50 protein-coding genes and 2 pseudogenes (1 of these 52 cut by a window edge) are annotated in these 57,256 nt (G+C 75.0%); 39 read left to right on the top strand and 13 right to left on the bottom strand.

What is annotated here, in order from left to right:
• Positions 1 to 171: 171 nt before the first annotated feature.
• From ACZ58X_RS36365 to ACZ58X_RS36385, 5 genes are read left to right on the top strand one after another with little or no spacing between them, the layout of a single operon-like run.
• Positions 172 to 732, top strand: coding sequence for an RNA polymerase sigma factor (locus tag ACZ58X_RS36365; RefSeq protein ID WP_470337846.1), 561 nt, complete (start codon positions 172 to 174; stop codon positions 730 to 732).
• Positions 729 to 1,556: a zf-HC2 domain-containing protein gene (locus ACZ58X_RS36370; RefSeq protein ID WP_470337847.1), complete on the top strand. Its 828-nt coding sequence runs from the start codon at positions 729 to 731 to the stop codon at positions 1,554 to 1,556. The genes ACZ58X_RS36365 and ACZ58X_RS36370 overlap by 4 nt, the downstream gene beginning before the upstream one ends.
• A gap of 32 nt (positions 1,557 to 1,588) precedes the next feature.
• The gene (locus ACZ58X_RS36375; RefSeq protein WP_470337848.1) at positions 1,589 to 2,398 is read left to right on the top strand and encodes an ATP-binding cassette domain-containing protein; all 810 of its coding nucleotides are present in this window, start codon (positions 1,589 to 1,591) and stop codon (positions 2,396 to 2,398) included.
• Positions 2,395 to 3,786: a hypothetical protein gene (locus ACZ58X_RS36380; RefSeq protein WP_470337849.1), complete on the top strand. Its 1,392-nt coding sequence runs from the start codon at positions 2,395 to 2,397 to the stop codon at positions 3,784 to 3,786. The genes ACZ58X_RS36375 and ACZ58X_RS36380 overlap by 4 nt, the downstream gene beginning before the upstream one ends.
• Complete coding sequence (locus ACZ58X_RS36385) at positions 3,783 to 4,355, top strand: hypothetical protein (protein WP_470337850.1); 573 nt, start codon at positions 3,783 to 3,785, stop codon at positions 4,353 to 4,355. The genes ACZ58X_RS36380 and ACZ58X_RS36385 overlap by 4 nt, the downstream gene beginning before the upstream one ends.
• A 61-nt stretch (positions 4,356 to 4,416) precedes the next feature.
• On the opposite strand, the gene ACZ58X_RS36390 is transcribed toward ACZ58X_RS36385, so the two are convergent.
• Together ACZ58X_RS36390 and ACZ58X_RS36395 are read right to left on the bottom strand one after the other, a co-directional pair.
• Positions 4,417 to 5,751: an eCIS core domain-containing protein gene (locus tag ACZ58X_RS36390; RefSeq protein ID WP_470337851.1), complete on the bottom strand. Its 1,335-nt coding sequence runs from the start codon at positions 5,749 to 5,751 to the stop codon at positions 4,417 to 4,419.
• Positions 5,752 to 6,171: 420 nt separating this feature from the next.
• Complete coding sequence (locus ACZ58X_RS36395) at positions 6,172 to 7,593, bottom strand: COG1470 family protein (protein ID WP_470337852.1); 1,422 nt, start codon at positions 7,591 to 7,593, stop codon at positions 6,172 to 6,174.
• 252 nt (positions 7,594 to 7,845) lie between these two features.
• On the opposite strand from ACZ58X_RS36395, the gene ACZ58X_RS36400 reads away from it, so the two are divergent.
• The 18 genes and pseudogenes from ACZ58X_RS36400 (at position 7,846) to ACZ58X_RS36485 (ending at position 29,153) form a co-directional block, all read left to right on the top strand.
• Positions 7,846 to 8,589, top strand: a complete 744-nt coding sequence (locus ACZ58X_RS36400; protein WP_470337853.1) for a helix-turn-helix transcriptional regulator — start codon at positions 7,846 to 7,848, stop codon at positions 8,587 to 8,589.
• A 196-nt stretch (positions 8,590 to 8,785) separates the two neighbouring features.
• Positions 8,786 to 12,031 (top strand): hypothetical protein, encoded by a 3,246-nt coding sequence (locus ACZ58X_RS36405; RefSeq protein ID WP_470337854.1) that lies wholly within the window; start codon positions 8,786 to 8,788, stop codon positions 12,029 to 12,031.
• Between the two features lie 139 nt (positions 12,032 to 12,170).
• Entirely contained in the window at positions 12,171 to 12,950 is a 780-nt protein-coding gene (locus tag ACZ58X_RS36410) for a Pvc16 family protein (protein ID WP_470337855.1), read from the top strand.
• Between the two features lie 20 nt (positions 12,951 to 12,970).
• A complete protein-coding gene (locus ACZ58X_RS36415; protein ID WP_470337897.1) occupies positions 12,971 to 15,118 on the top strand; it encodes an AAA family ATPase in 2,148 nt (715 codons plus the stop codon).
• Between the two features lie 158 nt (positions 15,119 to 15,276).
• The gene (locus ACZ58X_RS36420) at positions 15,277 to 16,827 is read left to right on the top strand and encodes a phage tail sheath family protein (protein WP_470337856.1); all 1,551 of its coding nucleotides are present in this window, start codon (positions 15,277 to 15,279) and stop codon (positions 16,825 to 16,827) included.
• A 69-nt stretch (positions 16,828 to 16,896) separates the two neighbouring features.
• On the top strand, positions 16,897 to 17,337 hold the full coding sequence (locus ACZ58X_RS36425) for a phage tail protein (RefSeq protein ID WP_350509413.1): 441 nt from the start codon (positions 16,897 to 16,899) through the stop codon (positions 17,335 to 17,337).
• Positions 17,334 to 17,822: a hypothetical protein gene (locus ACZ58X_RS36430; protein WP_470337857.1), complete on the top strand. Its 489-nt coding sequence runs from the start codon at positions 17,334 to 17,336 to the stop codon at positions 17,820 to 17,822. The genes ACZ58X_RS36425 and ACZ58X_RS36430 overlap by 4 nt, the downstream gene beginning before the upstream one ends.
• Entirely contained in the window at positions 17,819 to 17,977 is a 159-nt protein-coding gene (locus ACZ58X_RS36435) for a DUF6760 family protein (RefSeq protein WP_470337858.1), read from the top strand. Before ACZ58X_RS36430 ends, ACZ58X_RS36435 begins: the two co-directional genes overlap by 4 nt.
• A 2,567-nt stretch (positions 17,978 to 20,544) precedes the next feature.
• Positions 20,545 to 21,294, top strand: a complete 750-nt coding sequence (locus ACZ58X_RS36440) for a hypothetical protein (protein WP_470337859.1) — start codon at positions 20,545 to 20,547, stop codon at positions 21,292 to 21,294.
• Positions 21,295 to 21,379: 85 nt separating this feature from the next.
• Positions 21,380 to 21,805, top strand: coding sequence for a phage tail protein (locus ACZ58X_RS36445; protein ID WP_360244222.1), 426 nt, complete (start codon positions 21,380 to 21,382; stop codon positions 21,803 to 21,805).
• Between the two features lie 50 nt (positions 21,806 to 21,855).
• Positions 21,856 to 22,578 (top strand): CIS tube protein, encoded by a 723-nt coding sequence (locus ACZ58X_RS36450; RefSeq protein WP_360244219.1) that lies wholly within the window; start codon positions 21,856 to 21,858, stop codon positions 22,576 to 22,578.
• On the top strand, positions 22,575 to 24,353 hold the full coding sequence (locus ACZ58X_RS36455) for a VgrG-related protein (protein ID WP_470337860.1): 1,779 nt from the start codon (positions 22,575 to 22,577) through the stop codon (positions 24,351 to 24,353). Before ACZ58X_RS36450 ends, ACZ58X_RS36455 begins: the two co-directional genes overlap by 4 nt.
• Positions 24,354 to 24,417: 64 nt before the next feature.
• Entirely contained in the window at positions 24,418 to 24,729 is a 312-nt protein-coding gene (locus tag ACZ58X_RS36460; protein ID WP_470337861.1) for a PAAR domain-containing protein, read from the top strand.
• A 73-nt stretch (positions 24,730 to 24,802) separates the two neighbouring features.
• Positions 24,803 to 25,252, top strand: a complete 450-nt coding sequence (locus ACZ58X_RS36465; RefSeq protein ID WP_470337862.1) for a GPW/gp25 family protein — start codon at positions 24,803 to 24,805, stop codon at positions 25,250 to 25,252.
• On the top strand, positions 25,252 to 27,213 hold the full coding sequence (locus tag ACZ58X_RS36470; protein ID WP_470337863.1) for a putative baseplate assembly protein: 1,962 nt from the start codon (positions 25,252 to 25,254) through the stop codon (positions 27,211 to 27,213). Before ACZ58X_RS36465 ends, ACZ58X_RS36470 begins: the two co-directional genes overlap by 1 nt.
• A complete protein-coding gene (locus ACZ58X_RS36475; RefSeq protein ID WP_470337864.1) occupies positions 27,210 to 27,776 on the top strand; it encodes a phage tail protein I in 567 nt (188 codons plus the stop codon). Before ACZ58X_RS36470 ends, ACZ58X_RS36475 begins: the two co-directional genes overlap by 4 nt.
• Before the next feature lie 3 nt (positions 27,777 to 27,779).
• A pseudogene (locus tag ACZ58X_RS36480) lies at positions 27,780 to 27,848 on the top strand (zinc-ribbon domain-containing protein); the annotation flags it as partial.
• Between the two features lie 537 nt (positions 27,849 to 28,385).
• A complete protein-coding gene (locus ACZ58X_RS36485) occupies positions 28,386 to 29,153 on the top strand; it encodes a zinc ribbon domain-containing protein (protein WP_470337898.1) in 768 nt (255 codons plus the stop codon).
• Between the two features lie 333 nt (positions 29,154 to 29,486).
• On the opposite strand, the gene ACZ58X_RS36490 is transcribed toward ACZ58X_RS36485, so the two are convergent.
• Complete coding sequence (locus tag ACZ58X_RS36490; RefSeq protein ID WP_470337865.1) at positions 29,487 to 30,692, bottom strand: agmatine deiminase family protein; 1,206 nt, start codon at positions 30,690 to 30,692, stop codon at positions 29,487 to 29,489.
• Between the two features lie 159 nt (positions 30,693 to 30,851).
• On the opposite strand from ACZ58X_RS36490, the gene tatA reads away from it, so the two are divergent.
• Entirely contained in the window at positions 30,852 to 31,085 is a 234-nt protein-coding gene (gene tatA, locus ACZ58X_RS36495; protein WP_470337866.1) for a Sec-independent protein translocase subunit TatA, read from the top strand.
• An 85-nt stretch (positions 31,086 to 31,170) separates the two neighbouring features.
• Here the strand turns inward: tatA and ACZ58X_RS36500 are convergent, their stop codons facing one another.
• Positions 31,171 to 32,913 carry a serine/threonine-protein kinase gene (locus ACZ58X_RS36500; RefSeq protein ID WP_470337867.1) on the bottom strand — a complete coding sequence of 581 codons (1,743 nt, stop codon included), beginning with the start codon at positions 32,911 to 32,913 and terminating at the stop codon, positions 31,171 to 31,173.
• A 376-nt stretch (positions 32,914 to 33,289) separates the two neighbouring features.
• Here ACZ58X_RS36500 and ACZ58X_RS36505 point away from each other — a divergent pair, with 376 nt between their 5' ends.
• On the top strand, positions 33,290 to 34,213 hold the full coding sequence (locus tag ACZ58X_RS36505) for a DUF4436 family protein (protein ID WP_470337868.1): 924 nt from the start codon (positions 33,290 to 33,292) through the stop codon (positions 34,211 to 34,213).
• A gap of 54 nt (positions 34,214 to 34,267) precedes the next feature.
• On the opposite strand, the gene ACZ58X_RS36510 is transcribed toward ACZ58X_RS36505, so the two are convergent.
• A complete protein-coding gene (locus ACZ58X_RS36510; protein ID WP_470337869.1) occupies positions 34,268 to 34,909 on the bottom strand; it encodes a TetR/AcrR family transcriptional regulator in 642 nt (213 codons plus the stop codon).
• 236 nt (positions 34,910 to 35,145) lie between these two features.
• On the opposite strand from ACZ58X_RS36510, the gene ACZ58X_RS36515 reads away from it, so the two are divergent.
• Complete coding sequence (locus ACZ58X_RS36515; RefSeq protein WP_470337870.1) at positions 35,146 to 36,369, top strand: agmatine deiminase family protein; 1,224 nt, start codon at positions 35,146 to 35,148, stop codon at positions 36,367 to 36,369.
• A 158-nt stretch (positions 36,370 to 36,527) separates the two neighbouring features.
• Here the strand turns inward: ACZ58X_RS36515 and ACZ58X_RS36520 are convergent, their stop codons facing one another.
• From ACZ58X_RS36520 to ACZ58X_RS36540, 5 genes are all read right to left on the bottom strand, one after another.
• On the bottom strand, positions 36,528 to 37,034 hold the full coding sequence (locus ACZ58X_RS36520; RefSeq protein ID WP_470337871.1) for a hypothetical protein: 507 nt from the start codon (positions 37,032 to 37,034) through the stop codon (positions 36,528 to 36,530).
• Positions 37,035 to 37,129: 95 nt separating this feature from the next.
• Positions 37,130 to 38,302 (bottom strand): agmatine deiminase family protein, encoded by a 1,173-nt coding sequence (locus ACZ58X_RS36525; protein ID WP_470337872.1) that lies wholly within the window; start codon positions 38,300 to 38,302, stop codon positions 37,130 to 37,132.
• Between the two features lie 78 nt (positions 38,303 to 38,380).
• Positions 38,381 to 39,418, bottom strand: coding sequence for an agmatine deiminase family protein (locus ACZ58X_RS36530; protein ID WP_470337873.1), 1,038 nt, complete (start codon positions 39,416 to 39,418; stop codon positions 38,381 to 38,383).
• A 296-nt stretch (positions 39,419 to 39,714) separates the two neighbouring features.
• Positions 39,715 to 40,293: a TetR/AcrR family transcriptional regulator gene (locus ACZ58X_RS36535; RefSeq protein WP_470337874.1), complete on the bottom strand. Its 579-nt coding sequence runs from the start codon at positions 40,291 to 40,293 to the stop codon at positions 39,715 to 39,717.
• A 155-nt stretch (positions 40,294 to 40,448) separates the two neighbouring features.
• Positions 40,449 to 41,021 (bottom strand): TetR/AcrR family transcriptional regulator, encoded by a 573-nt coding sequence (locus ACZ58X_RS36540; RefSeq protein ID WP_470337875.1) that lies wholly within the window; start codon positions 41,019 to 41,021, stop codon positions 40,449 to 40,451.
• A 263-nt stretch (positions 41,022 to 41,284) separates the two neighbouring features.
• On the opposite strand from ACZ58X_RS36540, the gene ACZ58X_RS36545 reads away from it, so the two are divergent.
• The 9 genes from ACZ58X_RS36545 to ACZ58X_RS36585 all read left to right on the top strand — a co-directional run bounded on the left by ACZ58X_RS36545 (position 41,285) and on the right by ACZ58X_RS36585 (position 51,511).
• Positions 41,285 to 42,496: an agmatine deiminase family protein gene (locus ACZ58X_RS36545; protein WP_470337876.1), complete on the top strand. Its 1,212-nt coding sequence runs from the start codon at positions 41,285 to 41,287 to the stop codon at positions 42,494 to 42,496.
• A 128-nt stretch (positions 42,497 to 42,624) separates the two neighbouring features.
• Positions 42,625 to 43,629, top strand: a complete 1,005-nt coding sequence (locus ACZ58X_RS36550) for an agmatine deiminase family protein (RefSeq protein WP_470337877.1) — start codon at positions 42,625 to 42,627, stop codon at positions 43,627 to 43,629.
• Between the two features lie 141 nt (positions 43,630 to 43,770).
• Complete coding sequence (locus tag ACZ58X_RS36555; RefSeq protein WP_470337878.1) at positions 43,771 to 45,420, top strand: ABC transporter substrate-binding protein; 1,650 nt, start codon at positions 43,771 to 43,773, stop codon at positions 45,418 to 45,420.
• Positions 45,417 to 46,376 (top strand): ABC transporter permease, encoded by a 960-nt coding sequence (locus ACZ58X_RS36560; RefSeq protein WP_470337879.1) that lies wholly within the window; start codon positions 45,417 to 45,419, stop codon positions 46,374 to 46,376. The genes ACZ58X_RS36555 and ACZ58X_RS36560 overlap by 4 nt, the downstream gene beginning before the upstream one ends.
• Positions 46,373 to 47,245 (top strand): ABC transporter permease, encoded by an 873-nt coding sequence (locus tag ACZ58X_RS36565; protein ID WP_470337880.1) that lies wholly within the window; start codon positions 46,373 to 46,375, stop codon positions 47,243 to 47,245. The genes ACZ58X_RS36560 and ACZ58X_RS36565 overlap by 4 nt, the downstream gene beginning before the upstream one ends.
• 28 nt (positions 47,246 to 47,273) lie before the next feature.
• On the top strand, positions 47,274 to 48,335 hold the full coding sequence (locus tag ACZ58X_RS36570) for an ABC transporter ATP-binding protein (RefSeq protein WP_470337881.1): 1,062 nt from the start codon (positions 47,274 to 47,276) through the stop codon (positions 48,333 to 48,335).
• The gene (locus tag ACZ58X_RS36575; protein WP_470337882.1) at positions 48,328 to 49,125 is read left to right on the top strand and encodes an ABC transporter ATP-binding protein; all 798 of its coding nucleotides are present in this window, start codon (positions 48,328 to 48,330) and stop codon (positions 49,123 to 49,125) included. Before ACZ58X_RS36570 ends, ACZ58X_RS36575 begins: the two co-directional genes overlap by 8 nt.
• Positions 49,126 to 49,346: 221 nt before the next feature.
• The gene (locus ACZ58X_RS36580; RefSeq protein WP_470337883.1) at positions 49,347 to 50,570 is read left to right on the top strand and encodes an agmatine deiminase family protein; all 1,224 of its coding nucleotides are present in this window, start codon (positions 49,347 to 49,349) and stop codon (positions 50,568 to 50,570) included.
• Complete coding sequence (locus ACZ58X_RS36585; RefSeq protein ID WP_470337884.1) at positions 50,567 to 51,511, top strand: DUF4436 family protein; 945 nt, start codon at positions 50,567 to 50,569, stop codon at positions 51,509 to 51,511. The genes ACZ58X_RS36580 and ACZ58X_RS36585 overlap by 4 nt, the downstream gene beginning before the upstream one ends.
• 4 nt (positions 51,512 to 51,515) lie before the next feature.
• Here the strand turns inward: ACZ58X_RS36585 and ACZ58X_RS36590 are convergent, their stop codons facing one another.
• The gene (locus ACZ58X_RS36590) at positions 51,516 to 52,070 is read right to left on the bottom strand and encodes a TetR/AcrR family transcriptional regulator (protein WP_470337885.1); all 555 of its coding nucleotides are present in this window, start codon (positions 52,068 to 52,070) and stop codon (positions 51,516 to 51,518) included.
• A gap of 275 nt (positions 52,071 to 52,345) precedes the next feature.
• On the opposite strand from ACZ58X_RS36590, the gene ACZ58X_RS36595 reads away from it, so the two are divergent.
• Complete coding sequence (locus ACZ58X_RS36595; RefSeq protein WP_470337886.1) at positions 52,346 to 53,059, top strand: hypothetical protein; 714 nt, start codon at positions 52,346 to 52,348, stop codon at positions 53,057 to 53,059.
• 90 nt (positions 53,060 to 53,149) lie between these two features.
• Here ACZ58X_RS36595 and ACZ58X_RS36600 read toward each other — a convergent pair whose 3' ends face one another.
• Positions 53,150 to 54,772, bottom strand: a complete 1,623-nt coding sequence (locus ACZ58X_RS36600) for a phytoene desaturase family protein (RefSeq protein WP_470337887.1) — start codon at positions 54,770 to 54,772, stop codon at positions 53,150 to 53,152.
• A gap of 199 nt (positions 54,773 to 54,971) precedes the next feature.
• Here ACZ58X_RS36600 and ACZ58X_RS36605 point away from each other — a divergent pair, with 199 nt between their 5' ends.
• The 3 genes and pseudogenes from ACZ58X_RS36605 to ACZ58X_RS36615 form a co-directional block, all read left to right on the top strand.
• Positions 54,972 to 55,397: a hypothetical protein gene (locus ACZ58X_RS36605; RefSeq protein ID WP_470337888.1), complete on the top strand. Its 426-nt coding sequence runs from the start codon at positions 54,972 to 54,974 to the stop codon at positions 55,395 to 55,397.
• Between the two features lie 340 nt (positions 55,398 to 55,737).
• A complete protein-coding gene (locus tag ACZ58X_RS36610; RefSeq protein ID WP_470337889.1) occupies positions 55,738 to 56,502 on the top strand; it encodes a hypothetical protein in 765 nt (254 codons plus the stop codon).
• Positions 56,394 to 56,753, top strand: a pseudogene (locus tag ACZ58X_RS36615) (DUF2690 domain-containing protein); the annotation flags it as partial. The gene ACZ58X_RS36610 and the pseudogene ACZ58X_RS36615, both read left to right, overlap by 109 nt.
• Positions 56,754 to 56,875: 122 nt before the next feature.
• Here the strand turns inward: ACZ58X_RS36615 and ACZ58X_RS36620 are convergent.
• Positions 56,876 to 57,256: the 3' portion of a hypothetical protein gene (locus ACZ58X_RS36620; RefSeq protein ID WP_470337890.1), read on the bottom strand. It continues 201 nt past the right edge of the window; only the last 381 of its 582 coding nucleotides appear in the window; the start codon falls outside the window, past its right edge — the gene reads right to left on this strand; its stop codon occupies positions 56,876 to 56,878.

Consider the following 57,256-nt stretch of genomic DNA (forward strand, 5'->3'; position numbering starts at 1 on the left):
TGCAGGGGGGACCCTGTGGGAGAGTAGGACGCCGCCGAACAATCATTCAGAGAAGGCCCACCCGGGTTACCGGGTGGGCCTTTTCGCATTTCCGGGGAAGGGGAGACCCGCACTGTGACGCAGGTCACGCCGGATCAAGAACCTGCGCGCCGGATCGGGCGTCTGGCTGGTGTGAGATCACGCAGGAGAGCACTGGACGAGCTGGACGAGGAACGCCTCCTCCGGCTGGTGGCCAGGGGCGACCGCGGGGCGTTCGACGAGCTGTACAGCCGGACGTCACCGTGGTTGGCGGTGCGGTTGCGCCGTCGCTGCTCGGACGAGCAGATCGTCGCCGAGGTCATGCAGGAGACGTATCTGGCGGTGTGGCGCGCGGCCGGCGCGTTCGCCGGGAGCGCCGTGGGCGGTTCGGCCGTGGGGTGGCTGTGGACGATCGCGGCGCGCCGGCTGGTCGACGCGTTCCGGCGCCGGGCCCACCACGCCGAGCCGCCGGTGGCGGCCGCCGAGCGGGCGGTGGTGCCCGGGGCGGAGGAGGAGGCGCTCGCCGGGACGGTCGGCGGTGACGTGGGCGACGCGCTGCGGCGCCTGGCGCCGGAACTGCGCGAGGTATTGCAGGCCACGGTGCTGGACGGGCTGTCCGTCCGGGAGACCGCCGTGCTGCTCAGACTGCCCGAAGGCACGGTCAAGACCCGTGCCCGGCGGGCCCGGATCGCGATGCGGGAGGCACTGGCATGACGGAGGAACACGCGTCCCGGCGGCTGATCGCCGACTACGCGCGGGGGGACGCGGCGATGGCCGCGGACACGGTGTGGGCGCTGGAGGCCCACTTGGAGACCTGTGCGCCGTGCCGGGCGCTGCTGGCGGCCTCGGTCGTCACCGAGGCGCCTGACGTCGCCGTGCTGCTGGACACCGTCCGGACCGGCCTGGCCCCGCAGTTGGACGCCGCGGTCCGGGCGCCCGCCCGGCGGCGCCGTCCGCGGTGGGTGTCGGCCTGGCTGACGCCCGCGATGGGGCCGTGGCTGGCGATGACCGCCGTGGTCACCCTGCTGGCGCTGCTCATGGACGCGGTCGCGCCGTCGGGGTCGCTCGGCGCCGCCTCGCCGGTGTCGCTGCTGGCGCCCGTGCTGCCGCTGTTCGGCGTCGCCGCGGCGTGGTCGCGGGCCCTGGACCCGGCGTACGAGCTGACCGCCTCGACCGCCCGCGCGGGCCTGCCGCTGCTGCTCAGGCGCACCACGGCGGTGCTCGCCGTGGTCGTGCCCGGGCTCCTGCTGGCGGGCCGGCTGACCGGCACGATGACGGCCGCTCAGTGGCTGCTGCCTTCGCTGGCCTTCACGTCCACGGCGCTGGCCCTGGGCAGCGTCGTCGGGGTGACCCGCGCCGCGACTGCTCTGGCCGCTCTCTGGAGCGTCGCCGTACTGGTGCCCGCCGGGGTCACCGGACGTGCCCCCGCGGCCCTGTGGTCCGCCCTGGAGCCGGGCCGGCTGCCGGTGTGGGGCCTGCTCCTCGTGCTGGGGGTCGCCGCCGTGATCGCCCGCCGGAACGCCTACTCAACGTTGTGACAACACCATCGACCCTCGAAAGGGGCCACCGCATGGCGCCCATGACGAGCGCGGCCGACATCGCGCCGAAGACCTACGCCTGGGAGATCCGGGCCAGTGACCTGAGAGTCCGGGTGGGCCGGAAGAAGATGGCCGTCGACGGACTGGACCTCTCCCTCGGGCTCGGGGCCCACGGCCTGCTGGGGCCCAACGGCGCGGGCAAGACCAGCCTGATCCGGGCGCTCGCGACGGTGCTGCGACCGGCCGGCGGCGAGCTGGAGCTGCTCGGCACCTCCGTCGGCGGGCTGGGCGACCACCGGGCGCTGCGGCGCCGGATCGGCTACCTGCCGCAGGACTTCGGCTACTACAAGCGCTTCACCGTGCGTGAGTTCGTGGAGTACATGGCCTGGTTGAAGGAGGTGCCGAAGCCGGACATCCCCGCGGCCGTCCAGCGGGCCGTCGAGCGGGTGGGCCTGGCGGACCGCGCCGACCACCGGATGAAGACGCTGTCCGGCGGCATGGTGCGGCGGGCCGGCATCGCCCAGGCGATCGTCAACGACCCCGCGGTGCTGCTGCTGGACGAGCCGACGGCCGGCCTGGACCCGGCGCAGCGGCTGCGCTTCCGCGAACTGCTCCAGGAACTGGGCCGGGACACCTGCGTGGTCGTCTCCACCCACCTGGTCGAGGACGTCGCGGCGGCCTGTACCGACGTGGTGCTGTTCGCGGACGGCCGCCTCGTCTTCCAGGGCACCCCGGACGACCTGGCCGCCGCGGGCGGCAGCGAGTACCCGGGCGACAGCCCGCTGGAGCGCGGCTACTCGGCCCTGCTCCGTGACTCCGGACAGCAGGGAGGCAACTGGTGAACGCCCGGGTGCTGCGCACCGAGTTGAGGCGCTCCGTCGCCCCGTGGGCCGGTCTGGTCGTCCTGGGCGGCAGCCTGGCGGTCCTCTACGCCATCAACGGGCTGTGGTGGCAGGGCACCGCGGCGTGGACCGGGCAGTGGACGTCGATGGCGCTGACGACCCGCTCGATGCTGGCCTACCTGTGGCCGCTCTCGGTGGGTTTCGGCGCGGTGTACGGGCTGCGCGACTCCCGCTCGCGGACGGCCGAACTGCTGGCGAGCACGCCGCGGCCGGCCTGGCGCCGTGCGGCGCTGCCGGCCGGTGCGCTGGCGCTCGCGCTGGTGTCGGGCTTCGGCCTGCTCGTCCTGTGGGGCGGGAGCCAGGTGGCCCTCGGCGAGAGCGACTACCTGCCGGCGGGGTGGCTGCCGATCTCGCTGGTGGCGGCACTGGCCCTGGTCGCGGGCGCCGTGTTCGGGATGGGCCTCGCGCGGACCCTGCCCTCGGTGCTGACCCCGCCGATCCTGGTGGTGGGTTCCCTGCTGACGGTCATGTACCTGCGGCAGACCACCGACGCGGCGCTGCCGTCCGGCCAGGCGCCGAACCGTCTCTCCCAGCTGTCGCCGGTGACCGACATGCCGCGCGAGGTGCTGCTGACCCTGTCCGGGTCGGTGGACCTGGGGCAGGCGCTGTGGTTCCTCGGTCTGCTCGGCACCGGCTTCGCGCTGCTGACGGCCGCGACCACCCGGGCCCGGCTGTTCGCGGCGGCTCCCGTGCTGGCCGGTGCGGCGCTGGCCCTGCTGGTCCTGCCGGCCGACCCGCGCGACACCTGGGTGGTCGACCGGGCCGCCGCGGCCCTGGTCTGCGACGGTCCGGTGTGCGTGACCCGGGCGAACGGCGCGCAGCTGCCCGTACTCGCGCCCTCCGGCAAGGAGGCGCTGCGGGTGCTGCACGACGCCCTGGGCGACCGGGCGCCGGCCACGGTCCACGAGGAGACCACGCTGCGCGCGACCGGCGACGAGCGCCGGCTCTCCGGCGACACGGTGCTGGTCGACCTCGACGACCCGCTGATCGCCCGGGCGACGGGGGCGGAGCTGACCCGGCTGCTGGTCGCCCAGGGCCTGGCGCCGAACTGCCGGCCGCGCACCCCGTGGGAGGGCGGGGGACTGAACGCCGTCCCGGCGCAGAGCCTCGTCGCGAGCTGGGCCCTCGGGGACCGTCAGGTCCAGCCGTTGCAGAAGCCGGAGCACGACAGGTTCTCGCAGCTCGCTTGGACGAGTGCGACGGCGGCCTGGGAGAAGCTGAACGCGCTGCCGCCGGCCGAGCAGCGGGTGCGGATCGCCGAGGTCCGGGCCGCCGCGCTGGCCTGCGGGGACGAGCTGGCGCCGCTGACGGGGGAGGCGTCCCGATGAGGTGGCTGACCCTGTACGCGCGCTCGCGGGAGGTGCCCGCCTCGGCGGTCGTCGTCCTGCTCGCCGTCCTGGCGGGGTGGGCCTTCGACCACGACGGCCCGGGGCCGATGGACCTGGTGACGGTCGTCCTGGTCCTCACCGTGAGCGTGTCGGCCGCCTCCGTCGGGCTCGGCGGGCAGGACGCCGCGCTGGACCGGACGGCCGCGGTGCGGTGGGCGCCCCGCCGGGCGGCGCACGTCCTGTTGATCGGTGCGGTCGCCGCCGCGGCGCTGCTGGCGCTCCGGCTGCTGGGGGCGGAGCCCGCCCCGGCCGGGTACGTGGTCCGGGACGCCGCAGGCCTGGCCGGTCTGGCCGGGCTCGGGGCGGTGCTGTGCGGGGCGCACCTCGCCTGGATCCTGCCGACCGCCTGGCTCGCGGTCACCGTCTCCACCCCGCCCGCGCCCGGCACCGCGGGGGAGGTGGTGCACTGGATGACCTTCTCGCCGGCCACCACGGTGTCCACCGGGACGGCGTGGGTGCTGCTGGCGGTCGGTACCGTGCTGTACGCCGTGGTGGGCCCGAGGCGCTGACCGTCCGGCCCGTCGAGCGCGGGGGCCGGGTCCCCGGGGAGTCCCCGGGGACCCGGCCGTTTCACGTCCCCGTGGTGTACGGGGTCAGGTCGACGTTCCAGGTGTGGTTGCCGCCCTCGTGGACGGTGATCGCGACCGGCTCGTCCGGGTGCTCGGGGTCGAACTCCGAGTGCACGCTGTGGGTGACCACGGGGCTGGTCCAGGCGGGCAGGTTCCGGTTCCAGGTGCCCGCCTTCGGGGCGACCTTCCAGCGGAACGAGACGCTGTACTGCTTGAGCCAGTACCCGGGGGTCATCCGGGCCGAGGTGGAGAAGCCCGGGTTGTCGTTGAACTCGATCTGGTTCTGGGCGTCGACGATGACGGCGTTGTTGTAGTTCGGGCGGTAGGGGCCGTCCTGGACCCAGTCGCGCGCCGAGTCGTGCTCGCCGTAGTTGCCGTCCTTCGCCCGGACGACCTGGACGTTGGAGTCGGTGACCTCCTGCCAGAAGTGGTAGTTGGTGGAGACCCGCTGCGGGGCGCCCGCCGGGTTCTTCAACCGGGCGACCTGCCAGAAGCCGATGCTCTGGTCGTCGTCCATCTTCTGGGTGGCCGGGCCCTCGTAGCCGGACTCGAACTCCAGCACCGGCCGGGCGAGGTCGAGGTTCGCCGCGCGGGCCTTGCCCCGGGTGGTGCGCGCGGGCGGACTGCTGCCGCGCACCTCGGCGACGTCCGCGTTCCGCTTGGGCATCCGCTGCACCGCGCCCGCGCCCGTGGCCGCCGCCGGGGACCCGGCGTGGGCGGGCGGCGCCTCCGCGCGGTGCAGCGGGGCCGCGAGGGCGCGGACGGCGTTGGCCTCCGCCTCGCGCTCGTAGCGGTCGGACGGGTCGGAGACCCGCAGGCCGTCGCCGCGGTCGGTGCCGGCCACCGGGCCCTGGCGCTGCTGGATGACGTGGGTGAGCTCGTGCGCCAGGGTGTGCCGGTCGCCGCCGCCCTGGCCGAGCACCACGTGGTTGCCGGAGGTGTACGCGCGGGCGCCGACCTCGGCCGCCGAGGCGGCGGCCGTACTGCCGGTGTGCAGCCGTACGTCGGAGAAGTCGGCGCCGAGGCGGGCCTCCATCTCGCTGCGGGTGGGAGCGTCCAGGGGCTTCCCGGCGGTGCGCAGCACCTGGGGGACCAGGGAGCGCTGGAGCGGCAGTTCCTCCGGCCCGGCGCCGTGGCCCGCGCAGTCGTGGCCGGCGTGGGCGCCGGAGCCGGCCCGGGCTTCCCGGACCAGGCGGCTCACCGCGGCGTTGCCGAGGGTCCGTTGCAGGGCGAGGGCGGTGCCGGGCGGCGGGCCCGGGCGGGGTGCGCGGGCGGCCGGGGCGTCCCCCCGGTCGCTCCGCCGGTCGGCCCGCCGGTCCGGTTCATGTGCGCGCACGGTGGTCGGATTCCTTCCGCCTTGTGGCGATTCGGTGCGTATACGGCCCCGAAGGCGTCTCCGGTGTGGGAACGGCGCAACGCTACTGCTGTACTGATGACGCGTCAGTAGGGCGCGGGGGGCAGACTTCGCCGTCGGCGGGGGAACGGTCGGTTGCCCCGGCGGGTCACGACCGGGTTCCCCGGGAGGGCACGTGGCCCGTAATGGTGGGGTTCGAACGGGTTGTCGCCCGGTGCGCGGACCGGGCACGACGTCCGTCCCGCGTTGACATGGTCACGGGCCGTGAGAGGAGATACGGAAGGGGAAGATCATGGAGGAGATCGGGGTGATTCCGGCGGAAGGGGCCCATTGACACCGTCGGGGCATCGGGTGCACTTTGCCGGTCCGGTCGCGGAAGGGGAGGGCACCGTGTGCACCGGGTCAGTTCCCCTGCCTGATGTCGCTCAGCGTTCCGCTGATGTTGAGGAGTTCGTGACAGGTGGCCGCCTGCTTGCCCGAGGCCGGAGTGCCCGGGGACTCGCAGGTCACGCTCGCCGTCACAGCCTGGTCCTCGGGGACCTGGATGGGAGTCACCCAGTGGTAGTCCTGGTTGCGGAAGGTCTCCAAGGCGATGGTGTTGAGCACCTGCTGGCCGGCCGTGATGGTCACGACGCCCTGGTCGCCCTGGAAGTTGGCGATGACGAGGTCGGTCATGTCGAAGACCTTGCCGTGCGGCACCTGGTAGCTGCCACTGGACGCGGCGCCGCCCCCGGTCTGCACGTCGATGGCCGCGGAGCTCTGCCGTCCGGTGCCCGGAGCCGCCAGGCCCGGGCCGGGGGCGGGGCGGCCGCCGCTGCCGGTGGGCTGCCCGGAGCCCGGCTTGCCGGGAGTGGTGGGGTTGCCGCCGGCGGGGGCGCCCGGCCCGTCCCCGGGTGTGCCGGCGGGCGGGGCCGGGGTGGCGCTCTGCTGGGCGACGGCCTGCTCGGCGGCCTGCTTGGCGGAGCTGCGCACCGCCGGGCGGACCAGGGCGAACCAGGCCAGCAGCAGGGCGATCAGCGCCGCCAGCAGCGCCAGCAGCCACTTGGGGAAGATCGGGAGCTGGATGAACTCGCCCTCCAGCACCGGGCGTTGAGCGGCGGTGGGAGTGGGAGTGGGAGTGGGAGTGGGAGTGGGAGCGGCGGCGGTGCCCTCGGCGGCGGCGCCGGTGTCCTTGCCGTCCTTGCCCCCGCCGTCCGGGCCCTTGCCCTTGCCCGCGGGAGCCGGCTCGGGGCCCACCGCGACCTCGAACGGCCAGGAGGCCTGCTTCCCGAACCAGATCAGCTTGCGCGCACGGGCCTGCAACCGCAGCTCCCCGGACTCGCCGGGCTCCAGGCGCAGCCGTTCCGGGGTCGCCCGGAAGCGCAGCTCCTCGCCGGCCTGACCAGGGGTGAGCACCACCGTGCCCGGGGCGTTGCCGAGGTTGCGCACCGAGGTGCGGTAGCGGCCGCGCAGCCAGCCGCGGCGGCGCCGGGGCGCGAGCGCGGCCTGCAACTCCTCGAAGGGCGTCACGGTGACCGTGGCCTCCGGCACCGTCACCAGCTCGGGGCGCTCGGTCGGCAGGACCCGGATGCCGAGCGGGAACTCCCCGGCCCGGGCGGCGGGCGAGCGCGGTGGGGCGAGGCGCACCGTCACCGTCTCGGACGTCCCCGGGAAGAGCGAGACCCGGGCCGGCTCGACCGTCGTCCACGCGGCGCAGTCGCCGACCACCTCCAGCGTGTACGCCTCGACGATGTCGAGGTCGTTGCGCACCGTCAGGGTCGTGGTGGCCACGCCACCGGGCGCCACCGTCAGCGCGGGCAGGCCGAGTTCGGCGGAAGCGGTCATGGCGTGACGGTAGGGCCGGAGGACCGTCCGCGGAGAGGGCCGTACGGGCAAGCCATGGGCACACCCCTTGCCCGTACGGACGGACCGGCCGTGCCCGGCGCCGCCGCGACCGGCCCCGCAGGCCGGGTGCCCGCCCCCCACCGGGGCCCCGCCGCGCCCCCTCACCGGGGCCCCGACCGGGCCCCCGACCGGCCCCGCGCCACGGCGCCGGGCCGCAACAGCCGCAGGACCGCAGGAGAATGGAGTGTTCCGATGACATCGATCGAGGCGACCCGCGGGGAAGCCGTCACCACCCGCCGGGGGCCGGCGGCACCGCCGTCTGTGACCGCCCGCCCGGCCGGGGCGCGGGTCCCCGTGCAGGGGCGCGCCCGCCCGGCCCAGATACCCGTGGCGGTGTACGCCGAGGACCTCATCCTGCAGACCGGGGTGGTCCAACAGCTGCGCCAGCGGCCCGAGGTGGAACTGCTCAGTGAGGCCGACGCGGGCCGGGCCGAGGTCTCCCTGCTGGTCGTGGACGCCCTGACCGAGGCGGTCGCGGACCACCTGCGCCGGCTGCGGCTCGCCACCTCGGGCCGGATCGGCCTGGTGGTCGGCCAGTTCGAGGCCGGCGGATTGCAGACCATCGTCGAGCACGGCGTCGCCGCCGTGCTGCGCCGCTCCGAGGCGGACCAGGACCGGCTGGTGCACCTGATCACCGCCCTGGCCAACGGCGAGGGGGTGATGCCCGGGGACCTCCTCGGCGAACTGCTCGACCGGATCGGGACGCTCCAGCGCACCATGCTCGACGGCCGCGGCCTCACCCTGTCGACCCTGACGGCCCGGGAGGCGGAGATGCTGCGACTGGTCGCCGAGGGCTTCGACACCAGCGAGATCGCGGCCAAGACCTCCTACTCGGAACGCACCGTCAAGAACGTGCTGCACGAGATCATCACCCGGCTGGGGCTGCGCAACCGGGCGCACGCGGTGGGGTACGCGATGCGGCGCGGCCTGATCTGACCGGCGGAGGGCCCCGTCCCGAGGGGGCAGGACCGCCCGGGCGCGGACGGACGTCCCCGGCGCCCGCGACCGCGGCGACCTGCCCTTTGCGGACACCGGCCGTTACCCCCGGCTCGGGTGCCCGGGCCCTGTTCCCGGGCACCCGAGCCGGTGAGACTGCGGGGGAGACCGCCCCTGCCACCCTGTGAGGTCGAGCGTGATCGGCGCCACCGCCACCCCCCGCCCCGTCCGGCGGCCGGCCCGGGCCGCCGTCGCGGTGCTGCTCGCGCTGGCGACCGCCGTGCTGACCCTGGGCTCCGCCCCCGTCGCGCCGAGCGGCCGGACGGCCCCGGCCGTCACCGCCGAGGACCCGGCCGCAGGGCGGATCGTCTACGCCGGCACCAACCACCGCGGCCTCGGCCGGGTGACCGGCGGCGCCGCCAGCACCCCGCTGTTCGGGCCCGGCCCGATCCACTTCGACCAGGAGCCCTCCGCCCGCGGCGGCGAACTGGTCTTCACCAGCCTGCGGGACGGGCCGCTGCCCCAGGTCTACCTGCGCGAGGCGAACGGCGCGGTGCGCCGGCTCACCAACGGCATGGACACCGCCCACCCCGCGCTCGCCCCGGACGGCAAGGGCGTCGTCTTCGAGGCGCTGGAACCCGCCGCCGCGGGCGGCACCCAGCACGTGCTGTGGGCGGTCAACCGGGACGGCACCGGGCTGCGCCGGATCACCGACGGCGCCGCCGACGAGACCCACCCGACCGTCTCGCCCGACGGTCAGTGGGTCGCGTACTCCTGCACCGGCGACCCGGCGCACCGCCAGATCTACCTGCGGCCGTTCACCGGCGGCGCGCCCGTCAAGATCACCGACGTGGCCGTCGGGGACGCCGTCGACCCGACCTGGAACCCGGTGAACGACGACGCCCACCGCAACCAGATCGTCTACACCTGGGACAAGGGCGACCAGGGCCGCACCCTGATGCTCACCTCGCCCACCGGCGGCGACAAGGCGTTCTTCCCCGGCACCGGCTCCACCTGGCGCACCGGCTCCGCCTCCTGGCTGGCCGACGGCACCGGCGTCCTCTTCCTCAGCGCCGACCAGCTCACCTCCCCGCCCCCGGCCCCGCAGCCCGACCCGAACCAGCCGCCCGTGGTGAACCTCTACCGGGCGCCGACCTGCGACTGCACCGACCCCCAACTCCTCTACCGCACCAACCGGTTGATCTCGACCCCGACCTGGCTCGGCACCCAGGCCGAGGGCGGCCCGGTGGTCGAGCAGACCAGCGCCGCCACCGCCAACACCGCCGACGTCCAGGACGTCCGCCAGGACGGCACCGACCCGCGCGACCTCGGCATCAGCGTGCTCACCGAGGACCCGGCCGCCGACACCAACACCAACCCCGACCCGGGCGCCGACCCGCTCTTCCACCCCCGCCCCGGCTACGACCCCTGGTACGAGCGGCAGAGCTACACGCCCGACGGCCGGCAGCTCGTCGTCACCCGCTACGAGGACTCCCCGGCCGGGCGGATCCAGCGGATCTGGCAGGCCGACGCCGACGGCTCGAACCCGCACCCGCTGAACCTCGCCGGCCGCGGGCCCACCGACCGGGACACCGACCCCTCGCTCTCCCCGGACGGCCGGCTCATCGTGTTCAGCCGCAGCACCCCGGCCGCCGGGCAGACCCCGGCCCGCCCCGGCCGGCTGCTGATCGCCCAGGTGGCCACCGGCGCGATCGTCGGCACCGTCCAGCCGCCCGCCGACCAGCCGGGCGCCTCCGACGGCGAGCCGTTCTGGTCCCCCGACGGCAAGCTGATCGCCTTCTCCCGGACCGCCGTCGTCAACGGCAACCCCGGCAACCTGCACGTCTGGACCGTCGCCGCCGACGACCTCACCCGGCAGCGCGACCTCAGCCGGGCCGCCTGCCCCGGCAGCTGCAACGTGATCGACGACAGCCCGGTGTTCTCGCCCGACGGCCGGCGCCTCGCCTTCAACCGCAAGGCCGGCGACGGCGGCAACAACCGGCAGGACGGCCTCCTGGTCACCTCGCCCACCGGCACCGACTGCACGGTGCTGCTGCCCGCCGGGCTGCGCGACGACAAGGGCGCCTGCACCCGGCCGCTGCCCGACACCACCGCCGACGGCCCGTACCAGCCGCGGGACGTCGCCTGGACGCCGAACGGCGCCCAGCTGGTGCTCACCTCGCGCCGGGCCCTGCCGCCCAACTCCCCCGAAGGGCTCGGCACCTACGACCTCGCCAGCGGCAAGCTCACCCCGCTCGACCGGCGGCTGCCCGGACGGCAGAAGGAGCCGGCCGTCCAGCAGTCCGTCCACCTGGCGCTGAGCGCGCCGCCGCGCACCCCCGCCGTGCAGGTCGACGGCGGCACCGACGTCACCGTCACCGTCACCAACCACGGCCCCTCACCCTCACCCGGCACCGTGCTGACCGCCTCGGTGCCCGGCGGTGCCCGGCTCGGCAGGCTGACCACGCCCGTCGGGACGTGCGACGCGGCCGCGCTGCGCTGCGACCTCGGCACCCTGGCACCGGGCGCCGAGGTACGGGTGACCGCCACCCTGATCGGCACCCGCACCGGTGACCAGCCGTTCGGCTGGAGCGTCACCGGGGCGGTCCTCGACCCGAACCCGGAGAACGACTCCGCCGAAACGGTCCTGCCGGTGCTGAGCGCGCCCACGCCCACCCCGACCCCCACCGCCACGCCCACCGCCTTGCCCAGCCCGACACCGACCCCGACGCCCACGCCGACCACCCCGAGCAGCACGCCCGCTCCCGCGCCCCCGCCGCCGGCCCCCGCACCGCCGCAGGCCGGCCCCACCGTCGCGGTCGACGCCCAGCCGAACCCCGGCTACGTCGGCGGCCACGTGACCGTCAGCTACACCGTGCGCAACACCGGCCAGGCCCTCGCCACCGGCCTGCGGCTCACCCTCGGCCTGCCCCCCGGCGTGCCCACCGAGGCGCTGCCGCCCGGCTGCCGGGCCGGCAGCTGCGCGCTGGCCGACCTGCGCCCGGGGCGCAGCCAGGTGGTCCGGGTGGTGCTCTCGCCCGTCGCGGTGCTGGACACCACCGTCACCGCCGAACTGACCACCACCGGCACCGACGCCACGCCCGGCCCGCACCGGGCCAGCACCCCGCTGCGGGTCGTCCAGCCGCGGATCGTCGCCGTGCCGCCGATCGGCAAGCCCGGCTTCGTGACCTCCGTGCGCGGCGTGGACTTCCCGCCCGGCGTCCCCGTCCGCTTCACCTGGAACCCCGGCATCACGGCCGCCGCCGCGCCCACCTACCCCACGGCGGACGGGACCTTCGCGGGCCAGCTGCTCATCCTGCCCAAGGACGAGACCGGCCCGCGCACCATCACCGCCGACGGCCCCGGCTTCTCCCCGGTCACCACGCCCTTCCTGGTCGTCGTGGGCACCATCGGCCCGCCGGGGGAGGTGGACCGGCGGTGACCCGGGTGAGCGACGAGGCGTCGCGGCCGCACCGGAAGTCGGCCCGGTCGACTTCCGGTGCGGCCGGGTGGTCGGGTGCGGTGCTGGATCAGTGGTCGGCCCGAGGCCGGGCCGGAGCGACAGGGGAGGTGGGGCGGCGGTGATCCATGAGGTCGACGAGGCGTTGCGGTTGCTGCTGGCCGAGGCCGGACTGCCGGAGCGCGGCGTCGAGGTCGTCCTCGACGCGCCCACCCGGGACCTGGCGGCCCGGCGCACCGCGCCGACGGTCAGCGTCTTCCTGTACGACGTCCGCGAGGACACCGGGCGCCGGCAGGCCGGCGCCGTCGCCGAACACGACGCCGACGGCCTGGTGGTCGGCCACCGCGCCGCGCCGCGCTGGTTCGAGCTGGCCTACCTGGTCACCGTCTGGACCAACCGGCCGCAGGACGAACACCGGCTGCTCGCCGAGGTGTTGCAGTGCCTGACCGCCGTCGACGCGCTGCCCGCCCGGCTGCTCACCGGCACGCTCGCCCGGCTCGGACTCACCGTCGGCCTGGACATCGCCGGGCGCGACACCGGCCTGCCGTCGGTTTCCGACGTCTGGTCCGCGCTCGGCGGGGAGCTGCGGCCCTCGATCGACCTCAGGGTGCTCGCCCCGCTCGCCGCGGCGCTCACCCCCGCCGGACCGCCCGTCACCGAGGGGCTGGTGGTACACGCCAGGGACACCGGGAGCGACACCGGCAGGGACACGAGCTCGGACGCCGACACGGACGCCGCGCCGACCACCGACGGCCCCGGCCGGCGGCTGCGCTACCGGGGCACCGCCACCGACCCCGGACCGGACGGCTTCGCCGCCCCCCGCGACCGGGCCCTGCCGCCCGGCCGCCGCAGCAGGGGCGGGAGCGGTAGGGGCGGGAACGGCGGGGGCGGGGCCAGGTGAGCCCGGACCTCGCCCTGGCGGTGCCCGACGCCCCGCCCGACCACGACCACGACACCGACCACCTGTGGGAGCGCCTGCACCGGGTCGAGCAGCGGGTCCGCACCGCGGTGCGCGACCGCCGGGCCGACGACCCGGACCCGGACGACCCGTACCGGGGCCAGTACCTCGGCCCGGAGGCCGTCGAGCGGATCCTGGCCTCCGCCGCCGTGGCCACCGGCCACGGCACACCGGCCGGCCAGGACGCGCCCGCCCCGCCGCCCGGCTCCCGGCTGGCCCGGCTCGGCACCGACTTCGGACTGCTCCCGGTCGACCTCGACCTGCTGCTGGTCGCCCTCGCCCCCGACCTCGACCCCCGCTTCGAGCAGCTCTACGGCTACCTCAACGACGACCTGACCCGCCGTCGGGCGACCGTCGGGCTGGCCCTCGAACTGTGCGGGCTGCCCGGTGCCGGGGCCGGCCGCTTCCGCTTCGCCGCGCGGTCCCCGCTGATCGCCGGCGGCCTGCTGGAACTCACCGAACCGGACCGCCCGCTGCTGTCCCGCACCCTGCGGGTGCCGGACCGGGTGACGGCGCACCTGCTCGGCGAGGACGAACCGGACGACGCCCTCGCGGGCCTGGCCCGCCGCGCCGACCCGGCCGCCCGTCTCGAACCGGTGGGCGCGGCCGGGGCGCCCACCCCCGCCGAGGCGCAGGCCGTCGACCGGCTGCGCGCGGCCGCGACGGCGGTGGGCGGCGGAGCCGTGTACCTGCTGGACCGGGGCGGCCACGCCGGCCCGCTCGCGGTGGCCGCGCTCGCCGCCGACGGCCGCCCGCCACTGGTCGTCGACGCCGCCGCACTGGCCGCCCGCCCGCCGGGGGCCACCGTACGGGTGCTCGCCCGGGAGGCCCGGCTGGCCGGGGGCGGGGTGGTGCTCGGACCGCTGGACCGGCTGGAGCCCGAACGCCCCGAGCGGGCCGCGCTGCTGCGCGAGCTGTGCGCCGAGCTCGCCGCCGTCCCGCTGATCGTGCACGGCCCCCTGGTGTGGGACCCGGCCTGGTCGCGGGAGAGCCCCGTGCTGGTCACCGCCCCGCCGCCGGACGCCGACGGCCGCGCCGGGCAGTGGGCCCGCGCACTGGCCGCCGCCGGGACGCCGCTGGACGAGGAGCTGACGGACGGCCTGGCCGAGGCGGTGGCCGCCTACCGGGTCGACCGGGAGAAGCTGGCGCGGGCCGCCTCGGTGGCCGCCCGGACGGCCGCCGCCGAGCGGCGCCCGGTGCGCGCCGAGGACCTGCGGGCCGCCGTCCGGGCGCAGAACGCCGCCGGCCTGGCCCGGCTGGCCCGTCGGATCGAACCCGCCGTCGGCTGGCCCGACCTGGTGCTGCCCGACCCCACCGCCGACCGGCTGCGCGAACTGGTGCTGCGCGCCCGGCACCGCGACCAGGTGCTCGGCCGGTGGCGGATGCGCCCCGGCGGCGGCCGCGGCAACGGCGTGATCGCCCTGTTCGCCGGGGAGTCCGGCACCGGGAAGACCATGTCGGCCGAGGTGGTCGCCGCCGAACTCGGCATGGAGCTGTACGTGGTGGACCTCTCCACCGTGGTGGACAAGTACATCGGCGAGACCGAGAAGAACCTGGAACGGATCTTCACCGAGGCCGCCCAGGTCAACGGCGTCCTGCTGTTCGACGAGGCGGACGCGCTGTTCGGTAAGCGCGCCCAGGTCAAGGACGCCCATGACCGGCACGCCAACGTGGAGACCGCGTATCTGCTCCAGCGGATGGAGTCCTTCGACGGGATCGCGCTGCTCACCACCAACCTGCGCGCCAACCTCGACGAGGCGTTCACCCGGCGGCTGGACGTCATCGCCGAGTTCCCGCTGCCCGACCGGGCACAGCGCCGGCTGCTCTGGGACCGCTGCCTCGGACCGGCCCTGCCGCGCGGCGACGACCTCGACCTGGACTACTGCGCCGAGCACTTCGAGCTCACCGGCGGCTCGATCCGGGCCTGCGCCGTCTCCGCGGCCTACCTGGCCGCCGGGGCGGGCACCCCGCTGGTCATGGCCCAGCTGGTCGCCGCCGTGGTCGGGGAGTACCGCAAGCTCGGTCGGCTGGTGCTGGAGAGCGAGTTCGGGCCGTGGCTGGAGCGGCTGCGCCCCGCCCCGGAGCGGTCCGTGCCCGCCGGGCGTACGTGACCGGAGCGGTCCGGGGCCGCCGGGCGCAGCCGGCCGTGCCCGCCGGGGCAGTGATCCTGCCCCCGATCTTGACCCCGGGGACATGTCCCCGGACGCCGCCCCGGCCGCAGACTCGGGGGCGAGTGAGACGTAACGACCGGTCATCTGGAGGAGCACGTATGCCGTCGTACCTGACCCCGGGCGTGTACGTGGAGGAGGTGCAGTCCGGTGCCCGGCCGATCGAGGGCGTCGGCACGGCCGTCGCCGCCTTCGTCGGCTTCGCCGGCAGCGGCCCCTTCCACGAGCCCACGCTGGTGACCAACTGGGACCAGTACGTCCAGCGGTTCGGGGCGTTCACCGAGGGCACCTACCTGGCGCACGCGGTGTACGGGTTCTTCGCCAACGGCGGTGGCTCCGCCTACGTCGTGCGGATCGGCGACCCGGCGCGGCAGGCCCCCGGCGGCGCCCCCGCCCCGGCCGTCGCGGCGGCCCCGCCGGCGGAGATCGGCGGCTTCCTGGTGTCGGCCCTGCCCGGTGCGGGCGGTGAGGTGTCCGTCGAGGTCGCCGACGCCGAGGGCGAGAACGTCCCCGACGACCGGTTCCGGCTGATCGTCCGCCGGGGCGCCGAGGTGGCCGAGAGCTACGACGTCTCCACCCGGAAGAACACCAAGGGCTACCTCGTCACCCAGCTGCGGGAGTCCAAGCTGGTCGCCGTCGCCGAGCAGCCCGGCACCGCGCCGAGCCGCCCCGAGCGCCGCACCCACGCGCTCGCCGCCGCCCCGGCCCCCGCGACCGGCCCGGTGGTGGCCGCCGGCACCCGGCTGGACCCGGCCGAGTACGTCGGGGACGCGGCCGCCCGCACCGGCTTCTCCGGCCTGGAGGCGATCGACGAGATCACCATGGTCGCGGTGCCCGACCTGATGAGCGCCTACCAGCGCGGCGACCTCGACGACGAGGGCCTGCGCACCGTCCAGCTCGCCGTCATCTCGCACTGCGAGCAGATGGGCGACCGGATCGCCGTGCTGGACCCGCCGCCCGGCCTCAACGCCCAGCGGATGCGCAGCTGGCGCCAGGACGAGGCCGGCTACGACTCCCGCTACGCCGCGCTCTACTACCCGTGGATCAAGGTGTTCGACCCGGCCACCGGGCGCAACGTGCTGGTCCCGCCGAGCGGCCACGCCGCCGGGGTGTGGGCGCGCAGCGACGCCGAACGCGGGGTCCACAAGGCGCCCGCCAACGAGGTCATCCGCGGCGCCGTCGACCTCGAACTGCGGCTCAGCAAGGGCGAGCAGGACCTGCTGAACCCGATCGGCGTCAACTGCGTCCGGGCGTTCCCCGGCCGCGGCATCCGGATCTGGGGTGCCCGCACCCTCTCCTCCGACCCGGCCTGGCGCTACCTCAACGTGCGCCGGCTCTTCAACTACCTGGAGGAGTCCATCCTCCTGGGGACCCAGTGGGTGGTCTTCGAACCCAACGACGACCGGCTGTGGTCCAGCATCCGGCGGAACATCACCGCCTTCCTCACCGAGGAGTGGCGGCGCGGGGCGCTGTTCGGCCAGACCGCGGCCGAGGCCTTCTACGTCAAGTGCGACCGTGACAACAACCCGCCCGAGTCCATCGACCTCGGACAGGTGATCTGCGAGATCGGCGTCTCCCCGGTGAAGCCGGCCGAGTTCGTGGTGTTCCGGCTGGCCCAGTTCTCCGACAGCACCAGCCTCCTCGACGAGTGAGTCGCGGCCCCACCGCAGACCCACCCGTCGGCCCCACTGTCGATACGCATCGGAAGGTGACCACACGCCATGGCTGAAGGCGATCCGCTCTCCACACACATATTCGGCGTCCAACTCGGCGGCTACAACGTCGAGTCCGTCAAGGAGATCAGCAACCTGACGGTCGAACAGGACGTCGTCGAGTACAAGCAGGTGACCCAAGAGGGCAAGCTGATCGTCCGCAAGCAGCCCGGCGCCCGACTGCCCGGCGAGGTGACCATCACCCGCGGCCTGGACAAGAGCGGCGCGTTCACGGACTGGATCAAGGAGACCCTCAACAACGGGGCGATCAACACCGCCCGGCAGAACCTCACCATCGAGGTCAAGGACACCACCGGGGCCACCCTGCGCCGGATCCAGCTCACCAACGCCTGGGCGAGCCGCTGGGAGGGCCCCACGCTCAGCGCGGGCGAGTCCAGCGCCGCGACCGAGACGGTGACCATCGTGTTCGAGGAGATCCGGGTCGAGTGAGGCGCAAGATCGGCCTTGAGGAGCTGCTGGAAGGCGCCCCGGCCCCGCAGAACCCCGCGCCGCAGCAGCCGGCCCCGGGGCAGGCGGGGCCGGCCGGGCCGGCCCGGCGGCAGTCCCCGCACACCGAGTTCGAGTTCGAGCTGCCGCTCGGCTACGTCGACGACGAGGGCACCGTGCACCGCCACGGCGCCATGCGCCTGGCGACCGCGCGCGACGAACTGATGCCGCAGATCGACCTGCGGGTCAAGGAGAACCCGGCCTACCTCAGCGTGGTGCTGCTCAGCCACGTGATCACCCGGCTGGGCGACCTCGCCGAGGTGCACACGGGCATCGTCGAGCGGATGTACGCCACCGACGTGGCCTTCCTCCAGGACCTCTACCAGCGGATCAACAGCGAAGGCCACACGCGCGCCGCCGTGACCTGCCCGCACTGCGACGGCGCCTTCGAGGTCGACCTCGCCGGTGGGCGCCTGGGGGAATCGTGACGTACGCGCCTGCTCGGCTGTACGAGGAGATCGCGTACATCGCCTACCACCTCCACTGGTCGCGGGAGGACCTCCTCGACCTGACCCACCACGAGCGCGGGCAGTGGGTGCGCGAGGTCGCGCGGCTGAACGCCCGCATCAGTGAAGGTGGGTGAGGAGGGTGGGGCTGCGGGACTGGATCGGGCGGCGGCGCGACGGGTCCGGTGCCGGGGTTGATCCGGGGCCGGGCTCGGGCGCGCGGTCGGGCTCTGCCGCGGCCTCGGGTTCGGCCTCGGGTTCGGACCCGGGCTCGGGCTCGGCTTCCGGTGCTGCCCGGGTCGCGCGGCCGCGACCGGCGGCCGGGGACGGCGGCTGGCGCGCCGTGGCGCCGCTGGTCCCGACCCTGGCCGGGGCGTCGCCGCGCGGGGTCAGCGACGGTCTGGCGTTCCGCTCCAGGCTCTCCGCCTGGCAGGATCCTTCGCTGAGCGGACCGCTCGGCCACTCCGTGCTGACCTCCGCCCCGGCGGGCATCCTGCGGGCGGTCGCGGTGCCGGGCACGCCGTCCGTGACCGTCGGTGGCGGGGACGAGCTCGTCCTGCGGCCGACGGTGGGTGCGGTGGAGGCCGGGCCGGCGGAGTCGCCGGAGTCGGCCGAGCCCTCTGCCCGGGCGGATCGGCGGCGGGCCCGGCCCGTCCAACGGTCCGTCCGGCTGCGGCAGTTGCCCGTGCGGTCACCCGGGTCCCGTGCGGTGCGGACGGGCGGCGCCGACCGGCGGGCCGGGGCTGCGGTGCCGGGTCCGTCCCACAGTGCTGTTCCGGCGGCCGGCGCGGCAGCCGCTGCTGCCGAGGCCGGAGGTGCGGAGGCACCCACGGGTGCGGCGGGACGTACGGCGCGGGAGCCGGAAGCGGTCGCCGGTGCGCCACGTCGGAACGGCGGGGCAGGCCCGGCCGTTCAGCGGGCGGTGCGACCGCGGGCCGTCAGCGCGCCGCTGACCGTCGCGCGGCGCCCCCGGCTGCTGCTCGTGCGGCCCGTGGTGGCCGTTCCGGGGCGGAGCGGGGCCACGCCGGACGCCGTCGGCGAAGCGTCGAGCCGGGGTGTCGAAGCGTCGCAGCCGGTAGCCGTGGTGGAGCAGGCGGCCCGTGCCGAGCGGGTGCCCGAGCGCACCGAGTCGGCGGCCCGGACGGCGCCGTCGGGCCCGGGTGGCGCCGCCGACGTGGCAGTGCAGCGGGCCGCGGCGACGCGTGGTGACGCACCGGCCCGTCCGGTGCTCGGCGCGCCCTTGACGGCGCTGCCCGCGAGTGCGGCCCCCCTGGCTGCCGCCGGCCCCCGGACGGCCGAGCCCGCCCCGGGCGCCCCGGCTGCCATGCCGGTGGTCCGTGCCGAGCCCGGGGCCACGGGTGGCGGGGAGGCCGGAAGCGGCGAGCGGGCAGTGCGTGGGATCGGGCCCGGGCCCGTCGGCGGGGCATCCGTCCAGCGTGCGCCGTCCTCGCCGACCGCCGAACGGGCGTCCCGGGCGCCGTCGCGCCCGGCCCCGATCCCGCCCCGGGCCCCGGCCTCGACCCCGGCTCGGGCGCAATCGCCGACCCAGGCCCCGGCTCCGGCCCAGGCCCCAGCTCCGGCCCAGACTTCGACTCGGACCCCGACTCCGGCTCCGGCGCGGCCGCGCTCGGGTCTGGGCGCGCCCCTCGACGCGATACCGCCGACGGCGGCGGCCGCAGGCGGCGCCGGTCCGATGGTGGGTGGGCGGCGGCGGGTCCGGCGGGGCTCGGTCGCGTTGCCGGGGGGCGGTGGGCCGAGTGCACCGGCTACCGGTGGGGGTGCATCCGTGCAGCGCCCGGTCGAGCACCACGCGGCCGGCCAGCACTCCGCAACGCCCTTGACAACAAACAAAACTGACATGTCGTCAAACGATGCCCACGCTGCCGGGCCCGGCCCTGCCCCTGCCGGGGTGCCGCCGCGTGCGAGCGGACGTGTCGGCGGCGGCCCGGTGGTTTCGGCCCGTCCGGCGGGTGGCGGTCTGGGCGTGCAGCGGGCCGTCGCATCCACCGCCCCGAGGCGCGGGCTGATCGGCGAGCGACCGATGGCGGTTGCCCTGGCGGCAGCGTCGGCGCCCCTCGCGGGTGGCGTCGGTGCCCGGCCGGGGGCCGCTGCGGTGTCCGCCGCCCCGCCGGTGGTTCCGGTGGTCTGGCCCAACGCCCTTGCGCGCCGCACGGAGCCGGAGTCGGAGCCGGAGCGGGATTCGACGGTCGCGCCGCGGCCGAACTCGGCTCCGGCGCCGCGCGGGGGCCGGGGGACGGCTCCTGTTCCCCGGCGCGGGACGAGCCCCGGGGGCGGCCGGACCGCCGACGCCGGGCCGCCGGTGCCGCAGGCGCGAGGGGGTGCGGTGGCCGCCGGCCGTCCGTCCGGTGGGGGAGTCGGGCACGCGGTGGCAACGGCCGTGCAGCGACTGCGCGTCCGGCGTTCACCGGAACACCGGGGTGACCGCTCGTCGGCCGATCGCCCCTCCGCGCAGGGGAGTTCGGCGCCCGGCCATGCTTCGCCGACCGCAGCTGCCGCCGACGGCCCCTCGCCCGCCCGGTCCGAGCCGCCGCGCGGCACGGTGCCGGTGGCGCAGCGGCCGCAGGCGGGTGGTGGCCACAGCCCCGCGGCTGTCCGACGTCGCGCTGCCGACCGGTCGTTCTCCGGCCACCTGGGCCCCGGGGCCCGGCCCGGCGGGCGGTCGGCCGCGCCGGTGCCGGTGCCCGTGGTCCGCCTCGCACCGCCGGGCATCCAGGCGCTCCCACGGGCGGCGTCACCGCTGTCCGGCGCGCCCTCGCCGGTCGTCCAGCGAGCCCAGTGGCCTTCGGCGGCAGCCGAGTTGTCGCCGCAAGGGGCGGCCGGGCCGGCCCGCGCCGCGCAGCCCGCGCGGCCCGCGCAGCCCGTGGCGCCCGCGCTGCCGGTGGCGCCCGCGCTGCCGGTGGTCCCTTCGCTCCAGCGGCTCCCGGGCGCGCCCGGCCCGCTGTCGCAGGCGCAGACGCGGGCCCAGCCGCCCGCCGTGCTGTCGCCGATCGTGTCCCGGTCCGCAACACCCGGGGTGCCCGGCATGCCCGGGGTGCCCCGTGCCGCGCAGTCGGTTGGGGCCGGGAGCGTCCCGTTCGTACCGTCCCCGCTGCCCGCCGCCCACCACTCCGCGCCCGGTACGGCGCAGGTGTTGCAGCGGGTGGCCGAGCAGGCGGGCCTGGTGGGGGTGCCGTTGACCGCCGTCCCGGCGCGTCGGCCGACCACCGTGCAGACGGCGCCGCCGAGCACCGGCCGACCTGGTGGGCACCGGCCACCCGGCGGCACCGAGAAGGGTGCCACGGTGGCCGAGGGCCCCGACCAGCCCGAGCACGCCGCACCCGGCGACCTGGACGAACTGGCCCGGCGCCTGGTCGAGCCGGTCGGCCGCCTGCTGCGCACCGAACTGCGCAGGGGCCGGGAGCGGGCCGGGAAGCCGTACGACCTGCGCCGGTGAGCGCGGGCGGCGCCGGACGGCCGCCGGGGGACCGGATCGACGTTGACCATGAGCAGCACAGCAGGAACAGCAGGAGGCCGGGCCGATGACCGACAACATCTTCGCGAGCAGTGTGTTTTTCAGCCTGACGATCGGCGGGAACGACCTGGGCGAGTTCACCACCTGTTCGGGACTCGGCGCGCAGGTCGAGATCGAGCAGTACGCGGAGGGCGGCAACAACGGCTTCGCCTGGCAGCTGCCGGGCCGCATCACCTGGACGAACATCACGCTGAGCCGCGCGGTCACCGCGGACACCGCCAAGATCGCGCGGTGGCTGAACGAGATCGTGCGGAAGGTCGAGCCGAAGGACGGCGAGATCGTGGCGCTGCGGCCGGACCTGAGCCGGATCGTCGGCTGGCAGGTGCTCGGGATCGTCCCGGTGCGGTGGGAGGGGCCGTCCTTCGACCCGTCGAGCTCCCAGCCGGCCATGGAGTCCCTGGAGATCGCCCACGCGGGCCTCCGGCCGTCCTGAGCGCACCCCTCACCCCTCCCTCTCCCCCCAAGCACCCAAGGAGCAGCAGGATGTCCTCGGCGGTCCCCGCGAGCGTCACCCGGGCGCAACTGACCATCATGGAGCCGCCGGCCACCGTCGGCGCCCAGCCCGGCGGTGCGATCGCGCGGCTCCCGCTCCAGTTCAACCCGGCGACCCTGGTGCTGCGCAAGTCCACCGAGTGGCGGCGCACGCCGTCCCGGATGGCGGGTCAGTCGGCGCTGCCGGAGTTCGTCGGCAGCGGCCCGCGCTCGCTCTCCCTGGACGTGTTCCTGGACTCGACCGCGACCCACGACAACTCGGTGGAGCGGGCGGTGGAGCAGCTGATGACGGCCTGTGTACCGACCCCGACGAGCCTGGCGCGCAAGACCCCGGCCAGCCCGTGGATCCGGCTGGACTGGGGCACCTTGAAGACGACCTCGTTCAACGGGGTGCTGACCGGACTGTCCGTCACCTACACGCTCTTCGACGTGGACGGCAACCCGCTGCGCGCGGTCTGCTCGCTTTCCATCGACGAGGCGAGCGTCGACCCGGCCGGGCAGAACCCGACCTCCGGCTCCCCGGAGGCCCGCAGTACCCACCGGGTGATCGCGGGCGACAGCCTGCCGCTGCTGGCCTGGCGGGCGTACGGGGACGCGACGGCCTGGCGGACCATCGCGGAGGCGAACGGCATCGACGACCCGCTGGTGCTGGTCCCGGGCGCGGAGCTGATCGTGCCCGGCATCGACGAGCTGACCCGGGGCGGTGCGGCATGACCACGCCGGAGGCCCGGGGCGGCCGGCCATTCGCCGCGGATCCCGTCGTCGAGGCGCCGGGGCCGCTGCCGCCGGTGTGGGCGGCGCAGCTGGTGTCCTGCGACATCGAGGAGAGCGTGGGCCTGCCGGACACGGCGGTGCTGAGCTTCCGGGACGCCGACCACACCTTCCTCGCCGCGACCGGGATCACCATCGGCACCGAGCTGCGGGTCTCCGTGGTGACGGTGCAGGGCAACACCCGGGTGCGGCTGTTCACCGGAGAGGTCACGGCGCTGGAGCTGGAGGTGGACACCACGGGCTCGTACACGGTGGTGCGGGCGGCGGCGGTGACCCACCGGCTGATGCGCGGGCGCCGGGTGAAGGCCTTCCGGAACATGACCACCGCCGACATCGTGCGCGAGGTCGCCACGGGGGCCGGCCTGGCCTGCGGGCGGGTCGACTCCTTCCCGGTGGTGCACCAGCAGCTGTCCCAGGCGAACGTGCCGGACTGGGAGTTCCTGCAGTTCCTGGCGCAGGAGAGCGGCGCGCAGGTGCGGGTCGACGACGACGGCAAGCTGGAGTTCGTCAAGCCGCAGCCCGCCTCCTCGGCGCCGGCGCCGAGCACGCCCGCGCCGCAGAACCCGCTGGTGCTGGAGTACGGGCGCAACCTACTGGAGCTGCGCGGGGTGCTGACCGGCGCGGCCGGGGCGGACACCGTCGAGGCGCGCGGCTGGAACGTCACCACCAAGAGCGCCCTGGTCGCCACCGAGCCGTCGGTGGCCTCGACCACCGTGCTGCCAGGGCTGAGCCCCTCGGTGGTGGCCTCGGCCTTCCCCGGCAAGGCCCGGCTGACCGTCGCCGACACCCCGTACCGCACCCAGGCGGAAACCGCCGCCGTGGCCCGCTCGCTGGCCGCCTCGGTGGCCGGGGGCTTCGGCGAGCTGGAGGTGGTGGCCGAGGGCAATCCGCGGCTGCGGGCCGGCACCGCCGTGGCGCTGGGCAACGTCGGCGCGGCCTTCTCCGGCCGCTACACCGCCACCGGGGTGCGGCACCTGCTGGAGCCGTTCCGCGGCTACCGCACCACGGTGGTGGTCAGCGCCTCGCCGGACCGCTCGCTGGCCGGGCTGACCACCGGCGGCAACGCGCCGCCGCGCGGGCCGCGGATGCCGGGCCTGGCCGTCGCCGTGGTCACCGACGTCCGGGAGCCGGGCGCCGGGCAGCGCGGCTGGGTCCGGTTGAAGTTCCCCTGGCTGGACGACAGTTACGTCTCCGACTGGGTGCGCACCGTGCAGTGGGGCGGTCACGGGGGCGGCGGCGTGGTCAGCCCGGAGGTCAACGACGAGGTGCTGGTGGGCTTCGAGCAGGGGGACCTGGACAGCCCGTACGTGCTGGGCGGGCTCTACAACGGCGTGGACCGGCCCTCGCCGCACGACGTGCCGCTGGTCGACGCGACCGCCGGCAAGGTCAACCGCCGTTCCGTGGTGTCCCGTTCGGGTCACCGGCTGGAACTGCTGGACGTGCCGGGCGGCAGCTCCGGGGTCCGGCTGGCCAGCGGCGACGGGAAGCTGGAGGTCCGGCTGGACCAGCAGCGCGGGGAGATCCTGCTGACCGTGCACGGCGGGGTCGGCGGGGCGGGCAGCACGGTGCGCCTGACCTCCTCCGGCATCACCCTGGACGCGGGCACCGGCGAGGTGAACATCCGCGGCGGTTCGGTGACCGTGCGCGGCACGACCGCGGTCACCGTGGACGGCGGTGCCGAAGCCGTCCTCAAGGGGGCTTTCGTGCACATCAATTGACGAATCATCAGGAACCGCAGCAGGATCGTGCCCGGCAGGGCGCCATCGGAAATGGAGACCGCACATGCCCCCCGCAGCCCGGACCGGCGACCCGACCGACCACGGCGGCGTCCTCACCACCCCGCCGCCGGGTGCCCTCAAGGTCGCGACGGTGCTGATCGGCGGCCGCCCCGCCGCGGTGGCCGGCAGCGTGCACGCCTGCGTCCCGCACGTGGAGCTGGGCCCCGCCAACCTGGTCGAGCCCCAACTCGGCGGGCTGACCGGGGGAGTGGTGCTGATCGGCGGCCTGCCCGCGGCCCGGATGGGCGACAAGACCACCTGCGGCGCCACCATCATCGCCGGGGCCTTCAACGTGCTGATCGGCGGCGCACTGTGAGCGAGCGGAGCGAGCGAATCATCAAGAGGTGCGAGCGGGCGAACGCCCCTGCCGAGCGCGGCGAGGCGGGCGCATGAGCAAGGACTTCATCGGCCGCGGCTGGGCCTTCCCGCTGCGGGTGAACGCCACCGGCGGCATCGGCATGGTGGAGCGGGACCGGGAGCTCGCCGAGGCGATCCGGCTGATCCTCGGCACCGCCCCCGGCGAGCGGCCGATGCGCCCCGAGTTCGGCTGCGGCATCCACGAGTACGTCTTCGCCCCGGGCGACAGCACCACCGCCGGGCGGATCGCCCGCGAGGTGCGGATCGCGCTGGAGCGCTGGGAGCCGCGGATCATCGTCGACGACGTGGTGATCGCCTTCGACCGGGTCGACGAGGGCACGCTCTACATCGACGTCCACTACACCGTCCGCGCCACCAACGACCGCCGCAACCTGGTCTTCCCCTTCTACACGATCCCGGAGTCCCCGGGGGCGGAAGCCCTGGACCTGGAACCGGCCGCCGCGGACGGAGGTGCCCGCTGATGGCCCTGCCCTCCCCGAACCTGGACGACCGCCGGTTCCAGCAACTCGTCGACGAGGCCAAGCGGTACGTGCAGCAGCGCGCGCCGGAGTGGACCGACCACAACGTCTCCGACCCGGGCGTCACCCTGATCGAGACCTTCGCCTACCTGGTCGACCAACTGCTCTACCGGCTGAACCGGGTGCCCGAGAAGAACTACACCGCCTTCCTGGACCTGCTGGGCATCCGGCTCTTCCCGCCCGCCGCGGCCCGCGCCGAGGTCGACTTCTGGCTCTCCGCCCCGCAGCCCGAGACGGTCCTGCTGCGCGCCGGCACCGAGGTGTCCACGCTGCGCACCGAGACCGACGAGGCGGTCGTCTTCGCCACCGCCGAGGACCTCCCGGTCGTCCCCAGCGCGCTGGAGCGGCTGGTCACCGTCTCCGCCGCCGGCGAGCAGGCCGACGTCACCGGCCGGCTGGCGGACGGCGTGGACGTGCGGTGCTTCCAGGCCCGCCCGGCGGCCGGGGACGCCATGCTGTTCGCCCTGCCCGCCGTGGTGCCGCGCTGCATCCTGGCCGTCCGGCTGGACAGCCGGGTGGAGGGCGTCGGCGTCGACCCGCGCCAGCCCCCGCTGGTCTGGGAGGTGTGGGACGGCGCCCGCTGGATCGCCTGCGAGACCGGCAGCGACACCACCGGCGGCCTCAACCGGCCCGGCGAGGTGGTGGTGTTCGTGCCCGCCGGGCACACCGCCTCGGTGGTGGCCGGGCGACGGGCCGGCTGGCTGCGCTGCCGGGTGACCGAGCCCAGGCCCGGCCAGCCGTTCTACTCCGAGTCCCCGACGGTGCGCCGGGCCGAGGTGTTCACCGTCGGCGGCACCGCCACCGCCGTGCACGCCCGGACCGTCACCGACGCGCCGCTGGGCACCTCGGAGGGCGTCGCGGGCCAGCGCTTCCGGCTCGCCCGCCCGCCGGTGCTGCTGGACGGCGGGGCGCCGGTGGTCGAGGTCTCGGCCGGCGAAGGCTGGCAGCGCTGGACCGTCGTCGAGCACTTCGGCGACTCAGCGCCGACCGACCGGCACGTGGTGCTGGACGCCACCAACGGCGAGTTCCTGTTCCCGCCCGCCGTCCGGGAGCCCGACGGCAGCCTGCGCGCCTTCGGTGCGGTGCCGCCCAAGGGCGCCCGGCTGCGCGTCCCGCACTACCGCACCGGCGGCGGGATCGCGGGCAACGTCGCCCGCAACACTGTCACGGTGCTGCGCAGCTCCGTCCCGTACGTCGCCCGGGTGGACAACCGGGAGGCGGCCCGGGGCGGGGTCGACGGCGAGACGGTGGAGAACGCCAAGGCGCGCGCCCCGCACCAGCTGCGGCTGCAGGAACGCGCCGTCACCGCCGGGGACTTCGAGCTGATCGCCCGGCAGGCCGCGCCCTCCGCCGCCCGGGTCAGCTGCGTGCCCGCCACCGGCGGGGAGGCCGGGGCGGTCCGGGTGCTGGTGGTGCCGGACGCCGTCGCCGACGAGGGCGAGCGGCTGCGGTTCGAGCAGCTCATCCCGGACGAGCAGGTGCTGGCCGAGGTGGCGGCCGCGCTGGACGAACGGCGGCTGATCGGCACCCGGGTCCTCGTCCAGCCGCCCGCCTACCAGGGCGTCACCGTGGTCGCCCGGCTCACCACCCGCGCCCCCGACCCCGACCGGGTCCGCGAGGCGGTGCTGGACGCGCTCTACCGCCACCTCAACCCGCTGCGCGGCGGCGCCGCCGGCACCGGCTGGCCGTTCGGCCGGGCGGTGCAGTACGGGGAGGTGTTCGCCGTGCTCCAGCGGGTGGCCGCCGTCGCGGGCGTCGAGGAGCTGCGGCTCTTCCCGGCCGACCCGATCACCGGCCGCCGGGGCGCGCCCGCCGAGCGGGTCGACGTCCCGCCGGACGCCCTGGTGTTCTCGCACCAGCACCAGGTCGTGGTCACCGCGGCCGCCGAGGACGGCACGTCATGACCAGAGCCGCCGTCCCCGGGCTGCCCAGCCCGCACCCGATCGGCGAACTGCTGCCCGCGCTCTTCGCCGACGACGACTTCGCCCAGCGCTTCACGGCCGGCCTGGACACCGTCCTCGCCCCGGTCTTCGCCACCCTGGACAACCTGCCCGCCTACTTCCGGCCCGAACTCGCGCCCGCCGACTTCCTCGACTGGCTGGCCTCCTGGGTCGCGGTCGAGGTCGACCCGGCCTGGCCGGAGGAGGTGCGCCGGGCGGTGGTCGGGCGCGCCGTGGAACTGCACCGCTGGCGGGGCACCCGGCGCGGACTCACCGAGCGGCTGCGGCTGGTGCTGGGCGCCGGGGCCGAGATCACGGACGGCGGCGGCGCCGCCTGGTCCACCGACCCCGACGGCGCCCTGCCGCCCGCACCGGGCGGTGGCGGGGTGCTGGTCCGGGTCTGGCCGCTGGGCGGCGCGGGGCTGGACGAGGACCAGGTGCTGGCCGTCGTCCGGGCCGGCTGCCCGGTCCACCTGACCTGCCGGGTCGAGATCCTGCCCGGTCCACCCGGGCGAGCGGAGGGCTGACGGATGCCGGTGTGTCCCGAATGCGGCACGGCCAACGCGGAGGGCGACGACTTCTGCGGCAACTGCGGCGCCTACCTGGGGTGGTCGCGCCGCGCGCCCGCCGCGGGGGCCGGGCCCGCTCCGGTGGCGGGGCCTGCGCCCACGCCGGCCCCGGCGGAGTCCGAACCCGCTGCGCCGGCGCCTGCCGCGCCCGCGCCCGCGCCCAGTTCCGAGCCCGAGCCTGCCGCGCCCGAGCCGGCCGGCCCCGACACCTCGCGCACCTGGCGGAACGTCTCCCGGCGGGTCACCAGCCGAAGCCGGCGCACCCAACCGCCCGCCGCCCCGGAGCCCGCCGCCCCGACACCGGCCCCGCCGGTCGAGGGACCGCGAGCCGAGGAGCCGCGAGCCGAGGAGCCGCGAGCCGAGGAGCCGCCGTCCCCGCCGACGGTCGAGACCTCGCGCTCGACCTCCACCCGGGTGCGGCCCGTACCGGCTCCCGCGGCGGAGCCGAGGTCCGCGCCTGTTCCGGAACCCGCGCTGGAACCCGCCCCGGCACCCGAGCGGGGGCCGGTCCCGGCCCCGGACCCGAAGCCGCAACCACCCGCCGCGCCGCAGGCCGACCCGGTCGCCGTGCAGCCCGCCAAGCCCGTCGCGCCGCGCCCCGTCGTCTGGGCCTCCGCCGTCGAGGAGGCCCAGGACGGCCCGCCCTGCCCCCGCTGTGGCACCCCCAACCTGCCCGAGCGCCGGTTCTGCCGCCGCTGCGCGGCCCCGCTGACCGCCACCGCGGCCGCCCCGCAACTGCCCTGGTGGCGCACCCGGTGGCCGTTCCGGCGCCGGGTGCGGATCGGCGGCTCGGGCAACGCGCTGCGCCGCACCATCGCGCTGATCGTGCTGCTCGCGCTGGTGGTGGCGGGGATCCTGCTCTACCCGCTCGGGAAGAACGCCTACCAGGACGTGCTGGACAAGCTGGGCAGCACCGCGCCGGTCGCGCCCTCGCTGACCACGGCGTCGGGCGCGGTCGAGGGGCACCCCGCGAGCGCGGCCGACGACGGCCTCTCCAACACCTACTGGGGCGCGCCTGCGATCGGTGACTCCGTCGACTTCACCTTCCGCACCCCGTTCCGGCTGGTGGACCTGATCGTCCACACCGGCGCCTCCGCGGACCCGGAGCAGTTCCGGCAGCAGGCCCGCCCGCTGGTGCTCGCCCTGGAGGTGACCGCCTCGGACGGCGAGGTGCACCGCAAGCAGGTCACGCTCAACGACCAGCCGGGCCCGCAGACCGTGGCGACCGGCATCAGCGACGTCGTCCAGGTGAGGCTGACCGTCCGCGAGGCGGCGGGCACCGGCCCGGGCCGCACCGTGGCGCTGGCCGAGGTGGAGTTCTTCAAGCGGACGTGAAGGGGTGCCCGCCGCCGCGGTGGTGTCAGAGGAGGTCGACGCGGTTCAGCGAGACCTCCTCGGCGGGGCCGGAGTGCAGCGGGGTCCCGGCAAGGGTGACCGGGCCCCGCTGCCCGTCGACCACGGTCTGCCCGAGCCGACCTCGCCCGAGCCGACCTCGCACGAGCCGACCTCGCACGAGCCGACCTCGCACGAGCCGACCTCGCACGAGCCGACCTCGTGCGAGAGCCCGTGCGCGATGGCCGGGTTGACGATCATGCCGTAGCGCTCGATGTGGAAGGCGTGGACGGTCCGGCCGTCCAGCTCCCGCAGGGTGTCCTCGACCGCCGGGGATCAGACGGCGGGCTGGTCGTGGGTCGAGCAGTGGATGCCGCCGCCGCCGGAGGCGATGGTGTCGATCTGCACGGGGACGATCTCGCGGTCCGGGAACTGGTCCTTGAAGACCTCCCGGGCGTGCCCGTCGGCCTTGGCGTCGCCGAACAGCGGCAGGTAGACGCCCTTGTTGCCGATGTAGAAGTTCATGTACGAGGACACGAAGGCGTCGCCCCGACCGGTGATCCGGTCCGGGTCGGGCTGGCTGATCTCGATCACCTTGAGCTTCCTGCCGGTGGCGTCGGTGGCGTCCGCGAGTACGGCCCGGGCCTGGTCGGCGGAGCGGGACCAGACGTCCGCGGGCATGCCGGGGAAGGCTCGGTCCAGGAAGACCACGCCGGGGGCGGCGAACCGGGCCAGGCAGTCGACGTGGGCGTCGGTGATGTCCTTGCCCTTCACGCCGGCCAGCCAGATCACCTTGGTGATGCCGAGGGCCTGCTTGAGCTCGGCCTCGATCTGGTCGCGGTCGCGGCCCGGGTTGCGGTTGGCGTTGACGATCGAGCTCTCGGTGACCATCAGGGTGCCCTGGCCGTCGGTCTCGAAGGAGCCGCCCTCGGCGACCAGTTGGGTCGCGACCCGCTCGATCCCGTAGGTGTCCAGGACGGCGCGGGCGATCCGGGCGTCGTTGTCGTGCTGCTGCTTTCCGCCCCAGCCGCTGAAGTTGAAGTCGACGCCCTTGGCCTTTCCGCGCTCCTCGACGAACACCGGCACGGTGTCGCGGGCCCACAGGTCGTCCACCGGGACGGACAGCAGCTCGACGTCCTTGCCGCAGGCGTTGCGGGCGGAGTCCTCCTGGCCGGGGCGCACCAGCAGGACCACCGGTTCGCGGCTGCCGATGGCGCGGGCCACCGAGGCGATGTCCTTGCGGACGGCGCCGAGCTGCTCGCCCCAGACGTTCTCGGAGGCGGGCCAGGCCATGAAGGTCCGCTCGTGCTTCTCCCACTCGCCGCCGAGGCGGCGTCCGCCGGCGGGGGCGGGGGCCGCCGACGCGGTCGGTGCGGCGGTGGCGCTCGCGGACGGTTGCCCGGCGGGGGCGGAGGACGACGGGGCCGCCGGCTCCGCGGCGTCGTCGCCGCCGGACGCGCAGGCGGTCGCGCCGGCCGCGATCAGGCCGGCGCCGGCGAGGGAACGCAGCACCGTGCGGCGCGCGAGGGAGGACTGGGACACGGTGGACTCCGGTGGGCCGAGGGTGGATCCGAACTGCACTCTCGCATTGACTGAAAAATCAGTCAAGCTCTACGGTGAAAGCACCCAAACCACCCCGAGACGACCCGGGTCGCCGCACGCGGCTCCGGTCCCGATGACGAAAGGCCGGGTGAGGCGACGATGCTGCGCAATGGACTGGAGCCCTGGCACCTGCTGGTGGTGCTGGCGGTCGTGGTGCTGCTCTTCGGATCCAAGAAGCTGCCCGAGATGGCGCGCGGACTGGGGAAGTCGATGCGCATCCTCAAGGCGGAGACGGCGGCCATGCGGGAGGAGGACCAGCCCGCCGCCCCTGCGACCCCCGCGCCCGCGACCGCCGCGCCCGTGGCGTCCGAGCCGGCCCGGCGCCCGGTCTGACCCCGGGCCGCCGATCGGCGCCGAGAGCCCGTCGCTCCCACCCCTGCCGTGGGCGGCGACGGGCTCTCGGCCGTTCCCGGGGGCGTCAGCCGTTGCGGTGGTAGTGGTCCAGCGAGACCTTGACCGCCCCGTCCGCGCCCGCCGTCGACAGCACCCGGACGACGGCCAGCTCCTTGCCGTCCGCCGACCGGACGCAGAAGGCGCCGCGCGACCCTACGGCGCTGAACGGCACCCGGGCGGTCGGACGGCTGCCGAGCCCCTGGAGGCACTCGGCCAGGCCGAGGCCGGAGTCCCGGCCGATGTAGGAGTCGGCGGTCTCCGGGATCAGGAACTCGCGGTCGGTGCGCCCCACGTACCAGTTCACGGTCTCGACCGGCACCACCGTGCCCGAGGCCAGGTCGAACTCGTCGTTCGGATCCGCCGAGGTGAGCTCCACCGCCCGGTAGTCGGCGGTGAAGTCGGTGGCGGGCGCGGACGGCGCCGCGCGGCTCGGCCGGGGGCTCGCGGACGGCGAGCCGGCGGGGCCCGACGGGCCGGTGGGCGCCGCCGACACGCCGGGCACGGGGGAGTCGGCCACCGGGGCCTCGGCCGTCGCCGCCTCCACCGGGTCCGAGTCGTCGAGTACGAACACCGTCGCTGCGACGCCGACGGCCAGGGCGACCACGGCGACCAGCGCGGTGCGCCCGCGCAGCCGCTTCGGCCGCGCGGGCGACCTCGGCTCGGTGGACGCGACCGGTGCGGCGGACGTGACCGACGCGGCGGACGCGGCGGATCCAGCGGTCGCGGCAGGGCCGCCCGGCGCCGCCGGTGCGGTGGCGAGCACCGTCGGCGTCGGCGTCGCCGCGGGCGCGAGCATCGTCGGGGCCGAGTTCAGGCCCGGCCCGGCTGCCTCGGCTGGCGTCTGCGGCAGCTCGGCGTGCCGGGTGATCTGGCTGGTCAGCGGTTGCGGCAGCCAGTCCTCGCCGAACCGCAGCTGCCCGCCGACCGCGGGGTGGCCGGCCGCGGCGGCGATCACCTCGGCGGTGGTCGGCCGGTCCTCGGGGCGCTTGGCCAGGCAGCGCCGGAGCAGGTCGCGCAGGCCCTCCGGCACCCGGTCGAGGTCGGGTTCCTCGTGGACGGTGCGGTAGAGCGTCGCCGGGTGCGGGCCGTCGCCGAACGGCGGGGCGCCGGCCGCGACGTGCACCGCCAGGGTGCCGAGCGCCCAGACGTCGGTGGCCGCGGTCACGGACTGCCCCAGGGCCTGCTCGGGGGCCATGTAGGCGGGGGAGCCGATCTGCAGCCCGGTGCCGGTCAGGGCGACGGCGTCGGCCGCCCGGGCGATGCCGAAGTCGATCACCCGGGGGCCGTCGGCGGCGATCAACACGTTGGCCGGCTTGAGGTCGCGGTGGACCACCCCGCTGGCGTGGATGGCCTGGAGCGCCTCGGCGATCCCGGCCATCAGCAGCAGGACGGTGCGCTCGGGCAGCGGGCCGAACCGCTGCACCACCTGCTGGAGCGAGGGGCCGGGTACATAGGTGGTGGCCAGCCACGGGGTGGCGGCGTCCGGCCCGGCGTCGACCAGCTGGGCGGTGAACAGTCCGTGGATGAGCCGGGCGCTGGCCACCTCCTGGGCGAACCGGGCCCGGAAGTCCGGGTCCCCGGCCAGCTCGGGGCGCACCACCTTGAGCGCCACCGGGCGGCCGCCCGGGGTGTACGCGAGGTAGACCCGGCCCATGCCGCCGGCGCCGAGCCGCGCGTACAGCCGGTGGCCGCCGACCTCGCGCGGGTCGGCCGCGGTCAGCGGCTGGAAGACCGGCTGGAGGGCGAAGGGGGATCGGTCAGCGGACATGGGGCGGCCTCTCTCGGCGGACAAGGAGGGGTGTGGCAGCCGGCACGGCGTCCACGGCCATCCGTGGCGCGGTGCGGCGCGGACGGCATCGCGAAGTTTAGAGGTTCCGTCAGGGGGTGCCGCGCCGGGCCCGGTGTCGAGCCGGTGCCGGGCCCTTGCCGAGGCGGTGAAGGCCTGGTGGGGGCCGTGTTCAGAGTTTTGGGGCGCGGGTGCGGACGGGGCGGTCCGGAGCGATTCAGGCATTTGACTGAATTTTCAGTTCGATGGAGGATGCGGGGCAACCCAGCGGAAAGCCCCGGACGAAACACCGGCGCGCGGCCGCCCGGACGGCAGTGATCCTGCCCCGCCTCGGACGCGCGCCCCAGGAAGGACCCCCGTGCAGGCCACCACCGACGAGACCGGCGCGCCCCCCGCCGCGCCGCCCCGAGCCCCCCGCCGCAGCCGGCGCTTCGCCGTCCTCCTGGCGATGGTCGTCGCCCTCTGCGGCAGCGGCATCGGCCTCTACCTGAACGAACGCAACACCCGCGAGCAGACCCGTGAGCTGGCCGTCCCCTCGGCCGCCGACTGGATCGAACTCGACGTCACCGCACAGGACGTGGACCCGACGGCCCAGCAGCTGACGCTCTACGTCACGCCCGTCCCGCACGGCCGCTTCGCCGCCGGCCCGGGCTCGCAGGCCTTCGCCCGCCCGGTCGAGATCAGCGTCACCGGCACCCCCAAGGTGACCGTCAAGGCCGCCGAGGGGGAGGCCGCGCCCTCCCAGCTCGTCCAGGTGGGGATCTACGACGGCACCAAGACCGACTACCCCTTCGACCGCTACCGGATGGAGGTGGGCTTCGCCGCCGGCAGTGCGGGCGCGACCGTGCCGGTCGGCGTGGTCCTCACCGACACCGACCCGTTCTTCGTCCTGCGCCCCCAGGCCACCACCGCGAGCAACGGCGCGGTGGCCCTGGACACCAGGATCACCCGCTCCCGCAGCACCTTCATCCTCTCCTGGTTCATGATCGCGGCGATGTGGGCCATCGCCCTGGCCGTCCTCGGCGCCGCCGAGGTGCTCTACCGCAAGCGCGAGGGCCTGGTCTGGCCCTCCCTGGGCTGGATGGCGGCCAGCCTGTTCGCCCTGATCGGCATGCGCAACGCCGCCCCCGGCGCGCCGCCGATCGGATCGCTGATGGACTACGTGGCGTTCTTCTGGGCGGAGGGGATCATCGCCGCGAGCCTGGCCTGCACGGCCTGGTGCGGCATCCGCACCGAGCACCGGCTGCGGCGGGAGAAGGAGGCCGAGGCCGAAGCCGCCTGACCGTACCCGCCGGGCCCGGCTCCCACGGGCCCGGGCCGGTCAGCCGGTCATCGGTCACCCGCCCGCGGACAGCGCGGCCATCAGCGTCCGCAGCACCCGCCCGGCGTCCACCGTTCCGTCCAGCGAGCCGATCGCGGCCAGCCCGTCCACGGCGGCGGCGAAGGCCTCGCCGGGCGGGCGGGGGTCGGAGCCGTCGCCGCGCTCGTCCGCCAGCGTCCGGAACAGGCGCACGAAGCAGGACCGCCAGCGCGCGTACTCCGCCTCCAGACTGGCCCGGACCCGCTCGTCGTTGAGCGCCAGCCAGTGCAGCGCCGCGTGCAGCCGGGCCAGGTCGGGGCTCTCCGGCCGGGTGAGCAGGGTGAGTACCCGCTCCGCCCGCTCGGCGAAGCCGCCCGGGCCGTCCACCGCCTCCTCCAGCGGGGTGATCCACTCGGGCCGGATGTCGGCGACCACCGCGACGATCAGTTCGGTGCGGTCGGCGAAGTGGTAGTGGCACATCCCGTGCGAAACCCCGGACAGCGCGGCCACGTTGCGGGTGGTGAACCGCCCGGCGTCACCGCCCGCGAGCAGTGTCCGGGCCGCCGCGATCAGCCTGGCCCGGGTCTGCTCGCCCTTGACGGAGGCCCGCGCCCGGCCGGTGCCGCCCGTCGGCGCGGAGGACGCCTCCCGCGCTGTTCCTGTCGCCCGTGTCGCCATGGCCGCCACTGTAACGAGCGGGGCGGTCCCGGGAGGGGCGGGCCGCGAATCGGTCCCGCCGGATCCCCGCCGGATCCCCGCCGGATCCCCGCCGGATCCCCGCCGATCGCCGCCGCTCCCCATGGATCCGCACGGATCTGCGCGGATCCGTGCGCGGGATATTGACCGAGCGCTTGGCCAGTTCTACCTTCTGGGCAACTCCACGGCCGTCGGCCGGAATTGACACGGAGGTAGAAGTGGACGATCGCGATCACCACAGACCCGACCCGGCGCTCCTCGGGCGCCTCGGCCGGCGCGGCTTCCTGACAGCCGCCGGACTGACCGCCGCCGGCGCCGCGCTGACCGGGCTGAACGCACCGCAGGCCGCCGCCCGCGGCACGGCGCCCGGCCGCCCGGCACCCGGCGGTACGTCACCCGGCGGTACGGCATCCGGCGGCAGGGCGCCCGCCACCACCGGCTACACCGTCCCGGTCGACAGCGTCCCGCACACCCGGACCTGGATGGCCTGGCCGGACAGCACCGGCATCTGGCGCAACAAGCTCAGCGGCGTGCAGGCGAACATCGCCCTGATCGCCAAAACCATCGCCAGGTACGAGCCGGTCACCGTGTGCGCCAACCCCGCCAGCGTCTCCAAGGCGCAGTCGATGTGCGGCTCGCGGGTCACCGTCATCGGCTCCATCCCCGTCGACGACTGCTGGATGCGCGACACCGGCCCGGTCTTCCGCACCGACGGCGCGGGCGGCCTGGACACCGTAGGCCTCAACTTCAACGGCTGGGGAAACAAGCAGACGCACGCCAACGACGCCCTGGTGGCCCAGCGCGTCGCCGCCTACCTCGGCATCCCGTTCACCGCCGCCGGGCTCGTCGCCGAGGGCGGCGCCGTCGAGACCGACGGCGCCGGCACCCTGATGGCGACCAGCAGCAGCATCGTCAACCCCAACCGCAACCCCGGCCTGTCCCAGGCCCGGATCGAGTCCGCGCTGTACGCGGCCTTCGGTGCCTCGAAGGTGGTCTGGTTCCCCGGCATCCAGGGCCAGGACATCACCGACGACCACGTCGACGCGAGCTCGCGGTTCCTCGCCGCCGGTTCGGCCGTCGTCCAGATGCCGCTGTCCGGGGACACCGACATCTGGTCCAACGACGAGCGCCAGCAGTACCAGATCCTCTCGGGCGCGACGAGCGCGCAGGGCGCGCGGATCGCGGTCGGCCGGATCCAGGGCCCCGACTACAACCTGATCCGCTCGACCGACCCCAACTTCGTCGGCTCCTACGCCAACTACTACCTCTGCAACAACGCGGTGATCTCCGCCCAGTTCGGCGACACCTCGGCCGACGCCGCCGCCAAGGCCGCGCTCGCGCGGCTCTTCCCCGGCCGGACCGTCGAGCAGCTCAACATCGACTACCTCGGCGCGGGCGGCGGCGGCATCCACTGCGTCACCCAGCAGCAGCCCGCCGTCTGAGTCCGCCACCCCGGGCTGAACCCACCACCCCGGTAGGGCCGTCGAGACCCCGGTCCGCCACCCCGGCCGGGACAGCGGCCGACGGGACGGCGAAGTGCCCCCGCCCGGGTCGGGCGGGGGCACCGCACCGTCCGGCGGCAGCGAAACGGCCCCGGGCCTCACCGTCCCGGGCGGGCCGCGGTGGTGAGGGCGAGGGTCAGCAGCAGCCCGCCGCCCGGGTTGGCCCCGGCGGACAGGGCGCCGCTGCCAGCTGCTCTCAACCGTGCGGCGGCGCAGGCCAGTTCGACCGTCGTACGGTGGGTGCCGGCGGCCCCCGAGGGTACGGCGGGCAGCCGGTGCCGCGCCTCGCCGACCAGGTCCGGCCCGCGGTCGGCCACCTGGACCCGGATCCGGTCGGGCGTCCCGGGCCGGCCGGCAGTCAGCTCGGTGCGCACCAGCACCCGCGCCCCGGGCGGGCTGCGCCGCAGCGCGGACTCCACCATCGCGACCAGCACGGCGTCCAGTTGCTCCTGCACGGCGGGCACGGCGGGCAGCCGCTGCGCCGACCGCACGGTCAGCGCCTGTGGCGGTACGCCGGCCACGGCCCGGGCCACGGCGGTGGTCACCGTCGCCCAGCCGTACGGGAGTTCACCGGCCGCCTCGCCCTCGTCCGCCCCGCCCGCCACTGGCCGGGCCGACCGGCCGCGCAGGCCGGCCGTGAGCCGGGCGAGCCGGCCGCCCCGCGCGCCGGGTGCGCCGCCGCGCGCCGGCCCGTACCCGGTCAGCCGACGGCCGGGACGTCGTGGGTGGCGCAGTGGATGCCGCCGCCGCCGGACGCGATCGCGTCGATCTTCACGGGGACGATCTCCCGGCCCGGGAAGTACTGCTTGAGGACCTGCTGGGCGCGCTCGTCGGCCCGGGTGTCGCCGAACCTGGGCAGGTAGACGCCCTTGGAGCCGACGTAGAAGTTCATGTACGAGGAGACGAAGGCGTCCCCGCGCCCGGTGATCCTGTCCGGGTCCGGCTGCTGGAGCTCGATCACCTGGAGCTTCCTGCCGGTCGCGTCGGTGGCGTTCCTGAGCACCCCGCGGGCCTGCTCGGCCGCGCGGGACCAGACGTCCGCCGGGCCGCCGGGGAAGGACTGGTCGAGCAGGACGACGCCCGGGGCGACGAAGCGGGCCAGGCAGTCGACGTGGGCGTCGGTGATGTCCTTGCCCTTGACGCCGGCCAGCCAGATCACCGTGGTCACGCCGAGCGCCTTCTTGAGCTCGGCCTCGACCTGGTCCCGGCTCATCCCCGGGTTGCGGTTGGCGTTGACGACGGAGCTCTCGGTGACCATCAGGGTGCCCTGGCCGTCGGTCTCGAAGGAGCCGCCCTCGGCGACCAGCGGGGTCTCGACGCGCTCGACGCCGAACCTGGCCAGCACCGTCCGGGCGATCTTGGAGTCGTTGGCGTGCTGCTGCTTGTTGCCCCAGCCGTTGAAGTTGAAGTCGACGCCCTTGACCTTGCCGCCCTCCTCGACGAACACCGGCAGGGTGTCGCGGGCCCACAGGTCGTCGACGGCCACCGGCACCACCTCGACGGCGGAGCCGCAGGCCTTCCGGGCGGCCTCCTGCTGCTCCGGGCGGGCCATCATGACGACGGGTTCGCGGGCGGCGATGGCCTGGGCGAGGCCGGCGATGTCCTTGCGGACCTCCGGGACCTGCTCGCCCCAGACGCTCTCGGAGGCGGGCCAGGACATCACGGTGCGCTGGTGCTTCTCCCACTCGGCGCCGAAGCGCCGGGCGCCGGGGGCGCCGGGGGTGCCGGGCTGCTGGGAGGGCGGCACGGCGCCGTCGGGGTCGCCGAGGTCGTTGGGGTCGCAGGCGGTCAGGCCGAGGGTGAGGACGCCGACTCCGGCGCCGACACCGGCGATGGAGCGGATCATGCTGCGGCGGGACAGGGCGTTGGTCATACGGGCTCTCCGGGCAGGGTTCGAGGGTGGTCCGGGAAGGAGAACTTGGTGCGGCTCGGGTTCGGGTTCGGGCTCCGGCTACGGCAGCGGCTCGTGCATGGTCGAGCAGTGGATGCCGCCGCCCCCGGCCATCAGCCGGTCGACGTCGAGCTGGACGACGTGGCGGCCGGGGAAGGCCGCGGCGAGCGCGTCCCGGGCGGCGGCGTCCTTGTAGGCGTCGCCGAACTGGGCGGTGATGACCCCGCCGTTGACGAGGACGAAGTTGAGGTAGGAGTCGACGAACGTGGAGCTGCGGGAGCGGACGGTGTCCGGGCCGTGCACCGGGACGACCTGGAGCCGGCGGCCGCGGGCGTCGGTGGCGGCGGAGAGGACGGCGAACTGCTCGCGGGCGTCGCGCGCCCAGGAGTCGTTGCGGTCGGCCGGCGGCAGCTGGACCATCACCACGCCGGGGCGGACGAACCGCGAGGTGACGTCGACGTGGTCGTCGGTGATGTCCTCGCCCTTGATGCCGGGCAGCCAGATCATCCTGTCCGCGCCGTAGGCCTCCAGGACGGCGTCCTCGATCTCGTCCCGGCTCATGCCGCGGTTGCGGTTCTTGTTGACCAGGCTGCTCTCGGTGGCCATCACGGTGCCGTCGCCGTCGGTCTCGACCGCCCCGCCCTCGCCGACGAAGTCCGCGTAGGAGTGGCGCAGGCCGCGGTGGGCGGCGATCCGCTCGGCGGCCCGGGCGTCGTCGTAGTGGACCTGCTTGTTGCCCCAGCCGTTGAAGTTGAGGACCACGGCCTCCAGGCCGCCGTGGCCGTCCCGGCGGAACACCGGGGCGATGTCGCGCATCCACAGGTCGTCGGTGGGGATCGCGGTGATCACCTCGACGGACGGGCCGCACCGCGAGCGGGCCTTGTCCGCGGTGTAGTCGTCCGGGGCGCACATCACCACCGGCTCGAACTGGGCGACGGTGCGGGCGATCAGGGCGATGTCCTCCTGGACGCCGCCCAGGCGCAGCCCCCACACGCCCCGGCGGGAGGGCCAGGACATCCAGGTCCGCGCGTGCGGGACGTCGTCGGCGGGCACCCAGGGGCCCGACTCGCCGGAGTGGTCGTCGTGGTAGTGGCTCACGGTGGTCTCCTGATCGTGCGGAGGTGCGCAGGTGCCGTTCGCGCCGCGGCCCGGGGCCGGTCCGTGGTCGGGGGAGGGCCGCAGCCGGGGGAGGGGCCGCAGCCGTCTCCACTCTCCGGGTCACGGCGCGCGGGCGCAGAGCGGGACGGACGGAGTCGACGGACGGGGCGGGCAGCGCCTGCTGTCCCCTGCAGCGTCGCACTGACTAAAAAGTCAGTCAAGTTCAGGCGCATGCCGTGACTCTCACCGCAGGGACCGTCACGCAGCGCGCCGTCCGGGCCTGCCTGCCGCACGGTTCAGGCGTCGAGCCGGGTGATCTCGGTGTCGATCGCCTCGGTCATCAGGGCGCGGGCGTGGGCGACCGGCAGGCTGCCGCTGAGCCAGCGGGTGCTGAGGCCCTCCAGCAGGGCGGTGAGCCGCTCGGCGGCGCCGGCCAGGGCCGGCGCGGAGGCCGTCGGCCGGATCACACCGAGCAGCCCGGCGGTCTCCTGGACCCAGAGCCGGGTGGCGCGGGCGAGGTCCTCGCGCAGGGTCTCGTCGAAGACGGCGCTGGCGCGCAGTTCGCCCCAGGCGGTGCTGTTCTCCCGGACCTCGACGGTGTCCTGGAGTTCGAGCAGCAGGGTCTGCTCCAGCTCCTCGCGCGCCGTCGGGGGCGGGGCGTCCGCGGGTCGGTCGGTGGTGTAGCCCTCGGCCCGGTCGCTGATGAACTCCAGGGTGCTCCGCAGGATCCCGGTGCGGTCCTTGAAGTGGTAGTAGATCAGCGCGGTGGACACGCCCGCCTCGGCGGCGAGCTCCTCCACCCGCAGCCCGCGCACCCCGCGCCGGGCGATGACACGGGCGGCTGCTTGCAGGATCGACGTTCTACGACTGGCCATGGGTCGCCACCCTACCCGGGCGCGGGGCCGCGCGACGGCCCCGGCTGACCGATCGGTCAGCCGATCGGCCGATCGCCCCGACGACGAGGCCCGGCCGGGCCCGGACGGGCGGCGGTTGCGGCGCGGGACGGCCTTCGGCCGCCGCCCGCGCGGGTTCAGTGCCGCGCCAGCTCGGTGTCGACGGCGCCGCGGAGCAGGCGGCGGGCGTGGTCGAGGCTCAGCGAGCCGCTGAGCCAGCGCACGCTGAGGCCCTCGATCAGGGCGGTGAGCCGTTCGGCGGCGGCCGCGTGGGCGGGGGCGGTGCCGGTGGGGTCGGCGCGGGCGAGCAGTTCGGCCACGTCGTGCACCCAGGTGTGGGTGGAACGGGCGAGTTCCTCGCGCAGGTCGGGCTCGAAGACGGCGGTGGCCCGCAGTTCGCCCCAGGCGGTGCTGTTCTCGCGGACCTCGGCGGTGTCCTGGAGTTCGCGCAGCAGGACCCGCTCCAGGTCGGTGCGCGGGTCCCCGGCCCGGGCGGCGGGTTCCTCGCCGGCGGTGTAGTGGTCGGCGCGGTCGCTGATGAACTCCAGCGTCCGGCGCAGGGTGCCGGCCCGGTCGGTGAAGTGGTAGTAGATCAGCGCGGTGGACACCCCGGCCTCGGCCGCGAGCTCGCCCATGCGCAGTCCGCGGATGCCGCGTCGGGCGATGACGCGGGTGGCGGCTTCGAGTATCCCTGTCCGACGGTCCGACATGAGCGGTCACTCTACCGGTCCTCGGGCCGGCTCGTTACACAATCCTGACAAGAATTTCAGGACTTCCCTCCGAGTGCTCCCCGAGGTCGCCTCCCTGGTCGATGCGCCACGCTGTCCTGGTGCTGGGCGGTGGGTCGGGGGTGTCCGGGGCGTTCCGGAGCTGACCGAAAGGTCACTGCCACCCAGGGGCTTGACTGAATTTTCAGTGCGGTGAAGGATGCGGGGCAACCCCCACACCTCCCACCTCATACAGGGAGCGTTTCTTGAACACCCCCACCCCCTCACGAAGAAGCCTGCTCCGCTTCGGCGCGGCCGCGGTGCCGCTGGCCGTCCTCACCACGGCCCTCCCGGCCGTCGCCCGGGCCGACGAAGCCCAGGCGGCCACGGCCGCAGACACCGCCACGGCCGCAGACACCGCCTCGGCCACCGCCCCGCCGCGGCTGCGGATGCCGGCCGAGAGCGACCGGCACGACCGCACCTTCATGGCCTGGCCGGCCCTCTCCTCGATCTGGGGCAACTCGCTCTCCGCGGTCCGCGACGACATCGCCCGGGTCGCCCACGAGATCTCCCGCTACGAGCCGGTGGTCCTGGTCGCCCGCCCCGCCCAGGCCGCGAGCGCCCGGTACTGGTGCGGCCCCGGCAGCACCTACGGCATCACCGTCATCGAGATCCCCAACGACGACCTGTGGATCCGCGACTTCGGCCCGACCTTCACGGTCGCGCCCGGGGCCGTCGCCGGGGTCGACACCCACTTCAACGGCTGGGGCAAGACCGGCACCCCCTACTACCAGCCCTTCGCCGAGGACGCCGCGGTCGCGGCGAGCCTGCTCGCCGAGTACGGCGTCAGCCGCGTCAGTGCCTCCTTCACCGGTGAGGGCGGCGCCCTGGAGACGGACGGCCAGGGCACCCTGCTGGCCACCGTCAGCTCGCTGGTCAACCCGAACCGCAACCCGGGCATGACCCAGGACCAGGTCGAACAGGCCTTGAAGGCCGGCCTCGGCATGGACAAGGTGATCTGGCTGGCCGGGCTGGCCGGCCAGGACATCACCGACGACCACATCGACTGCCTGGCCCGCTTCACCTCCGCGGGCCGGGTAGTCCTCGACAAGCCCGGCCCGGGCACCGACCAGGTCTGGATCGACGTCCACCAGCAGGCCGCGCAGGTCCTGCAGAGCGCGACCGACGCCCAGGGCCGCGCCCTGACCGTGGTGGAGCTGCCCGGCCCGGACCGCAGCCTGATCCGCGGCCGCGGCAAGGACTTCCTGTCCAGCTACACCAACTTCTACGTCGCCAACGGCGCCGTCTTCGTGCCCCAGTTCGGCGACGGCTACGCCGACGGCCTGGCCCACACCCTCCTCCAGGCCGAGTTCCCCGGCCGCGACGTGGTCCAGATCAACATCGACAACATCGCCTCCGGTGGTGGCGGCATCCACTGCGCCACCCAGTCCCAGCCCGCCGTACCGGCGGCCCTCTGACCCCTCGGCGGCCCGCCCGGTACCCCACGGCGGCGGGCCGCCGAGGCCTCGGCCCCCAGCGCCGGTCCGGCCCTGGCACCGAGCCCGCACCACAGCACCGCACCAGTTCCGACCGGAAGAGGAAACCCGTGACGTTCCGAATGCCCGCCGAGTGGACCGAGCACGAGGGCTGCCTGATGGCCTGGCCCGTACGGCCGGACCTCTGGGGCGACACCCTGGACGAGGCGAAGCGCGAGTACGCGACGGTCGCCCGCGCCATCGCCGAGTTCGAGCCGGTCACCATGGTGGCGCCGCCCGGCCACGGCGCCGAGGCGCGCGAGCACTGCGGCGAGGGCATCACCGTCCTCGAACTCCCGCTGGACGACTCCTGGTTCCGCGACAGCGCGCCGATCTTCGTGCTGGACGGCGAGGGCCGGCGGGCCGGCGTCGACTTCCGCTTCAACGCCTGGGGCCGCAAGCACCACCCCTGGGACGCCGACGACCGGATCAGCGCCCTGCTGCTGGACCACCTCGGCGTCCCCGCCGTCCGCTCCGGGATGATCCTCGAAGGCGGCGCCATCACCGTCGACGGCGAGGGCACCCTGATCACCACCGAGCAGTGCCTGCTCCACCCCAACCGCAACCCGGACCTGAGCCGGGCGGAGATCGAGGACGAACTCAAGGCCCGCCTCGGCGTCACCAAGGTGATCTGGCTGCCCTACGGCGGCGCGCTCGACACCGAGACCGACGGCCACGTCGACGGCGTCTGCGCCTTCGTCGCCCCCGGCAAGGTCGTCGTCCAGCTGCCCGCCGACCCCGCGCACCCGGACTACGTGCGGATGCGCGCCAACCGCACCGTGCTGGAGCACTCCACCGACGCCCAGGGCCGGCCCTTCGAGATCGTCGACCTCCCGCAGGCCGCCTTCGTCGAGGTCGGCGGCAACCGGGTCGAGGTCGGCTACCTCAACTTCTACCTGGCCAACGGCGGCGTCGTCGTCCCGGTCGCCGACCACCCCGAGGACGCGGGTGCGCTCGCCGTCCTCGCCGCGGCCCACCCCGACCGCACGGTGGTCGGCGTGCGCGCCCGGGTGATCGCCTACGGCGGCGGCGGCGTCCACTGCATCACCCAGCAGATCCCGGCCGCCCGGGCCTGACCCACCCCGGCCGCCCGGGCCCGCCCCCAACCGGCCCCCGGACGCGACCGCCCCACCGGCGCGTCCCCCCGCGGACCGGTACGGCCCGCACCCCGTACCGCTCCGCACCTCCCGTTCCGCACCGATCGGAAGACCACCCTCATGACGCTCGCACCCGCGAGACGCGCCACCACGCGCGGCCGGCTCGCCCTCGCCACCGCCCTGCTCTCGGCCGCGACCATGGTCGCCGCCTGCTCGGGCCCGCCGCGCGGCGGGGACTCCGGCCAGGCCGGCTTCCGGCTCTCCGCCTCCACCCCGCCCGCCAAGGGCGAGATCGACTCCTTCACCTGGGCCACCTACGCCGAGCCGCCGACCCTCGACTACATCCAGGCCTTCGACTACCCGCAGAACACGATCCTCTCCAACGTCTGCGAGAGCCTGATGCGCTGGACCCCCCAGCTCACCCTGGCGCCCGGCCTGGCCGAGAAGGCCGGCAACCCCGACCCGACCACCTGGGTCTACGACCTGCGCTCGGGGGTGCACTTCCACGACGGCACGGTGATGACCGCCGACGACGTCGTCTACAGCCTCGGCCGGCAGACCGACCCCAACAACGCGGCGGCCTGGGCCCAGACCTTCCAGAACGTCGACTCCATCACCAGGACCGGGCCGCTCCAGGTCACCGTCAAGCTCAAGCAGCCCGACTCCCAGTTCCCGCAGTACATGGCCACCGCCGCCGGCGTCGTCGCCGCCAAGGCCGGCATCGAGGCCGCAGGCAAGGACTACGGCACCAGCGGCAGCCTCGACTGCACCGGCCCCTATCGGCTCGGCACCTGGGCCAAGGGCCAGTCGCTCGAACTCCAGCGCTTCGACGACTACTGGGGCACCAAGGCCAAGTCCAAGAAGGTCGTGTTCAGCTTCCTCACCGACTCCTCCGCCCGCACCAACGCGATGCTGACCGGCGACGTCGACGGCGGCTACCTCATCCCCACCGAGAGCTACGACCGGCTCAGGAAGAGCGGCCCGGGCACGCTCTACTTCGGCGAGGGCCTGAGCACCGTCAACGTCAACGTCACCAACATGCAGGGCGCGCTCGGCGACGTCCGGGTGCGCCAGGCGCTGTCGCTGGCCCTGGACCGCAGCGGCCTCGTCAGGACCGGCCTGGCCGGCTCCGGCAGCGTCACCGGCTCCCTCACCACCAGGGCCGCCTGGGCCTCCGCCCCCGACGACGTCCGCAAGAGCGCCTTCGACGGCCTCACCCCCAGCGCGCAGGACATCGACAAGGCCAAGGCCCTGGTCAAGGAGGCCGGTGCGGGCGGCAAGACGCTCGTCATGGCCACCAGCACCATCGGTCAGGACGTCTCGCTGCTCGCCACCGCCGTCCAGGCCGCCGGCACCAGGATCGGGCTCGACATCCAGCTCAGGACGATCGCCCCGAACGCCTTCACCGCGCTCTTCACCGACGCCAAGGCGCGCGAGGGCATCGACATGTTCCCGGAGACGTACTACGACTCCATCACCGACCCGCTCGACCTGCTGGTCAATTTCCGCACCGGCGCGTACCAGAACTTCGCGGGCTACAGCGACAAGGCCTACGACGACCTGGTCGACCGGGCCGCCGCCGAGTACGACCCGGCCGAGCGCGGCGCGATCGAGGCCAAGCTCCAGCAGGCCGCCTCCCAGCAGCTGCTGTGGATCCCGGTCGCCGAGTGGCCCACCGCCGTCTTCCTCAACAAGCGGATCACCGGCGCCCCGACCACCATCTCGTACATGTACTACCCGTGGGCCGCCGATGTGGGGGCCGCACGGTGAGCTTCCTCCGATTCGCCGCCCGGCGGCTGGTCGAGATGGCGGTGACCCTGCTCGGCGCCTCGTTCGTGGTCTTCGGGGCCGTGTACCTGGCGCCGGGCAGCCCCGCGAGCTTCCTCCTGTCGGGCCGGTCGGCCTCGCCGGCCGCCCTCCGGGCGATCAACGAGCAGTACCACCTCGACGACCCCTTCCTGGTGCGGTACCTCCGCTGGCTCGGCCAGGTGCTGCAGGGCGACTTCGGCCGCTCCATCACCTACCGCACCGACGTGTCCGGGCTGCTCGCCGACCGGCTCCCCGCCACCCTGCTGCTGGTCGGCATGGCCCTGGTGATCGTGGTCGTCATCGGCCTGGCGCTCGGCCGGCTCGGCGCGGTGCGCGGCGGCGCCACCGACTCCACCATCCTGGTCACCACCACGATCGCCCTCGGCACGCCGTCCTTCGTCGCCGCCGTGCTGCTCCAGGGCCTGTTCGCCGTCAAGCTCGGCTGGTTCCCGGTCGGCGGCGTCGGCGACGGCCTCGGCGACATGCTCCGGCACCTCACCCTGCCGGCGCTCGCCCTCGCGCTCTACCTCATCGGCATGCTCGCCCGGGTCACCCGCACGGCCATGCTGGAGGCCCTGGAGGGCGAGCACGTCACCGTGGCCCGCAGCCGCGGCGTCCCCGAGCGCGAGGTGATCCGCCGCCACGTGTTCCGCAACTCGCTGGGCACCGTGCTGACCACCGGCGGCCTGATCGTCTCCACCCTGCTGGTCTGCACCATCCTGGTGGAGTCCGCGTTCAGCATCGGCGGCATCGGCCAGCTGCTCGAACTCTCCACCACCACCAAGGACTTCCCGACCGTCCAGGCCATCTCCCTGATCATCGTGGCCCTGTTCATGACGGTGAACCTGGTCGTCGACCTGCTCCACCCACTGGTCGACCCCCGGGTCACCCTCGGCTCCCGGAGGTCCGACGCATGAGCACCGGTCTCATCCAACGGCCGGACCTCACCCGCCGGCCCGGCCTCGGCCGACTCAAGGCCGCCCGCGCCCCGCTCCACCTGGCCTGCCTCGGCTTCGCCCTCCTGGTGGTGCTCGCCGCCCTGCTCGCCCCCTGGCTGTCGCCGTACGACCCGAACGCCGTCGACCTGAGCAACGCCCTCGCCGGGCCCTCGCCCGACCACCTGCTCGGCGTCGACACGGCCGGGCGCGACACCCTCTCCCGGCTGCTGCTCGGCGCCCGCACCTCGCTGCTCGGCCCGCTCGGCGTGGTCGCCTTCTCCACCGTCGCCGGCATCGCCGTCGGCCTCGCGGCCGGCTGGCGCGGCGGCTGGCTCGACTCCGCCCTCTCCCGCAGCACCGAACTGGTCTTCGCCTTCCCCGGCATGCTGCTCGCCATCCTGATCGTCTCGGTGTACGGAGAGAGCCTGCTCGCCCCCGTCGTCGCCCTGGCGATCGCCTACCTGCCCTACGTCTCCCGGCTCACCCGCTCCCTGGTGCTGGCCGAACGGACCCGGCCGTACGTCTCCGCCTACCAGGTCCAGGGCCACTCCGCCCCGCAGATCTGCCTGCGGCACGTCCTGCCCAACATCGCGCCGGTCGTCCTCGCCCAGTCCGCCGTCAACTTCGGCTACGCCTTGATGGACCTGGCCGGCCTGTCCTTCCTCGGCCTCGGCGTCCCCGCCCTCACCCCCGACTGGGGCCGGATGGTCTTCGACGGCCAGACCGCGATCCAGCACGGCTACCCGCTCTCCGCGATCCTGCCCTGCGCCCTGATCGTGCTCACCGTCGTCGCCTTCAACGTGGTCGGCGAGCGCTGGGCCGACCGGGTCGCCCGGAGGTCCGCATGACCGACCACCGCACCACTGGAAGGACCGCGTGAACGCCCTCGACATCCAGGGCCTCCGGCTCCGACTGCCCGGCACCGCCCGGCCCGTCCTCGACGGCGTCGACCTCACCGTCGCCCCCGGCGAAACCGTCGCCCTGGTCGGCGAGTCCGGCTCCGGCAAGACCCTCACCTCCCGTACCGCCCTCGGCCTGCTGCCCTCCGGCGGCGCACCGGAGGGCACCGTCCTGGTCGACGGCGAGGACGTCCTGACCATGGCCCCCGACCGGCTGCGCGCCCTGCGCACCGGCCAGGCCGCGATGATCTTCCAGGACCCCCGGGCCGCCATCAACCCGCTGCGCCGGATCGGCGACTTCCTCACCGAGAGCGTGCGCCTCGCCGGCACCATGAGCGCCGCCGCCGCCGACCGGCGGGCCGTCGAACTCCTCGACGCCGTCGGCCTCGGGCCGGAACTGCTGGGCCGCTACCCCGGGCAGCTGTCCGGCGGCATGCTCCAGCGCGTGATGATCGCCGCCGCCCTGATGGGCGACCCGATCCTGCTGCTCGCCGACGAGCCCACCACGGCGCTCGACGTCACCAGCCAGGCCGAGGTGGTCGCCCTGCTCGGCCGACTGCGCGAACGCTTCGGCACCGGGCTGCTGTTCGTCACCCACGACCTCGGCCTCGCCGCCGCGATCAGCGACCGGGTCTACGTGATGTACGCCGGACGGATCGCCGAGACCGGCCCCGCCGCCGAACTCTTCGCCCGGCCCCGCCACCCGTACACGGCCGCCCTGCTCGCCTCCACCCCGCGGCTGGACGCCCCGGCCGGTCGGCTCGCCGCCATCGACGGCCAACCACCGGATCTGCGGCAGGAGTTGACCGGCTGCGCGTTCGCCGCCCGGTGCTCCTTCGCCACCGAGGTGTGCCGGGAGCAGACCCCCGCGCCGACGGGGGAGCACCCGGTCGCCTGCCACCACCCGCTCGGGGACGGCCTGCGCGCCGACCGACCGCCCGCCGACCAACCGCGCGCCGACCGACCGCGCGCCGACCAACCGCTCGGGGACGGCCCGGTCGGGGACGGCCCGCTCGAAGGGAGCCGCGCCGATGCCTGAGCCCGTACTCCAGGTCACCGGGCTGCACCGGACCTTCGGCAGCGTCCGGGCGGTGGACGACGTCTCCTTCACCCTCGACGCCGGCGCCTCGCTCGGCATCGTCGGCGAGTCCGGCTCCGGCAAGACCACCACCGCGCGGATCATCGTCGGGCTCGAACGGGCCGACGAGGGGCGGGTCACCGTCCACGGCCGGCCCCGGACCGGCCGCGCCCGCGGCAAGGCCGAGCGGCTGGCCCGCGCCCGCGAGGTGCAGATGGTCTTCCAGGACCCGTACCTCTCGCTGGACCCGCGCACCAGCGTCGAGGCCGTCCTCCGGGAGACCCTGCGGCTGCACTTCCCCGACACCGACCACCAGGCCCGGATCAAGGAACTCCTCGACCAGGTCGGGCTCGGCACCAGGGCCGCCGACGCGCTGCCCCGCCGGCTCTCCGGCGGCCAGCGCCAACGCGTCGCCATCGCCCGGGCCCTGGCCGTGCGGCCGGCCGTCCTGGTGCTGGACGAGGCGGTCGCCGCCCTGGACGTGTCCGTCCAGGCGCAGGTGCTCAACCTGCTCGCCGACATCCGCGAGGAGACCGGCATCGGCTACCTCTTCATCACCCACGACCTCGGCGTGGTCCGCTGCGTCACCGACGAGGTCGTGGTGATGCGACACGGAAGGATCGTCGAGGCCGGACCGACCGCCCAGGTCCTCGACGACCCGCGGCACGCCTACACGGCACTGCTGCTGGAGTCCGTCCCCCGGCCCGGCTGGGATCCCGACGGGATCGCCGCCGCGCGCCGCGCGCTGTAGCGCGGCCCGGGACCGGCAGGCGGTGGGACCTGCCGGTCCCGGGTGAGGGGCGGCGCGGGCGGACGGCGCCTGCCGCCCGCCCGTCGCCCGCCTGCGGCCCGTCCGCGGCTCGTCCGCCGTCCGGCGGCCTCACCCGAACGGCGGAGCCGCGCCGCGCCGGAACCTGACCCCCCTTTCAGTAGCCTGCGGAGCCGAACCGACACCTACCGGAACGAGGCCCCATGGCTCCCTCCCGGCCGTCCCGCCGTGTGCTCCTCCAGTCCGGGGCCGCGTTCGCCGCCCTGGCCCTGGCCGGCGGCTGCTCCTCCGACAGCACGGCGGAGGAACAGCCCGGCCCGAGCGGCACGGCCGCGGGCACCCCGGCCCCGTCCGGCAGCCAGGCCGCCGCCCGGGCGATGCCCGCCGAGTCGGGCCCGCACACCCGCACCTTCCTGGCCTGGCCGGCCCTGGAGGAGGTGTGGGGCGACCAACTCCCCGGCGTCCGGCAGGACATCGCCTCGCTCGCCCAGGCCATCGCCGGCTTCGAGCCGGTCGTCCTGCTGGCCCGCCCCGACCAGGCCGACCAGGCCCGGCAGGCCTGCGGCTCCTCGGTCGAGGTGCTGGAGCTGATGGTCGACGACCTGTGGGCCCGGGACACCGGCCCGACCTTCGTCACCGGCCCCCAGGGCCTGGCCGGCGTCGACTTCAACTTCAACGGCTGGGGCAACAAGCAGACCCACGCCAACGACGGCCAGGTCGCCCGCAACCTCCTCGACCACTACGGCATCACCCGCATCCAGGCGCCGATCACCGGCGAGGGCGGCGGCATCGAGGTCGACGGCGAGGGCACCCTGATGGCCTGCGAGAGCTCCTGGGTCAACGACAACCGCAACCCCGGCAAGAGCCGGGACCAGATCGAGGCGGACTTCAAGGAGCTGCTCGGCGTCCAGAAGGTGATCTGGTTCAAGGGCGTCGCCGGCCAGGACATCACCGACTCCCACGTCGACGCGCTCGCCCGCTTCGCCGAGCCCGGCACCGTCGTCCTGCACCGCCCGGCCGCCGACACCCCGCCGGACGTCTGGACCACCGCCTCCGCCCAGGCCGTCCAGGTGCTCCAGTCCGCGACCGACGCCAAGGGCCGCACGCTCAAGGTGGTCGACCTCCCCGAACCCGACGTCGACCTGATCCAGGGCGCGGGCAAGAACTTCCTCGCCACGTACATCAACTACTACGTCTGCAACGGCGGCGTGATCGTCCCGAAGTTCGGCGACCAGGCCGCCGACGACAAGGCGGCCGGCATCATCGGCGACCTCCACCCCGGCCGCAAGGTCACCCAGGTCTCCATCAACCACATCGCCGCGGGCGGCGGCGGCATCCACTGCGCCACCCAGCAGCAGCCGGTCGCCGCGTCCTCCGGATCGGCCGGTGCGTCGTCCGGCCCGGCCTCGCCCGCCGCCTCGTCGTGAGGGGCCCCGGCCGACTGCGCGGCAACCGCTTCGCCCTCGCCCTGCTGCTGCTCGCCGTGCTCTGCTCGGCCGGCATCGCGCTGTACCTCAACGAGCGCGACACCCGGCAGCAGACCCGCGAACTGGCCCTGCCGACGGCGGCGGACTGGATCGAACTCGACCTCACCGCCCAGGAGATCGACCCCGGCTCGGGCGACCTCGGCCTCTACGTGGCGGCCGTCCCGCACGGCAGCCTCGCCGACGGTCCGGACTCCGCGGTGTTCACCCGGCAGGTCGACGTCACCGTCCACTCGGCGGCCCGCACCGACCTGCGGGCCGCGGCGGGGGAGGCCGTCACGGCCCAATCCGTCCAGGCCAACCTGTACGACGGCACCGAGTCCGACTACCCCTTCGACCGCTACCACTTCGAACTGGGTTTCTCGGCCACGGACAGCGCCGGCGCGGTGCCGGTCGGCCTGGTCTTCGCGGACGCAGACCCGTTCTTCGTGGTGCGGCCCGCCAGCACCCCGCACGCCTCCGGCGTGACCGTCCTGGACGGCCGGGTCAGCCGGGCGCGCAGCACCTTCATCCTCGCCTGGTTCATGATCGCCGCGATGTGGGCGCTCGCCCTGGCCGTGCTGGCCGGCGCGGAGGTGCTCTACCGCGGCGGCCAGGGGCTGGTCTGGCCCTCGCTCGGCTGGATGGCGGCGACCCTCTTCGCGCTGATCGGCATGCGCAACGCGGCACCGGGCGCGCCACCGGTCGGCTCGCTGATGGACTACCTGGCGTTCTTCTGGGCCGAGGGGATCATCGCCGCGAGCCTGACCGTCACCGTCATCGCCGGGGTCCGGGTCGAACACCGCAAGCGCCGCGCCGAGGCGGCGGCGGAGGTGGCGGAGGTGGCGGCCGGGGCTGCGGGGGCCGGACCGAACGGCCCGTCGGCCGCACCCGCCGGGCCCTGACGGTTCAGGAGCCGAGCCGGGCCAGTTCGGCATCGATCGCGTCGGCCATCAGCATCCGGGCGTGCGCCAGCGGCAGGCTGCCGCTCAGCCAGCGGGTGCTGAGGCCTTCGAGCAGTGCGGTCAGCCGCTCCGCCGCGCCGGCCAGCGCGACCGCCGAGGACATCGGCTGTACGGCGCCGAGCAGTTCGGCGATCTCCTGGACCCAGACCCGGGTGGCGCGCGCGAGGTCCTCGCGCAGGGTCTCGTCGAAGACGGCGCTGGCGCGCAGTTCGCCCCAGGCGGTGCTGTTCTCCCGGACCTCGACACTGTCCTGGAGCTCCAGCAGCAGCGTCTGCTCCAGCTCCTCGCGCGGCGTCAACGGCGGTGCGTCCGGGGCGCGTTCGGTCGTGTAGCGCTCGGCCCGGTCGTTGATGAACTCCAGCGTCTGCCGGAGGATGCCGGTACGGTCCTTGAAGTGGTAGTAGATCAGCGCGGTGGACACGCCCGCCTCGGCGGCGAGCTCCTCCACCCGCAGCCCGCGCACCCCGCGCCGCGCGATCACCCGCGCCGCTGCTTCCATGATCGACGTTTTCCTACTGGCCACGGTCCACCACCTTACCCGCGGGGCGCGCCAAGATCACTCCGTATGCTGAAAGTCCCGTCAGGTGGGATGCCGGGGGGTGGGCCGTGCGTCCTGACGACTTTCGGACAAGCTGCGCCCCGGGAGTGGAATTCTCCGATCCTCCGCTGAACTTTCACGTCTCCACCACCTAGGGTGACTCTCGTTCGACCGCCGGGTGGACCGGCGCAACGGGGGCACCTCATCCTCCTCGACACTCCAGGAGCACAACGGACATGATCCTGCGTCAGATAGTGAAGCGCGTGCGGACCCTGGCGGCCGGCCGGGGCGCGGGGGCCGCCGTGGCGTCGATCGCCCTGATCGCGGCCGTCGCCCTGGGCGGCACCGTCTCCGGCATGTCCACGGCCGAGGCCCGGACGGCGCGCTGGGGCAACGGCGGCACGTGGAGCTGCTCCGGACAGCCTGTCGCCGCCGGGAACGTCATCACCGACCACGACCCCAGCGGCTGCGGCGGCGCCGGCTCCTGGTACCAGCAGCCGGCCAAGGACGGCATCTGGACCTGTTCCGGCTCCCCGGTGGTGGCCGGCTACGTCATCACCGACCACCAGACCACCGGCTGCCGGGGCATGGGCTCCTGGCGGCACAACCTCGTCCACGACGGCATCTGGACCTGCTCCGGCTCGCCCGTCGTGCCCGGCTACGTCATCAGCAACCACTTCCGCAGCGGCTGCGGCGGCATCGGCAACTGGCAGCACAGCCTCCCGCACGACGGCATCTGGACCTGCTCCGGCTCCCCGGTGGTGGCCGGCTACGTGATCACCGGCCACACCGTGGCGGGCTGCGACGGCGCCGGGTCCTGGCGCCACAACACCGCCCGCGTCGGCCTCTGGACCTGCCCGGGCTCGCCCGTCCCGGCCGGCTTCCGGGCCACCCAGTACAACGCCGGCGCCTGCGACGGCCTCGGCGGCTGGGTCCTCGCCCGGGCCTGACGCACCGCCACCGGGCGGGTCGCCGTACGGCCTCCCCGTACGGCCTCTCCGTACGGCCTTCTCGTCCCGGTCGTCCCGGTCGTCCCCGTCCTACCGGGCCGGGTCGGCCAGGACGGCCTGCGCCGCGTTGTGCCCCGGGATCCCGCTGACCCCGCCGCCCCGGACGGCGCCCGCCCCGCACAGCAGCACGTTCGGGTGGGCCGTCGCCACGCCCCAGCGGGCAGCGGGGTCCGCCCGTCCCTCCCCGCTGCCGTCCCCGCCGTCCCCGCCGTCATTGCCGTCCTCGTCCTCGGTGAAGGGGAAGGCGAGGTCGCGATGGAAGATGTGGCCGCCCGGCAGCCGGAGCTCCCGCTCCAGCGCCGGCGGCGTCCGGGCCTCCACGCAGGGCCGTCCTTCGGCGTCCACGGCCAGGCAGTCGGCGATCGGCTCGGCCAGTACCGCGTCCAGCTGCGCCAGGCTCGCGGCCAGCGCGCGCTCCTCGGCCGCCGGGTCGCCGAACAGCCGGGCGGGCATGTGCAGTCCGAAGAGCGTCAGGGTCTGGTACCCCTGCCGTACGGCCTCCGGCCCGAGGATGGACGGGTCGGTGAGGCTGTGGCAGTAGATCTCGGACGGCGGCGCCGAGGGCAGTCGGCCGGCCAGCGCCTCGGTGTACGCGGTCTCCAACTGCCGGTAGCCCTCGGCGATGTGGAAGGTCCCGGCGAAGGCCTCGCGCGGGTCGGCGGCGGCGTCCCGCAGCCGGGGCAGTCGGCGCAGCACCATGTTGACCTTGAGCTGGGAGCCCTCCGGGGCGGGCCCCGGGTCCTCGCCCAGCAGCCGGGCCAGGGTGGCCGGCGCGGCGTTCACCAGCACCCGCCGCCCCGCCACCGTCGTCTCGCCGTCCCGGTGCCGGTACGTCACCTCGGCGTCGCCCCGGCCGTCGGTGGCGACGGCCGTCACCTCGCAGTCGGTCCGGATCTCCGCCCCGGCGGCCCGCGCGGCCCCGGCCAGGGCGTCCGTCACGGCACCCATCCCGCCGACCGGCACGTCCCAGTCACCGGTCCCGTTGCCGATGACGTGGTAGAGGAAGCAGCGGTTCTGCCGCAGTTCCGGGTCGTGGGCGTGGGTGAAGGTGCCGATCAGCGCGTCCGTCAGGACCACACCGCGCACCAGGTCGTCCGTGAAGCTCCGTTCGACCACCTCGCCGAGCGGACGCTCGAACAGGGCCGTCCAGGCGGCCTCGTCGCCGACCAGGCGACGGAACTCGGCGCGGGTGCGCAGCGGCTCGGTGAGGGTGGGGAACACCCGCCGGGCGACCTCCGCCGTCATCCCGTAGAAGCGCTGCCAGGCCCGCCACTCCCGGTCTCCGCCGGTCAGGCTCCGGAACGACTCCCTGGTGCGCTCCGGGTCCGACGCGTCCACCAGCAGCCCGGTGGGTTTCCCGTCCCGCAGGGTGGGGGTGTAGGAGGAGATCCGGCGGCGACGCAGGTCGAGCCGCAGCCCGAGGTCCCGCACCACCTGCCGGGGCAGCAGGCTGACCAGGTAGGAGTAGCGCGACAACCGGGCGTCCACGCCGGGGAACACCCGCGCGGAGACGGCGGCCCCGCCCACCTCGGGCAGCCGTTCGAGGACCAGCACCCGCCGCCCGGCCCGCGCCAGGTAGGCCGCGGCCACCAGTCCGTTGTGCCCGCCGCCGACGATCACGGCGTCGTACCGGGATGACACCACTGTGGTCATCCGGTCACGGTACGACACCGCACCCGGGCGGGGAACCCGCGCGACACCGGAGCTTCCGGGCCCGGCGCCCGCCACGGCCTCCGGGCCGTACGGCGTGGTCCCGCTCATGGGCGCCGGTGCCAGCGGCCTCGCCGGCAGCGTGCCTGGCGGTCCGCTAGGGTCAACACCCTTCATCCGTAAGATGATTGGTGGTGCTCCGATGCAGAGCTACGGCCGGACCGAGCTCGAGTGGGACGAGTTGGCGGAGGCCGCTCGCGACTACCTGGCCGAGGTCGCCAGGGCCGGTGGCCTGACGACGTACACCAAGCTGAGTGCGGCCCTGGTGGAGCGGACGGGGCAGCCCGGGTTCGACTTCTCGCGGGCGGACCACCGGGCGGCGGTCGGGCACCTGCTGTGGCTCGTCACCACGGCCGGCCGGACCGGGAAGGAACCGATGCTGTCCGCACTGGTTCGTTACGAGGGCATGAACGACGCCGGCCCCGGGTTCTACGGCCTGGCGCAGGAGCTCGGGCTCCTGTCGCTCGGCGCCTCCAGGGCGGAGAAGGACGCGTTCTGGAGCGGCCAGGTGGGAGCTCTGCACACCGCGTACGCCCGGCCCGGCGGTCCGGCCGGAGGGCGCTCCTGAGGGCGTCGCAGACTCTCGGGTTCTTCGATCGTCCCGATCCCGTCCCGGCCGTGGTGAGGTGCTGATCCGGGCCGAGGCCGCGGGGGTGCACCCCCGCGACCACCTGCTGCGCTCGGGCCCGGTCCCGGGCCCGACGGTGGGCGTCCGTTCCCTCGGGTGCTGGCCAAGCGCCGTCCGTCCGCTCTCCGACGCCGAGGCCGCCCTCGCCACCGTCGAGAACGGTCACGCTGCGGGCAAGGTCGTCATCGAGGTGGCACGAGAACCGCCCGGCCGGCCGACGCGAGGCCGCCACGGTCACGGGATCCGGCCCCGTGGTACGTTCCGGGACCAAGGGGGCGACATGGACGAGACTTCGACGGCACGTGACGAACTGGACCGACTGGGTCGGTCCCTGCGCGGGCAACTGGTCACCCTGGTCAAGGACCTGACCGTTCGTGTCCACCTCCGCCGACTCGCCCTCGGCGAGCCGCAGCCGGAGATCACGGACCGGCCCGATCCGCTGCGGCACCACCACTCGATGGCGTACCAGGGCAATCGTCCGGCGACCGTCACCGCCACCGAGACGTCCGACCGGGCGCTCTCCCTCCTCCACGCGGCCGGCTGGGACGTCACGACGTCACGGCTGGACGACGACGGGCGGGTCTGGACGGTGATCGTCGCCCGCCGGGACGGCAGCACCATCCGCGTCCTGACGAGCGACGACACCCCCGCGGTGGTCTTCCGCGGACAGACGGCGGACCTGGCCCTGCACGCCCCGCAACCGGAGCCTGAACCGGTGTCGGCACCGGCACCGGTTCCGGTGCGAACCCCGGAGCAACTCCCGGCGCCCCAGCCGGAACCGGAGCCGGAACCTGAGCCGGAGCCGGTGCGTACGCCGGAGACCCTCACGCCCGGCTACGTCCTCTGCTACGAGTGCGACGGCCTCGGCCGCTGCCCCACCTGCCACGGCCGCGGGTGGCTCCCCCGCCGCCCCGACGGCAAGCGCCGTTGCGGCGAATGCCGCACGACGAGGGCCTGCGCCATCTGCGGGGGAGACGGCGAGCTGAGCACCTACGACCTCTCCACCTACCAACGCGGCTACTACCCGGACCTGGACCAGCCCTGACCTCGGCCCCGGCCGGCCCAGCCGAAGACCGTTGCCCGCGCGTCCCGGCGGCGGGGACGGGCTCCGGACAGAACACTGTCGAACTGCGTTACAGCCCCTCGTGCCGCGCGGCCTGGGCCCGCGTCCACGCCCGTGGCAACAACGTCTGGGCGAACGTGGTCCGCCGGAAGGACAACCAGCGCTCGGGCTGCGGCAAGGCCTCCTGGGACTCGGGCTCCGGCCAGTACTACTGCTACCCCCCCAGGGTCAACGACGCCGGCTACCTCTCCCACGCCGTCGGCAACGCCACCGACTCCTCCGGCCAGATCGGCAGCCACCCGGGGTACACGCCCCTGTACTGGCACCGGTCCACCCATACCGACACACCGAGGTGTCAGGGGATGAACTGCGCTCCGAGCAGGCCGTGGCCGGCGTCCGCCGCCGCGCGCCACACCGGGGGTACACCGTCGAGCAGTGTGGTGATGTCGTCCCGGCCGCCCTCGTCGTGGAGGGCGGCGGCGAGCAGCAGCTCGGCCTGGTGCCGGCTCTGGGGGGTCCAGTCGTAGGCGCGTTCGACGGCGGGAAGGGTTTGTACGACCTGTTCCGGGGTGAGGAGAATGTCGCCGAACCAGCCGGGCAGTTCCGCGAACCGCTGCGGGCCGAGGGCGAAGGCCATGGCGGAGGCCGGGTAGGCCTTGCGGGCGGAGGCCACGACGTGCGGCAGGGACTTGTCGTAGCCCTGTTCCCAGGCCTCGTAGACGGTGCAGATCCGCTC

The organism is Kitasatospora sp. NPDC040550 (assembly GCF_055594965.1).

Coding starts and splice junctions, on each gene's coding strand:
- tatA (WP_470337866.1), top strand. CDS start 30,852: ATGCTGCGCAATGGACTGGAGCCCTGGCACCTGCTGGTGGTGCTGGCG.
- ACZ58X_RS36475 (WP_470337864.1), top strand. CDS start 27,210: ATGACCAGAGCCGCCGTCCCCGGGCTGCCCAGCCCGCACCCGATCGGC.
- ACZ58X_RS36565 (WP_470337880.1), top strand. CDS start 46,373: ATGAGCACCGGTCTCATCCAACGGCCGGACCTCACCCGCCGGCCCGGC.
- ACZ58X_RS36425 (WP_350509413.1), top strand. CDS start 16,897: ATGGCTGAAGGCGATCCGCTCTCCACACACATATTCGGCGTCCAACTC.
- ACZ58X_RS36375 (WP_470337848.1), top strand. CDS start 1,589: ATGGCGCCCATGACGAGCGCGGCCGACATCGCGCCGAAGACCTACGCC.
- ACZ58X_RS36455 (WP_470337860.1), top strand. CDS start 22,575: ATGACCACGCCGGAGGCCCGGGGCGGCCGGCCATTCGCCGCGGATCCC.
- ACZ58X_RS36450 (WP_360244219.1), top strand. CDS start 21,856: ATGTCCTCGGCGGTCCCCGCGAGCGTCACCCGGGCGCAACTGACCATC.
- ACZ58X_RS36600 (WP_470337887.1), bottom strand. CDS start 54,772: ATGACCACAGTGGTGTCATCCCGGTACGACGCCGTGATCGTCGGCGGC.
- ACZ58X_RS36400 (WP_470337853.1), top strand. CDS start 7,846: ATGACATCGATCGAGGCGACCCGCGGGGAAGCCGTCACCACCCGCCGG.
- ACZ58X_RS36465 (WP_470337862.1), top strand. CDS start 24,803: ATGAGCAAGGACTTCATCGGCCGCGGCTGGGCCTTCCCGCTGCGGGTG.
- ACZ58X_RS36510 (WP_470337869.1), bottom strand. CDS start 34,909: ATGGCGACACGGGCGACAGGAACAGCGCGGGAGGCGTCCTCCGCGCCG.
- ACZ58X_RS36500 (WP_470337867.1), bottom strand. CDS start 32,913: ATGTCCGCTGACCGATCCCCCTTCGCCCTCCAGCCGGTCTTCCAGCCG.
- ACZ58X_RS36540 (WP_470337875.1), bottom strand. CDS start 41,021: ATGTCGGACCGTCGGACAGGGATACTCGAAGCCGCCACCCGCGTCATC.
- ACZ58X_RS36580 (WP_470337883.1), top strand. CDS start 49,347: ATGGCTCCCTCCCGGCCGTCCCGCCGTGTGCTCCTCCAGTCCGGGGCC.
- ACZ58X_RS36385 (WP_470337850.1), top strand. CDS start 3,783: ATGAGGTGGCTGACCCTGTACGCGCGCTCGCGGGAGGTGCCCGCCTCG.
- ACZ58X_RS36525 (WP_470337872.1), bottom strand. CDS start 38,302: ATGACCAACGCCCTGTCCCGCCGCAGCATGATCCGCTCCATCGCCGGT.
- ACZ58X_RS36555 (WP_470337878.1), top strand. CDS start 43,771: ATGACGCTCGCACCCGCGAGACGCGCCACCACGCGCGGCCGGCTCGCC.
- ACZ58X_RS36445 (WP_360244222.1), top strand. CDS start 21,380: ATGACCGACAACATCTTCGCGAGCAGTGTGTTTTTCAGCCTGACGATC.
- ACZ58X_RS36575 (WP_470337882.1), top strand. CDS start 48,328: ATGCCTGAGCCCGTACTCCAGGTCACCGGGCTGCACCGGACCTTCGGC.
- ACZ58X_RS36610 (WP_470337889.1), top strand. CDS start 55,738: ATGGACGAGACTTCGACGGCACGTGACGAACTGGACCGACTGGGTCGG.
- ACZ58X_RS36590 (WP_470337885.1), bottom strand. CDS start 52,070: ATGGAAGCAGCGGCGCGGGTGATCGCGCGGCGCGGGGTGCGCGGGCTG.
- ACZ58X_RS36605 (WP_470337888.1), top strand. CDS start 54,972: ATGCAGAGCTACGGCCGGACCGAGCTCGAGTGGGACGAGTTGGCGGAG.
- ACZ58X_RS36460 (WP_470337861.1), top strand. CDS start 24,418: ATGCCCCCCGCAGCCCGGACCGGCGACCCGACCGACCACGGCGGCGTC.
- ACZ58X_RS36420 (WP_470337856.1), top strand. CDS start 15,277: ATGCCGTCGTACCTGACCCCGGGCGTGTACGTGGAGGAGGTGCAGTCC.
- ACZ58X_RS36595 (WP_470337886.1), top strand. CDS start 52,346: ATGATCCTGCGTCAGATAGTGAAGCGCGTGCGGACCCTGGCGGCCGGC.
- ACZ58X_RS36395 (WP_470337852.1), bottom strand. CDS start 7,593: ATGACCGCTTCCGCCGAACTCGGCCTGCCCGCGCTGACGGTGGCGCCC.
- ACZ58X_RS36370 (WP_470337847.1), top strand. CDS start 729: ATGACGGAGGAACACGCGTCCCGGCGGCTGATCGCCGACTACGCGCGG.
- ACZ58X_RS36535 (WP_470337874.1), bottom strand. CDS start 40,293: ATGGCCAGTCGTAGAACGTCGATCCTGCAAGCAGCCGCCCGTGTCATC.
- ACZ58X_RS36470 (WP_470337863.1), top strand. CDS start 25,252: ATGGCCCTGCCCTCCCCGAACCTGGACGACCGCCGGTTCCAGCAACTC.